Genomic DNA, 56,414 nt, shown 5'->3' on the forward strand with positions numbered 1-56,414 from the left:
AATATGCTGATTGTATCATCACAGGAAATGCAGAGATGGTATGGAGTGAAGTGATAAAAGATTGCTCCAATCACACTCTAAAGAAAAAATATGAAGGTGAAACAGCTTATCTTCATATCCAACCTGATAAAAGTATATTTAAAGGAAAAAAATATGTACCTGTATCTCTTGTGGAAACAGGTCGTGGGTGCTGCAATAGCTGTGAGTTCTGTGCTATAGCTGGCTATTATAAATTCCACTATTATCCCAGACCTCATGATGATATAATAAGAGATATAAAAAACTCTAAGCATAAGTATCATTTTTTAGTAGATGATAATCTGGTTGCAGATAGAAAAAATGCTATGGAGCTTTTCAAAAAACTAGAACCTTTGAAAATAAAATGGGCTGGACAAGGAACCTTAAATATGGCAAGAGACAAGGAACTTCTTGCTGCAATGAAGAAAAGCGGCTGTGAAATAATATTGATAGGTTTTGAAAGTTTAAATACAGATAACCTCAAGCAAATGAATAAAGCTGTGAACATTATGAAAACTGAACGAGATGAACTTGTCCAAAGGATACATAATGCAGGAATAGGAATTTATGCTACCTTTGTTTTTGGATATGATGGTGATACTCAAGATACTATCAAAAAAGCTGTTGAATTTTCTAAAAAACACAATTTTTATACAGCAGCATTCAATCATCTGCTTCCCTTTCCTGGAACAAAACTTTATGATAGATTGAAAAAAGATAATAGACTGCTTTATGACAAATGGTGGTTGGAGGAAAATTATAACTATGGTGAGTTAGCATTTAAACCTAAACAAATGAGTCCTGAAGAGCTAAGCAAAGCTTGTCGAGATGCAAGAAAGGAATTTGCTTCCTTCAAAACTGTAGTTAAAAGAGGATTACAATCTATGAAGCACAGCAGCCCTATGCTATGGAGCCTCTTTTGGATAATGAATTTACGTATAAACAGTGAAATTGATCAAAAAATGAATGTACCTATTGGGAGGAATTTAGATGAGTTTCCAAAATAAAAGATTTACTTTGACAAGAGCAGAGAAAAAAGATGCTGCTGATATAGAAAAAATTATGAAAAGCGGAAGTTTTCGAGGAGGAATAGAGGTACAATATCTAAGAGGAAAAGACCCCCTTGCTTCTTTTGAAAAAGAGGGAACTGAAGCTTTTATGTATATTCTTAGGGAAAAAGAACATGGCGAAGCTGTGGGAATGGGTGGATGTATAATAAGACCTGCCTTTGTAAATGGAGAAATTAGAAGAGCAGGGTATCTTACAGGATTGAAAGTCATCCCTGAATATCAAAGAAGAGTTCTATGTATTCCTGAAATATACAGATTTCTCTATGAAGAAACTAAAGCTCATGTTGATTTTTATTACAGTTCTATTCTTAAAGAAAATGTAGCAGCTCTTCTTTTACTGGAAAAAAGACATAAAAATATGCCTGAATATAGATTTCTTGATACTTACACTGTATATTTCTGTAAAACAGGAAATTTTAAAATAGCAAATTATCAAGTAGCTAAATGTGATTTTTCTCAAGCTGAGGAATTTTATATAAAAGAAGCTCAAAAATATAATTTGACATATCCTTCATTGAGCAGCAATGATTTAAAAAATGCAGATTTTTATGGTATCTATGAAAATTCTCAGTTACTAGGAATTGGATATCTCCTCAATCAGCAAGAATACAAGGAATATGTAATAAAAAATTATTCAGGAGTATATAAGTATATTTCAAAATTTCCTACAAGACTTTTAAAATATCCTTCATTTCCAAAAGAAAATCATTCTGCTGACTATACTTCTATGGGAATAATGGTAAAGGATAACAATATTGAACTGGCATATGAAATGATAGTACAACTGCTGAAAAATTCTCCTGAACGAGATTTTATAATGCTGGGACTTTTAGAAAAAGATCCTCTAAATAAAGTTTTTTCACGAATTAAAAATATTAAATATCAAAGCAGAATATACCATGTAACTTGGGACAAAGAAGATAAAACAACTGATGAACTTAAAGAAGCTCTTTTGAAATTGGAAGTGGCATTTTTGTAGCCATATCTAAAATCTGGCAGCAATTTAATCGTTAATATTCAAAATAAGAGGACAGCAGTTTAAATTGACAGCTGTCCTCATTAATTGCATTTATGTATTTTTTATACTTTCTTCAACTTTATAAAGAAAGTTTTAAAATTTGTTGATTATCTATTTGAAATTCATAACTTTATTTCCTTTTTCTCTTCAATAGCTTTTATTATTCCTTTTACTACTTTTATAGAAATAAGTCCATCTTCTGCTGTCACAGGAGACTCCTCATGCTTTATAATAGTATTTATAAAAGCATCTATTACACCAGTTTTTGTCTGGTTATCATTTGTTTGAATAGCCTCGACTTCAAGCTCTTCTATTTTTCCATTTTCATTTATTATTTTTATCTGGTATTTAGGGTCATCATATATTCTTATTATCCCTTTCTCCATATAAAGTATAGTTGAATTATCTTCCTGCCCATAATATGTCCAGCTGAAAGTTCCTGTTCCTATTGCTCCACATTTCATCTTTAATATGCAGATTGCATTATCATATACTTCTATGGATTCCCCATTTTCAAAAGTTTTATGAAGAGTTCCTCCCATTCCACAGACACTTTCAAATTCAGAATCTGTAAGATATCTGATAATATCTATTTTATGAACTCCTAAATCACCTATTACTCCAAACTCACATTTATCTTTTTGAAAAAACCATGTATTTTTAGATTTACTCTCTGTCCAAGATTCAGGTCCTCCATGTCCAAAAGTAGTTCTAAAAGTAATTACTTTTCCTAGTTTTCCACTTTTTATTATATCTCTGACTCTTTTATGAGCCTTTGTAAATCTCTGGTTATGATCTATCATAAATATTTTTCCAGTTTTTTTCTGCATCTCTACTATTTTTTCTGCCTCTTCTACGCTTTTAGTCATAGGTTTTTCACACAGCACATGTTTTCCTAGTTCCATAGCTTTTGTTGATATAATACAATGCATATTATTGGGAGTACAGTCACTTACAGCATCTATTTCTGAGTCATTTAATATATCCATATACTCATCTGTAGCTTTTCCACCAAATTTTTCTACCATCAATTCAGCTCTTTTTTTATTTAAATCATAAAATGCTGCTATTTCTACATTAGGATTATCTAAATATTCAGGAGCATGTCTTTTTTCAGTTATGGAACCACATCCAATTATTCCTACTTTTATCTTTTTCATTTCTGCCTCCTACATCCTTTCTTTTAAGTATTTGTACCCAAGCTCAAGTCCTTCTTTTACCTTTTCAACTGTATCCTGATATTCTAAATCCTCATGTTCTATTACTAATTCATCATCATATCCAATTTCTTTCAATGTATCAATAAATTTTTTCCAGTCTATATCTCCTTTTCCTGGCATTCTATGTCTCCAGAACCCTAAATCCCAATTATCTTTTCTCCCTAGTTGTTTCCCTAAAATACTATAATATTTTTTCTTATCTTCAAATACCTCTGTATCTTTAGCATGAACTTCAAATATTTTATCTTTATAGTCTTTCAATGCTTGGATATAATCTATTCCCAGCCATAGCAAATGTGATGGATCATAATTTAATCCAAAATTGTCATATGGAAGTCTTTTAAACATCTCATCCCATAATTCTGGTGAATATGAAATAGTTCCTGCCCAACCACTTTCATGCCATCCTGGCATAGAACAATTCTCTATTATTATTCTCACTTTTTTCTCTTGTGCATATTCTAATATAGGTCTAAAAATCTTTTCCATTTCATCAAAATTCTCTTCTATTGGAAGTGTCATATCTCTACCTATGAAAGTTCCTACATTTTTTACCCCTAGAAGTGAAGCAGCATCTATTACTTTTATCAAATGATTATTATAACCCTTTCTTTTCACAGGATCGTGATCCAGATTATTATCATAATAAGCAAGAGATACTATTGTCATATTTCTTTCTTTAAGAAAGTCATTTAATTTCTCTGCTTCTTCTTTAGTAAAATTTACTACATCTATATCACTTCCTGAATAATCTCTGGAATTAGTTTTAGGCCAGCATGAAACTTCTAATGTTTCAAACCCTACCCTATGAGCCCATTCTATTTTTTCATATATAGACATATCCCCCATAATACCAGTTAAAAATCCTAATTTCATATGAACCTCCATATTTTATTATATTTTAATCATTACCTTTTTTACTTTGGAAAATTACTGCTAAAATTATTATTATTCCCTTTACTAATCCTGATAAAAATGGCGGAATACGTGCTGCTATAAGGATTCCTTCTATCATTTGAAGCATTATAGCTCCTAAGAAAGTTCCCATTATTTTTCCTCTTCCACCACTCATTGATGTTCCTCCAATAGCAACAGCAGCTATTGCATCCAGCTCAAAAGACATTCCTACATTGGCTGCTGTGATAGATGTAAGTCTTGATGAAAGAAGAAATGAAGCTATTCCTGTTAAAAAACCTGTAAGTGTAAAACATAATGTTTTAACTTTTACAACATTTACCCCAGTAAGAAAAGTAGCATTTTCGTTAGAACCAACTGCATACACATATCTTCCAAATTTTGTATATTTAACCAAAATAACCATAAGTATAGTTATAATTATAAAAATTATTGCAAGATTAGGCATTCCCAATATTTTTCCAGCTGCTATTTTTCTAAAACTCATAAGTATTTTCATTTCAACATTAAAAGGTCCACCCTGTCCAAGTTGAACTATTATAGATCTGTAAGCACTCATTGTAGCAAGAGTAACTATAAAAGGTGCCATTTTCCCTTTATTTGTTATAAGTCCATTAACTGTTCCAAGCAAGGCTCCAAACGCCATACAAAATAGGAGCATAATAAATGGACTTTCTGTCCTATTGAGAACAACTACTCCTAATCCTGCTACAAGAGCACATTGTGATCCTACTGATAGATCTATTTGTCCTGATATGATAATGAGAGTCATCCCTAGAGCTATTATCCCTTTAATAGATGATTGGAGCATGAGTGTAGACAGATTTGTCCAAGACAGGAAAGAATGATTTATTGCAGTTGCTATCACAACAAGGACTAAAAAAGAAAATACAAATGTATAATTTGAATATATTTTTTTCATATCTAGATTTTTATTCAACTGACTCATATTTTTTCCTCCATATTTGCTCCTGTAGCATAGTGCATGATATTTATTTCACTGAACTCATCTCTCGTCAGTTCCTTATTTATTCTTCCTTTATACATTATAAAACACCTATCTGCTACTTTATTTATCTCTGGATATTCAGAACTGAATATTATTATTCCTTTACCAGTTTTAGCTAATTCATTAATTATTTTATAGATTTCAAACTTAGCACCTACATCTATTCCTTGTGTAGGATTATCTAAAATTATCACATCAGTATTCAGCTCAAGACATCTTCCAATTATTATTTTTTGTTGATTACCACCTGAAAGTGATGTTATATAATCATTATGGTGTCCAATTTTTGTGGACATCTCTTTTTTTCTTGCATTAAATCTTTTCATTTCCAGCTTATCATCAATAAACATCTTTTTATGTTTTGAAACAAATCTAGACACAGAAAAATTATTAAGTATACTCATATCTTTTATAATAGAACGTTCCTTTCTATTTCTTTGTACCATGCTTATTCCATTTTTTACTGTATCTTTTATACTTTTATACCCAAGTTTTCTCCCATTTACCCATACTTCTCCAGAATCCATTTTGCATACTCCATATAATGCTTCTGCTAATTGATCTCTTCCATCTCCATGTAATCCTGTAATTGCTATAACTTCCCCTTTTTTTAAATCAAAGGATATTTCTTTAAATTTTCCTTCTGAACCTATATTTTTTACTTCCATTAATACTTCATTTGATATTTTTTCTTTTTCTATCTTTTCATTTTCTATACATCTTCCTACTAAAAGTTCAGTAGCTTTTCTTTCATTTATATCTTTGAAATAACCACTTTCTATAAATTTCCCATCCCTAAGTACTGTATATCTATCACAAATACTAAAAAGTTCTGGCATTTTATGAGATATATAAATCATGGCTACCCCTTGTTCTTTCAATCTCCTCATAAGAACAAAAAGCATCTCTATTTCTTTATTAGTTAAAGCTGTTGTTGGTTCATCCATTATTATCAGCTTAGCATCAAAAAGAAGAGCTTTTGCTATTTCTACAAGTTGTTTTCTTGATGTTTCTAAATGTCTTACTTCTGTTTCTGGCTCAATATCCAAATTCATTTTTTCTAAAATTTCTCTAGACTTTTTTATCATCTGTTTTTTATCTAAAAATCCATATTTATTAAGAAGTTCTTCTCCAAGAAAAAGATTTTCATAGACAGTAAGGTCATTTACCAGATTTAATTCCTGGTGTATGAATCTTATTCCCATACCTTGTGTTCTCTTAGTATTAAGATCTTCTATTTTTTTTCCATTAAAAAAAATCTCTCCCTGTGTAGGCGGAAATGTTCCTGCCAGAATATTCATTAGAGTCGATTTTCCTGCTCCATTTTCTCCTAATAATCCATGTATTTCGCCTTTATCCACATTGAGAGAAACATCTTTTAAAGCCTGTACAGGACCAAAACATTTCACTATATTTTTCATCTCTAAAAGCATGACTTTTATCACCTACCCCTTTTTTTAAATAAGGGTGGGAACTCCCACCCTTAAATTGATTTAATCTTAGATTCCACTCTCGTATCTTATCTTCCAATGCTCGCTCTTCATGTAATCTTTATAGTTATTATTATCTATTGTTTCAGTAGGTATAAGATATAATCCAGAGAATGTTTTTCCATCTAATATGTCAGCACCCATCTTAACTGCATCTCTTACCATTGTAGGTGAAAATAGATAAGTTACTTGATCTATTCCAAGGTCTTTTTTAAATATATCAAAAGTTTCAATATTTTCTCTTCTTCCACCAACACCAGTTACAAGTTTAATATTAAGTTTAGCATTTCCACTATAGCTCATTATTGCATCTAATACTCCAAGAACAACTTCGTCATCATGAGTAAATACAGCTTTTATACTTTCTACTTCATCTTTTTTCAAGCTATTAAGAAGTGTTTCCATTTGTTCTTGAGCTTTTGCTCTTTGCCAGTCAGTACTGAATTGTTGAATAATATTAATATTTTTATCAGCAGTTTTTGCAAATCCATCTGAACGTTGTTGAGGAACTGTAGAGTTATCTCCTTTAAATTCAAGGATATTAACTTTTCCTTTTTTCAAATCTTCTGCAAAATATTTATTTAAATATTTTCCAGTTTCTTCTCCTATTGTAAAGTTATCTCCCATAACCTCAGCAGTAGGTGTAAATTCATCAATCAAACGGTCATAGATAATCAATGGAATTTTTGCTTCCATAACTTTCATAGCACCTGATCTTAACTCATTTCCATTATGTGGCCATAAAACAATACAATCAACTTTTTCATTAATTAAAGTGTCTAATTGATTATTTTGTTCAGACGCTTCAGCTGAAGTAAGAAATTTGTATTTGAATCCATTAGCCTTTGAATACTCTTCAGCTGCTGCTCTAGCATGTTTTATACTTTCTCCCAAAAATCCATGAGTTGCATTAGGCATAACTATTCCAAGAACTTTTCCTCCAGCACTTGCAAATGCAGCTACACTTAAAAGCATCAATGCTGCTAATAATGTAAAAAATCTCTTCATCAAATCAATCCTCCTTATATTTTATTAGAGATTTCTCTCTACTTTAAAACAAATTTATTAGTTGTTTCTCTTACTATAAGTTCATGGTCTAAAATAATTTTTTCAGGTTCATTATTCTCCCCAGTTATCTTTCTCACCAAACTTTTTACTGATTCTGCTCCTAATTCATATCCAGGCTGAGACACTGTTGTAAGTGATGGTTCTGTAACTGCTGAAAAATCTATATTGTCAAATCCTATAACTGCTACTTCTTGTGGTATTTTTATATTTTTAGTATTAAGAGCTTTTAATACTCCTATTGCTATCACATCTGATACTGCAAATATTCCTATATCTTTTATTTTTCTGTTATTTAAAATTATATTCATGTGTTTATGAGCTTCTTTTATAGATAATTCATCTAAAAGTATTTCATTTTCTTTTTTAAATTCCAATCCATTGTCACTCATAGCTTTTATCAATCCTTCTCTTCTCAAAGTAGAATATGTATAATCTTTTTTCATTGAAAAAAGATATATTTCTTTCTTTCCTATCGAAATAAGATGACTGACAGCTTCATATGCAGCTTTTTCATGATCTATAGTTATATAGGTAAGTCCATTTTCTTCTATATATTCACTACACTGAACCATCTTTCTGAAAACGTTTTCATCTTTTATTTTTTCCATTATTTTCTCTTTAGCTATTTTTTCCATAAGAATTATTCCATCTACCAATTTAGTATTTAATAGATTCAAATAATCTAACAACTGTGCTTCTGATGAATAACTGCTCCCTAATATAATATTATAACCCATACTTTTAGCAGTTACTTCTACTCCTTCTAGAATAGCTGAATAATAGGGATTTGATATTTCTGGAACTATTATAAGTATCATATTGCTCTTTGTTCTTTGCAGACTGCTTGCCATAAAATTAGGTGTGTAATTAAGTTTTTTTATAGCTTCTTCCACCTTTTCTTTTGTTTCTTTTTTTACTTTTCTCCCATTTATTACCCTTGAAACAGTAGCTAATGAAACTCCTGCATACTCTGCTACATCATTTATTTTCATTTTATTATGCACCTCTTTTTTAAAACGTTTTCATTTCTCCTGTTGATAAATTATATAACTCATTATCTATACTTTGTCAATAGTTTTTTAAACGTTTTTTTCTATTTCATTACATTTATTTCCAATTATTCTCATAAATCTTTCTAAAATTCCTCTACAGTATTTAATACTCTCAAAATATATTGTTGATTTTTTATAAAAAATAATATATTATTTACTAAGATAGTAAATAATATATTTAAGGATGATGATATGATATTTCAAAGAACTGAACTTTTGATAGGAAAAGAAAACCTTGAAAAACTTCAAAATTCACATGTTATTGTGTTTGGAGTAGGAGGAGTAGGTGGCTTTGCTATAGAGGCTTTAGCCAGAGCTGGAGTTGGCGAAATATCTATTGTAGATTTTGATACTGTAGATATTACCAATCTTAACAGACAGATTATAGCCTTACAAAATACTATAGGAAAATTAAAAACTTCTGTTATGAAAGAAAGACTTCTTTCTATAAATCCAAATATAAGGGTACATGAATATCCAGAAAAATTTTCAATAGAAAATTATGATAAATTTTTTAAAAATAAGAAATATGATTATATAGTTGATGCAATTGATTTAGTAACTTCAAAATTAGCTTTGGCTGAAATAGGACAAAATAGTGATACTCCACTTATTTCTTCTATGGGAACTGGTAATAAAATTGAACCTACAATGCTTGAAGTAACTGATATCTATAAAACTTCTGTATGTCCTTTAGCTCGTGTTATGAGAAAAGAATTAAAAAATAGAAGAATAAAAAAATTAAAAGTGGTTTATTCAAAGGAGCTTCCTAGAAAACCTGAAAATGAAACTGGAAGCAGAGAAAAAAAAGTAAATGTTGGAAGTATCTCTTTTGTTCCTTCCAGTGCGGGTCTTATAATAGCAAGTGAAGTTGTAAAAGATATCTGTAATTTATAGGAGGAAAAAATGAAAAAAATAGGAATTTTTTATGGAACAACATCTGGAAATACTACTGGTATAGTAGATGAGATAGAATTTTATCTTAGAAAGGATGATTATCAGACATATAATGTAGCTGATGGAATATCTGAAATGAAAGATTATGAAAATCTTATTCTTGTATCTCCAACTTATGGAGTTGGAGAACTTCAAGAAGATTGGAATAATGTCTTTGAAGAGTTTAAGAATATAGATTTTACTGGTAAAACTGTTGCAATAGCAGGACTTGGAAATCAATTTGCTTTTGGTGAATCATATGTTGGAGCTATGAAGATACTTTATGATACAGTTGTAAAAAATGGTGCTAAAGTTATTGGATTCACTTCTACTGAAGGATATCGTTATGAGGAAACTGAAGCAGTTGTAGACGGAAAATTTATAGGTCTTGCTCTTGATGAGGGAAATCAAGGAAATGATACTCCTGATAGAATCAAAGCTTGGGTAGAAAAAATCAAATCATATTTCAATTAAAATTAAAGAGGTTGACTAATAAGCTAAGATAAATTTTAGAAATTTGGAAATTAGAAAGGCTTGTGTAATTAATGAAGTAAGTAAAACATGAAAAACAATATATCTGAACATAGTGAGTTTACTGTTTTTAGTTTTAGGAACGAAATTAATAACAAACCTTTCTACTGGAAAAATTCTAAAATTATACTTTTCTTGATAAATCAACCTCTTTTTTATTTATATTACTTATTTACTTTTACTCCAAATACAACCTTTTCTCCATTTACATTAAATTCTCCTGTAAATCCATCTGCTTCTCCAAAGATTATTTCATCTGTAAGAGTATCATGCTTAATTTCTTCAGCATTTCTTTCAATTATTTCTTTAATTTTATCATTATCTTTTTCATAGAATGTAATATGATCTGTTACATCAAAATCTGCCTCTTTACGCATAGATTGAATTTTACTGATAATTTCTCTTACAAATCCTTCTTCTAGCAATTCAGGAGTAAGTTTAGTATCAAGTACAACAGTTATTCCTCTATCTTCAAGTGGCATATATCCTTCTGTTTGTGCTGTTTCTATCAAGAGGTCATCTACAGTAAGAGATGCTTCTTCTCCATCAGCTAATTTAAGAACTAAAACTCCATTAGCATCTAACTCTTTTTTACCTTTGCTTCCATCCATTTCTGCCAGAAGAGTACGAATTTCATTTACTTTTTTTCCATATTTTTGTCCCAATACTTTTAATTGAGGCTTAAAAGTATATGAAGTAAATTGTGATGTATCTTCTACAAAATGAATTTCTTTAATATTAAGCTCTTCTTTTATAATATTCTGATAAAGTTCTCCAACTTTATGTCCAGCTTTTACATATATATTAGCTATTGGCTGTCTATTTTTGATATTAGCTGCATTTCTTGCTGCTCTTCCTAAAGTAACTACTTGAAGAACTTCTTCCATATCATCTTCTAAAGCTTTATCTATAAATTCTTCATGTACTTCTGGAAAGTCAGTTAAGTGAATACTTTCAGGTGCATTTTTATCTATACTGCATACCAGATTACGATAGATTTCTTCTGTCATAAATGGAATCATTGGTGCAGCTGCTTTTGAAATAGTGACAAGTGCTGTATATAAAGTCATATATGCTGTAATTTTATCATCAGTCATATCTTGTACCCAGAAACGCTCCCTGCTTCTTCTTACATACCAGTTGCTTAATTCATCTACAAAGTCCTGAAGAAGTCTTGCAGCTTCAAGAAGCTTGTAATCAGCAAGATTTTCATCCACACCTTTTACTACTGTATTCAATTTTGAAAGAAGCCATTTATCCATAATAGTTAGTTTATCTTTATCTAAAGTATATTTAGTAGCATCAAATTGGTCTATCTCAGCATAAAGAACAAAAAAAGCATATGTATTCCACAATGTAGACATAAACTTACGTTGACCTTCCTGAACTGCTTTTCCATGAAATCTATTAGGAAGCCAAGGAGCTGAGTTTATATAAAAATACCAACGAATAGCATCTGCACCATAAGTAGCAAGTGCTTCAAATGGATCTACTGCATTTCCCTTAGATTTAGACATTTTTTGTCCATTCTCATCTTGTACATGTCCCAGCACAATTACATTTTTATATGGTGCTTTATTAAAAATTAATGTAGATATAGCAAGAAGTGAATAGAACCATCCTCTTGTTTGGTCAACAGCTTCTGAAATAAAATCTGCTGGAAATTGTTTCTCAAATAAATCTTTATTTTCAAATGGATAATGGTGTTGTGCAAAAGGCATCGATCCTGAATCAAACCAGCAGTCAATAACCTCTGGTACTCTTTTCATCTGTTTACCACAATGAGGACAAGTAATAGTTACTGCATCTATATATGGACGGTGAAGTTCTATTTCCTCTGGACAATTAGAAGACATAGATTTGAGTTCTTCTATACTTCCAATAGCATGGTTATGTCCACATTCACATTCCCATACATTTAAAGGTGTTCCCCAATAACGATTACGACTGATTCCCCAGTCCTGAACATTTTCAATCCAATCTCCAAAACGACCTTTTCCTATACTCTTTGGTATCCAATTAATACTGTCATTATTTCTTATCAAATCCTCTTTTACAGCTGTCATTTTGATGAACCAAGACTCTCTTGCATAATAAATAAGAGGTGTATCACATCTCCAACAATGAGGATAATTATGTTCAAATACAGGGGCATCAAATAAAAGACCTTTCTCCTCTAAAGTTTTTAGAATATCTTTATCTGCTTTTTTACAAAATACTCCTGGCCAAAGTGTTTCTTCTGTCATTTCTCCTTTTGAATCAACTAATTGTACAAATGGCAGATCATATTTTCTTCCTACATTAGCATCATCTTCTCCAAATGCAGGAGCTGTATGAACTACTCCAGTACCATCAGTTAGTGTAACATAAGTATCACAAGTTACATACCAGCATTTTTTATCTGGTTTTACAAAATCAAATAAAGGTACATATTCCTTGTATTCTAAATCTTTCCCTTTATATCTCTCTAAAATTGTAAAGTTTTCTTTTAAAACTGCTGGAACTAAAGCTTCTGCCATGTAGTATGTATATCCTTCATGCTGAACTTTTACATAAACTTCATTTGGATTTACACAAAGAGCTACATTGGAAGGAAGTGTCCATGGAGTTGTTGTCCATGCAAGGATATAAGCATCCTCATCTTTTACCTTAAATCTTACCACAGCTGATCTTTCTTTTACATCTTTATATCCCTGTGCTACTTCATGGCTTGATAGTGGTGTTCCACATCTTGGACAATATGGTACAATTTTAAATCCTTTATATAGTAATCCTTTCTCCCATATTTGTTTTAAAGCCCACCATTCAGATTCGATAAAATTATTATCATAAGTTACATAAGGTTTTTCCATGTCTGCCCAAAAACCTACTGTTTTAGAAAAGTCTTCCCACATTTCCTTATATTTCCATACACTTGTTTTACACTCTTCAATAAATGGTTGCAATCCATAGCTTTCTATTTGATCCTTACCATTTATTCCTAATAGCTTTTCTACTTCTAACTCCACAGGAAGTCCATGTGTATCCCATCCTGCTTTCCTTGGTACATCATATCCCTTCATAGTTCTGTATCTGGGAACCATATCTTTTATTACACGAGTTAAAACATGTCCTATATGTGGTTTTCCATTAGCTGTAGGAGGTCCATCATAAAAAGTATATGTATCATCTCCTTTTCTTAATTCAAGACTTTTTTCAAAAATTTTGTTCTCTTCCCAATATTTTTCAATTTCTTTTTCTCTCTCTACGAAGTTTAGGCTCGTAGACACTTTTTTATACATAAATACCCTCCTGATATAAAGTTTAGATTATAATAAAAAAGACAGCTATGCAGGCTGTCTTCAACTTTTAATTTATTTCCCTTAAGAAGAATAACTTAGACTACATAAAATAATATCTATAATATTTTATTGAAAGCATATTATTGATATTATTATAATTATAGCAGCTCTTAAAGTCATTTTCTTCTCCTTAGTATATTTTCTATGTACAATATATCACATATCATATACAAAAGTAAACCCCATTTTGAATTTCTTTGACTGTAAATTCTAAAATAATTTAAAATTTATATAAATTTTTTTCATTATTTTTTACTTTGAATCTATTTTTATTTCAAAGCTTTTTCTTCCTAAAAATCTATTTTGTTATCTTTCAAAAACTTTTTTATACAATACTTCCCTTACTATTTTCAAACCATATAATTTATTTAACTTTCTATACTATATTTTAGTTATTCTTACTTTTATTTTCTTATACGATATTATCAAAAGAGGAACACTTACTGTCATACATAAAAGTTCTCCCAATGGAAGAGCCAGCCATAAACCTTTTTCTCCCAAAAACACTGGCAGTATAAAAAGCAATCCTGCAACACATACAAGTGAACGACACATTGCTACAGCTGCTGATTCCATAGGTTTTTCTACAGCTGTTAAAAAAGAGCTGATTATAACATTTACAAATGAAAATAGATATTGAAATACTACAAAATTTAAAGCTCTTCCAGTCAATGCCATCAAGTCAGTATTATCTTTTGAAAATACTTTTATAATAGGAGCATTATTAAACTTCATTACAAAGAAAAAGAAAAACCCTATACTCCCTCCTGTAATAAATGCTGTTTTCATTACCTTATGTATCTGTTCCATTCTTCTTGCTCCAAGATTATAGGAAACTATTGGCTGAAGTGCCTGAGATAGTCCAAAAAGGCATATATTTACCACAGTATTTACATAAAAAACTATAGTTAATGCTGATACTCCTATTTCACCTATTCTTCTGATAAGTATATAATTAAAAATAAAAGTGGCAAGGGCACTTGATACCATTGTCAGCATTTCAGAACTTCCATTATATAATATTTTTCCCAAAAGAATCCTATTCCCATTAGGTTTTACTATTTTAAGTCTGCTTCTATCTTTAAAATAATTCCACATAAGAACAATACCAGCTGTTCCATTGGCTATTGTTGTAGCAAGAGCTGCTCCAAACACTCCCATATCCATTTTTACTATAAAAAAATAATCCATCAAAACATTTCCTGCAAGACATATAATACAACTTAAAAATACAAGATTTGGTTTTCCTGCTATTTTTATAAATCCCTCTGTAAATATTGGAATATTATATGGTATATTCAATACCAGCATAGTTAATAAGTAAGATTTTACCAATGGAACAAGTATTTCTGTAGCTCCTAAAACATTTATTATACCATTTATAAAAAGAAACCCCAAAATGGATATACTGCCTAAAAATACTACAAATATTTGAAGAGTAAATGACATTATTTCATTAGCTCTTTTAAACTTGCCTTTTCCTAAAGCAATTGAACAGTACACCCCTCCACCAGCTGCTATCATGAGAGCTATACTGTTTGTAAATAATATTATTGGCATAGAAAGATTAATAGCTGCTAAACCTGAAGCACCTTGTGTATTAGCTATAAATATTCCATCTACCATCATTTGTATGGATACTATTAACATTCCTATTATACTTGGAACAGCAAATCTAAAAAATAATCTGCTTACATTCTTGCTTTCTAATTCATTACTCATTTTCTCACCTTCTCTATAATAAAAGAAAAAGACAACTTAAAAGCTGGTATCCCTCTTAAGTTATCTTTCCCTTAAAACTTTGGAAACTCTTTTGATTCTTTTATAAATTCCACTAATGTTTTTAAATTTACCTTTGGATGGTTAGCGGAAACTCCCACTATTGTTCCTTCTACTATTGGTGCATCCACTATTTCTACTTTTATTTCATCTTTTAGTCTTTCTTTTGCTGTTTCTGCATTCATTACTGAACTTCCAAGATCACAAAGTATTACTACTCCATCACCTTGATTTGCTTTTTTTATTGCTCTGGCAATTACTTCAGGACAGGTCCCATATCTATTATCTTCTTCTGTTCCACCACCATTTTCCAACATAAAATTACTATTTTTAAGCTCCATACAAAAATTGATTATCTCTTGTGAAAGTTTAGGATTATGTGCTACTACTACTATTCCTACCATATTTCCCCCATAGAAACTTATATTTTTATACTAACCTATACAACTTTTTCTATTTAATTATCAATAGCTTAAATTCTTTTTTATCTTTTATATTATACCATAAATTTTATATATAATGATATTTTTTTTTTGAAAATAATAAAGGAAATTTTTAAAATCACAAAGATAATAAAAATTTCCTTCATCTCTAATATTATTTTCTTATTACAATCTAAATCAGCTGGCAAATCTTGCTGTTTTTTCCATATTTATATTATCAAAAATTTTTTCAAGATATTTAAATGTATAGTCAAGGTTATATGTTTTTATATTAATATCTTTTCCATTGTAGTTAAAGTTTATATTAAAAATTTTATTTTCAGAAGAAACATTACATATTAGTTTTACTGTCTTAAATGAAGTTTCCCATTTTTTATTTTTTATTAATATTTTCATATTCTTTACCCCCTTTACTATATCTAAAAATAGAACTATCTATATATATTTATATATTAATATATGATGTCGATTTTGTCAACTCTTTTTTATTTTTGTTGTAAAATTTTTATTTTTATATTATAATTATTTATATATAGATATAGGAGGTGCAGCATGAACTTTAAAACCTTTTTAAGAAACAGAAGAGAAGAAATGGGTTACAGTCAAAATAAGTTAGCTAAAACAATTGGAATTACCCAATCATATTATAATACAATTGAAAGAGGAGAGGTAAAAAATCCTCCTAGCGAAGAGATACTTGACAAAATGATAGCAATATTACAATTCAATGATAAGGAGGCTGCTGAATTCAAATATTTAGCAGCAATTGAAAGAACTCCTGCAATAATATTAGAGGAACTTAAAAAATTAGCAAAACAAAAAGATATAGCTCCAAAAGTTGATATATCTGAATTAAAAGATTTAGATAACTATATTCCTCTTTATTCAAGAATAAGTGCTGGAATAGGAGTATTTACAGAAGAGGAACCTGTAGATTTTATCTCTATACCTGGAGTAAGGAATATTGAAACTCTTTTTGCTGTCAATGTGAAAGGGGATTCTATGGAGCCTACTATTAAAAATTCCTCTATTATCCTTTGCAGAAAAGGTGTGGAGGTTAGAAATGGTGAAATAGGAGCTTTTATTGTAAATGAAGAATCATATGTCAAAAGGCTAAAAGTTACTGGAAATTATATTGCTCTTATAAGTGATAATCCTAATTATCAACCTATTTATATTGGTCCTGGAGAAGAATTTAGTGTTGTAGGAAAAGTATTAAAAGTTATAAATGATATTCAATAAAAGTAAAAAAGACTGGAATTTGATAATAATCCAGTCTTTTTATATTTTTCTATTTCATCTTACTGTTGATTTTATCCATTTATCTCCATGTAATCTTATCAGACAAGCTACCATTTTCAATGGCGTTTCAAGTCTAAGTATAATAAGGACCAGTGCTGGATTCAAATGCCACTTAAATGCAGCTGCAAATCCTATTGGAATCAAGCACCATAAAAATGATATATCTACTGTTGCTGCAAATTTTGTATCTCCACTTCCCCATAATATTCCACCTATAATAGGAGCTGCAACTGCTCTAAACATGGTAATGAAAGCATAAGCAAGCATAAAATGTTTAGCTAATTTCAATGTTGCTGGCTGTAAACTATAAAATGAGAAAAATGGTCCGCTTACAGTTAATAAAAATGCAGCAGTTATCACACCACATACAGCAAAAAATTTAACTAAAGCCTTAGAGGCTTTTTTTGCCATATCAAATTCTCCTGCTCCAATATATCTTCCCATAATTACAGCAGAAGCACTTCCTACTCCCTGTACAAAAGAGAGAGCAAACTGGTGAAGTACATTACATATACTATTAGCTGCTACTACTGCCTCTCCCATATGTCCTAAGATAGCTGAGTGGATTGAGAGTCCTGTTCCCCAGAACAGTTCTCCAATTATTACAGGAAGTCCATATTTTATCATATCTTTAAATAATATTCTGTCATACAATTTTAGCATTATAAGTTTAAATTTCAGCACTTTTTCATATTTTTTCAAATATATTATTACAAGAACCACTTCAACACCTCTTGCTATTACAGTTCCCAAAGCAGCTCCAATTATACCCATTCTTGGAAATCCAAAATGTCCAAAAATGAATATATAATTAAAAAATACATTTGTAAAAAAAGAAACTGTGTATATCCAGAGAGAAAGTTTTACATCTTGTAAACTTCTCAATACTATGAGAAATGTTGTAGTTATTCCAAAACATATATATGAAACAGCAACTACTCTAAGATATCTACTTCCTTCCTCTATTACTGCTGCTTCTGGAGTAAATATCTTCATTACTGCAGAAGGAAATATCAAAAGTATCAAAGTAAATATAATACTTAAACCTAATGATAATTTTAACACCATTGCTGCTATTTTTCTTAAACTTTTTAAATCTCTTTTTCCAAAATACTGGCTGCATAGAACTCCTGCTCCACATCCCAACCCAGACACAAGTAGAGAAAACAGAAAAAACACCTGCCCTGCAAGACTTGAAGCTGATAATATTGTTTCCCCAAGACTCCCCAGCATAAGTGTATCCATCATATTTACACTATATGAAATTATATTTTGAAATGCTATAGGCATGGTTATTGCCAAAAGATTTTTATAAAAAGTTCTATCCAAGATTACTCTCCCCCAATAAATGTTTCAATAATCATCTAAAATATATAAATCCCCCTGCTCTTCCTGAATTTTCTTTATCTCTTCTAAAAGATTGGAATCTTTTATCTCTGAATGTGCAATAGTTATTTAATATTATTTTAGATTTATCTATTCCATTTGATATTAAATTCAGATAATTAAATTTCTGATTATCAAAGTATAATTTTCCATTTTTTTCTACAAAGCTTTTAGCCACTATATCATTTGAAAATTTTTCCATAAAAAGTTCTTTAAATTCCTGCCCAACTTCATAATTATTCTGTCCAATACCTATTCCAAAGGCAAAATAAACATCCTTTCTGGATGTTCCATAATTTTCTTCCATTAGTCTTATGGTCTCTAAACCTATTTCTTGTAAAGTTCCTTTCCAACCAGAATGTACCAGTCCTATCACTTCTTTTACAGGATCATAAACATATACAGGAAGACAATCTGCATATTTAGTAAAAATCACTATATCTTTTCTAGCAGTTATAAAGCCATCTGTATTTTCAAAATATTCCTTATCTATTTCTTTTATTATCTGTATATTCTTACTATGAGTTTGATATCCAGATATAAGTTTTCTATCTCCAAGGTTAAAATCTTTTATAAGTTCCTCACGTGTTTTCTGTTTTGCATTTCCATAAGATATATCAGTAAATATAGTTCCTATTCCCATATCTTCAAATTCTCTTATTATTAAATGATTTCCTTTATCTTCAAACATGTTTTACCTCTTTTTATATAAGATTTTTCTTAACATTTAAAACTTTTTTTAAATTTTCGGTTAATTTTTTAAATCCATCAAAATTCAATGATTGAACTCCATCAGATACTGCATATTCTGGATTTTCGTGTACTTCCACCATTGCTCCATCTGCTCCAGCTATTACTCCTGCTAATGTTACAGGTTCTACCAGATTTCTTCTTCCAGTTCCATGACTTGCATCTATTATTATTGGCAGATGTGATTTTTCTTTTATCAGTGGAATAGCATTTATATCGACAGTGTTTCTAGTTATTGTTTCAAAAGTTCTTATTCCTCTTTCACACAATATTATTTCTTTATTTCCATATGCAACTATATATTCAGCTGCCATCAAAAGATCCCTCATAGTTGCACTGAGTCCTCTCTTTAAAAGTATGGGCTTTCCACATTTTCCCAACATTTTAAGCAAACTAAAATTCTGCATATTTCTTGCTCCAACCTGAAGTATATCAGCATATTTAGATATGAGAGAGATATCTTGAGTATCCATTACTTCTGTTACCACCAAAAGATCATATTTATCAGCTGCTTCTCTCATGTATTTGAGTCCTTCTTCTCCCAGGCCTTGAAAATCATATGGAGATGTTCTTGGCTTAAAAGCTCCCCCTCTCAACACTTGAGCTCCATATTTCTTTACTTTTTCAGCTATATCAAATATAGATTTTCTGCTTTCCACAGCACAAGGTCCTGCCATAAGCATGAAATTGCCCCCACCTATTTTTCTTCCTTTTATATCTATTACAGTATCTTCTTTTTGGAACTCTCTACTGACAAATTTATAACTTTTTCCAATAGGAACCATTTCATCTACTCCATCAAAAGATAGAAGTACATCTAAATCAACATTTTTCTTATTTCCCATTATACCTATTTTAAGTATTTCTTCATCTTCTGTTATAATTATTCCTAATCCATTATTTTTAAGAAATTCTATTATTCTCTCTTTTTCATGTTCACCAATATTTTTTTTAGTTTTTATGTACATAATTACCTTCCAGTTAAATATTTAAGATATCAATTGACTAAAATCCAAACTTTTTCTTTTTAGGTTGAGGAAAACTTTTCAGTGGCATAATATAAGTTATTCCAGGATTTAAATCTATTCTCATTTTTACACAGTCTTTATTTTTAGAAAAAAACTGTCTTATCTTAGTTTTTATCACAGCTTCCCCATCTAAAAACTTTGAACCATATCCATGTATCACTTTTATTTCTTTTCTCTCGCCTTTTTTATATAAAGCATTATATTTGGTTATGAAAACTCTCAGAGCATCATCAAAATTCATTTGATGAAGATCAATCTCATTATACATTTCAAAAGTATCTCCTAATTTTTTTTACAAAAAAGCCTGTCAAAAACTTTAGCCTTATTTAATAGAATATCATAATTTACAAAAAAATAAAAGAGATATATCCTCTTATGGAAATATCTCTTTTAACTTTATTTAAAATAATACTTTTTAATCATTTATTGAATTTTATAATAGAAAATCTGCTGAACTTAAAATCATATTAAATTATAAATCTCTCTCCAATTTAATTTCGTAAATTGGTTCATCACACCATCCAGTTTCCTTAAATCTTTCTGTTTCATAAAAGCCTTGCTGATTATAAAATGACAATGCTCTACCTAAATTACTTGCTGTCCAAAGAAAAATATGTTTATATTCCCATTTTATAGCAAATTCAAGAAATTTATCCATCAATGCTCTTCCTACACCATATTTTCTATATTCTTTATCTACAATAAACCAACGAAGCTGCCCTTCACAAGGTTTATTAGAATCAGGAGTAATCAAGGCTATTGCCCCAATAGGTTTTCCTTCTGCTTCAGCAATCCAGATATTTTCTCTTTTCCATTTTGTTTCTGCTAAAAAATCAATTACAGTTTTTTCTACGTAATTATAAAAACTTCTTTTTACATATCCATATTCATTTGAATAGATATCCCAATGTTTTTCAATAACAAATTCCATATCTTCTTTTTTAAAGTCTCTAATTTTAAATTCCATGACTCCCCCTTATGCAACTAAATGATGTTTTTAATATTTATTTTTGAAATTTAATTATAACTACTTACATTATACTAAATAATTTTAAAAATAAATCAATTATTTTATATTTGTTATAAAATTTTATTTTTATGGCTTTATTATGGTAACAATATCAATACATAATTTTTATATATACTTATATACAATTAATTTTTTATATCTTTTATCAATATTATGCATTTATTAATTATACTTTAAAAGTAGTTTTTTAGTTTTAATTTCCTTTAAAAATAATATTTTATATATATTCAGCATATACTCTGTTTTTAAAAATAAAATTATTTAGTTTTCAAAGTTTATGTTATATTATAATTAGTAAAACAAAATAAAGGAGGATATTTATGAAAAAAATCGTAACAATTTTGTTAACAACTTTTAGTACAATGCTTTTTGCTTTTACTAACTCTCAAGAAATCAATGGTGTCAAATATGACTTTAATTTTGATAAAGCTCCACAGAGAGCTGTAAGCATGTCTCAATTTACTACAGAAATAATGCTGAAATTAGGACTTAAGGATAATATGGCTGGAACAGCATTTTTAGAGGAAGAAATATATCCTGCTGTTGCCTCTGCTTATAAAGAAGTACCAGTATTAGCCGATAAATGGCCTTCTTTGGAAGAACTTTTGGCTGCTGATCCTGATTTTGTTACTGGATGGGAGGTAGCTTTTAAAAAAGGTGTAGATTCAAAAATGATTGCTAAAAACAAAATTAATATGTTTGTGCCTCAATCTTCAATAGATTTTAATGCTGATTTAGATACTTTATTCAATGATTTTTTAATGTTTGGAAAAATCTTTAATAAAGAAAAAGAAGTTCAAGATTATGTAAATGCTGAGAAAGTGAGAGTTGAAAAAATAAAGGAAGGTACTGCTGGTAAAAAAGAATTTACTTATTTTATTTATGATTCTGGAACTGATAAAGCATTTACTGTCTTTGAAGGATTCACACCAAATCTTTTAAAATTGATAAATGGTAAAAATATTTTATCTGGTAAAGGTGTAGAAAAAACTTGGGGTGAAACAAGCTGGGAAGATGTAATAGCTGCTGATCCTGATTATTTTATAATAGTAGATTACAGTACTGGAATAAGAGAAGAAACTGATTCAGAAAGCAAAATAAAAGCTATTAAAGCTAATCCTAAACTAAATGAACTTAAAGCTGTAAAAAATGATAAATTTATAAGAGTAAAACTAGCTGAAATAGTTCCTGGAATAAGAAATGTAGACTTTTTTGAAAAAGTAGCAAAGGAAGTATATCAAGTAAATGAATAAAAAAAATAAAATATTGGTTTTAATCCTTCTATCAATAATAACCTGCATTTTATGTGTAGGATTTGGTTCAGTTAAAATACCAAGCAACTATGTTTTTAAAATAATTATAAACAAAATAATGAGAACTGATTATTTTTCTGCTGAATGGAAAAAAACTATTGAAAATATAATATGGAATATAAGGGTACCTAGAGTAATACTGGCTTTCATTACAGGAGCTTCTCTTTCTTTAGTTGGAATAATAATGCAGACTATAACAAAAAATAATCTTGCTGAGCCTTATATATTAGGAATATCCAGTGGAGCTTCAACTGGTGCAGTTTCTGTTATAATTCTTAGTAATTCCTATGCGTTTCTGAAATTGATAACAATAGAACAGGGAGCATTCATTGGTGCTCTCCTTTCTATTGCTGCTGTTTTTCTTATAAGTTCAAAGGAAATTTTCAATGGAAGCAGTCTAATATTAACTGGTGTAGGAGTATCTGCATTTTTTTCAGCCTGTACAACTGTTATTATATACAGCAGTAAGAATAATTCTCAATTAGTAACTGCAATGTTCTGGATGACAGGAAGTTTAAGTTCAGCTTCATGGGATGAACTTTTTTATCCTTCTCTATTTTTATTAATTATTTTTGTTATAATGATTATTTATTCATATGAACTGGACATTCTTCTCATGGGAGACAGTAGTGCTAAGGCATTAGGTATTAATACAATATGGATAAAGTTGTTCTTGATAATCATATCTACTCTCCTTGTATCAGTAGTGGTTTCTCTTACAGGTATAATTGGCTTTATAGGGCTGGTAATCCCACATATTTCAAGAAAAATAATAGGATACAAGCATAAATCTTTAACTCTTTTTTCAGTTTTTGCTGGAGGTCTTTTTTTAGTGCTTTCTGATACATTTGCCAGAACATATTTTTCTCCAGAAGAAATGCCTATTGGGGTAATAACAGCATTTTGTGGAACTCCTCTATTTCTTTGGATAATAAGAAAGAATTATTCATATGGAGGGAAAGAATGATACAGATAAAAAATTTGTCCTATATGCAAAATGGAAAATATATTTTAAAAAATATAAATATTACTATAAAGCAAAATTGTGTTACAGGAATACTTGGACCTAATGGTTCAGGAAAAACTACTCTTTTAAAACATATAATTAAAGAACTTACAAGTAAAAATAATATTTTTATTGATGGAGAAAATATTGAAAAAATTCCAAGAAAAAACTTTGCGAGAAAAATCTCTTTTGTGGAACAAAGTTTTACTGGAATAGAAGAAATAACAATAGAGGATATTGTGAAAATGGGAAGATACCCATATAAAAAAGCTTTTTTTGACTATAGCAGCAATGATAAACTTATAATAGATGAAACACTTTATCAATTTCAATTGGAAGACTTAAAAGATAAAAGAGCTGGAAAAGTATCTGGCGGAGAATTAAAAAGAGCTTTTATTGCAAAAGCATTTGCTCAGCAAAGTGAAATTATGCTTTTAGATGAACCTATAAATCATTTGGATATAAAACATCAATTAGATTTAATGAAGCTTTTAAAAAGTATGAAAAATAAGACAATTATTTTTTCTATACACAATATTGACCTAGCCCTCAAATTCTGTGATGATATAATTCTCATGAAAGATGGTGAAATTACAGCTTATGGAAAAACTCAAAAAGTATTAACTCCTGAAACAATTAAAGAAATCTTTGAAGTAGAAACTACTATAAAAAATATAGAAAATGAAGATATTATCATTTATAATAAGTAAGAAATGTACATTACCAATAAACAAAATGAATATTTTAAATTTTTTAATTTTGAATAAATTATTAAAGATATTATTTTTTATAGACCTATATTTTAATTTAAAATTAAAATATCCCTGCTATAAAGTATTTTTACAAATCAAAATATTAAATCAAATAAATTTAATAATCATTTGATTAAAGGTGGTATAATAAAATATTTTAACTTAGAAAATGCAATCTCTATCAAAATTTACTATTTTTATATATTTGTTAAACTAAAATAGCCCAATTAAGGGCTATTTTAAGTTTAAACTACACAGAATTAAATATTATATATTTAGTCATATATAATCAATAAAATCTTATATCAACTACAAAAATACTAAGACTCCCACCAATAATTTTCTAGTTGGCGAATAAAAATTATTAGTGGGAAAATTAAATTGACATATATCACATTACTGGGGGGTAATGTAATTAAGAATATCTTCTTAACATAATTATATAATATAAATATTTTTTTATGCAATAATATATTAAATAAATAATTATATAAGTTTTAGACTTTAAAAATTAACTTAATAAATGTGATTTTATAAAAATAAACAAAAAAATAAGATTTAAAATAAAATAATTAAATATATTATATTTATAAAAGTTACTATATCAGTGTAAAAAATAGAAAAATTAATTAAAAAAAGAAATTTTTAAATTATAAAAAATATATACAAATAAATATAATATATTATTGCATTTATTTAGTTTATAATATATAATTAAAATAATAGAAAAAAAGATTCCAGTGATAAATACAGATTTTTAATACAAAGAAGATTATTAATCTTTCCTTATAAAGATTGTAAAGTAATATATATCTGTCTTAAAATATTATGTTTATATAAGTAATAAACACCAACAATGGAGTTGATTTTTATTATAAAGACAAAAAAGAACAGCAATGAAGCTGTTCTTTTTTGCATATTATTATTTATAAGTAAAAAGTTTTATATTACCAGATATTTTATTATTATCTTTGATTTTATTTTTTTCAACTTCTTCTTTAATCAAATGACAAGCTATTTTATGTCCAATGCCAATTTCTTCCAGTACTGGTTTTTCTATTCTGCATATTTCTATTGCTGATTTACATCTATTCACAAAGGGACATCCCTTTGGAATATTTAGTGGACTTGGAACTTCTCCCTCCAATAATTCTAAATTATCTTTAGAATTCATATCCAAAGTAAACACTGCATTTACTAAAGCCTTTGTATATGGATGAAGTGCTTCTTTTTTCACTCTCTGTCCTGGCAGAATTTCCATTATATTTCCTAAATACATAACAACAACTTCATGAGAAAAAGATTGAACCAAAGCCAAATCATGACATACAAAGACTATGCTTAAACCTTTTTCTTTTTGTAATTTTTTTAGTAATTCTATAATACTGCTCTGTATGGAAACATCTAAGGCTGATGTTGCTTCATCACATATCAATATTTGGGGATTCAATGAAAGAGCCCTTGCTATTCCTATTCTTTGAAGCTGCCCTCCACTTACATTATGAGGATATGAATACAGATATTCTTTAGAGAGCTCCACCATTTCCAATAACTCCTCAGCTTTTTGTTTTTTATCTTTATTTGATAATAATCCATAATTCATCAAAGGTTCAGTAATGATATCTATAATTTTCATCTTAGGATTAAATGATGCCATTGAATCTTGAAAGATCATCTGCATATTTTTTCTATGTTCCCATATTTCCTTTTTTGAAAAATGTGCTATATCTCTATTTTCATAGATTATACTGCCTGAACTTACTTCTTCAAGCTGCATCAGCATTCTTACAAAAGTAGATTTTCCGCAGCCACTTTCTCCTACTATTCCTAAAGTTTTCCCTTTATAAATGTTTAAATTTATATCATTACATGCTATTAAAGATTGGTTCTTTGCTGTAGTAAATATTTTAGAAACCCCTTTTGTTTTCAGTATCAAATCTGACTCCTTACACAGCATATCCTTCCTCCAATTTTGGGACAGAGTCTAATAATAATTTTGTATAATCACTGTTTGGAAAATTCAATATCTGTTCAGGCTTACCTTTTTCTACAATATCCCCATCTTTCATTACTATTATATTATCTGACATATATGATGCTACTCCCAAATTATGAGTTACAATTATTATACTTGTTTTATATATATCTCTTAAGTTTATTAATTCCTGCACAATCTGTGCCTGTGTTGTAACATCTAAAGCACTAGTAGGCTCATCAGCTAGTAATATTTTAGGATTGAATGTCATTGCCATAGCAATTCCTATTCTTTGGCACATTCCTCCACTTAGTTGATAAGGATAGCTCCTCATTATATTTTCGGGATCAGGAAGTTTCATTTTTTTCAGCATTAATTCAGCTTTTTTTCTTGCTTCCTCTTTTGAGCAATTCGAATGATATTGAATATACTCGATGTATTGGCTGCCTATTTTTCTAATTGGATTTAATGTATTGCGGCAATCCTGAAAAACCATAGTTATATTTTTTCCTCTGTTTTTTTTTAATGTTTCTCTATTACCATCAAGTAATTCTTCATTATCCAAAATGATACTTCCAGACAATATTTTACTATTATATGATAAAGCACCTACTATACTTTTTATTATTGTAGTTTTCCCACTTCCACTTTCACCTACTATACCTACAATTTCACCTTTTTTTACTGACAAGTTAAAATTTTTTACTGTCGGCTTTTTATCTCCATATTGTATAGTCAAATCTTTTATCTTTAACATAGTTTTCTCCTACTTCAAAGCTGTTTTATTTGTTATCCAATAGTAATCTGTTGGATATAGAACAGTATTTATCACATTTTTTGCAGTAATTAAATATGTTGTTTCATATCCAAAGAAAATTGTTGGAATATCATTCATTATCAACTGTTGAATCTCAATAGTAAGTTTTTTTCTTTTTTCAGAATCAAATTCTGCTGATAATTTATCTAATAATTCATCTACTTTAATGTTATTATATCCTGTCTGATTAGATGGAGATTTACTATACCAGTTTTCACGAAGGTATTTTTCAGGATCACCAGTATTAGCTACTAACATATTCCAAATAAGCATATCAAATTTTCCTGCATCTCTTAAATCTAATAAAGTTTCATAACTTACTGTGTTTATTTTAACATTAATTCCAATTTCTTTAAGATTTATTTGAGCTGCTTGAGCATATATTTTTAATTCTTCTCTGCTTGTATAGATAACAAAATCAAGCTGAATTTTTTTCCCATCTGGAGTTTCTACAAACCCATCTCCATCAATATCTTTATATCCTGCATCTTTTAATAACTGCTTTGCACTTTCTGGATTATAGCTGTTTTCATCTATTAACTCATCAAAACCGTAATCTAATGTTGGAGGAATTGGGGCTTTTCCTGGAGTCGCTCCTCCTTCTAACAAAACTTTACAATATATATCTCTATTTAAGGCTCTTGACACTGCCTGACGTAAAATTTTATCCCTAAGAACACCTTTTTCATTCATAAAAGCAAAAGTTGTTCTTAAAGACTTTAAACTTTGAACATGATATTTGCTTTCATCACTAAAGTCCTGTAAATTTTCTGTTTTAAGATTATATGCAATTTGAATTTCCCCTGATTGCAAAGCCATAGAACGTGTAGCTTGATCATTTATACACTTAAAAATTACTTTATCTAAGGGAACTTCTCCATTCCAGTAATGTTTATTTTTAACAACAACACATACTTCAGTTGGATTAAAAGATTCTACTACATATGGTCCTGTACAAACTGGTCCTTTCATTGCAAAAGCTGAAGTATCTGCATCTGTATTAACTATTATAAACAAAGGATCTGCCAAACATTCAGGAAGAACAGTCACTGGAGCTTCTGTACTTATTACTATATATTGTCCATCTTCTTTTATTGAAACAGGATTAAAAAATGTTGAAGCCCTGTTACTTAATTTAAATGTACGTTCAAGAGATTTTTTTACTCTTTCAGGTGTCATTTCTGTTCCATCAGAAAACTTAACTCCCTCTCTTATTTTAAATTTCCATACTTTTCCACCTTCACTACTTTCCCAGCTTTCTGCTAATAAAGGTGCTTTTTCCCCATGTTCATCAAATTTTACCAAAGTTTCTCCAACTCCATATCTTGAAACTACCCAGCTGAAATATTGTTCTGTTGTTTCAAGAGTATCTGCAAAGCTTGTTACTCCTACTGTTATTTCTTTTGGAGCTGCAATTATAGATGTCGAAATACCAGTAAATATTCCTAAAACCATCATCCCCATTAAAATAATTCTGCTGATAAATTTTTTACTTTTCATTTTCATTCCCTCTTCTCCTCCTTATATTTTTAGTTTTCCTTAGGATCTAAAATATCACGAATGCTGTCACCCAGCATATTGAATATTATTACTACTGCTATTATAGCTATTCCTGGATACATTATCAGCCAAGAGGCTTTTGTTATATATGTTCTTCCCTCATTCAACATCAATCCCCATTCTGGAGTTGGTGCCTGTGCTCCAAATCCTAAAAAAGATAATGACGCAAGTTCTAACATCATTGTTCCTATATCTGTAGTAGCTGTTACAATCATTGTTGGTATCATATTAGGGATTAAATATCTTTCTATTATTTTACCTGTTCTTGCTCCTCCCACAATAGCTGCCTCTATATACATATTGTTTTTAATTTTCAAAACTAGGCTTCTTGCCAGTCTTGCATATTTTGGCCAGCTTACCAATGCTATAGCAAGCACTGCATTAGTCATGCTTGGTCCTAATAGTCCAGCTACTGCTATTGCTAAAACTAATCCAGGAAATGAAATCATCATATCTGCAAATCTCATAATAATTGTATCTATGATACCTCCAAAATATCCTGCCAGTATTCCAAAACCTGTTCCTAGTAAAAATACAACTGATACCAAAGTAAATGTCATTATTAATGATGGTCTTGTTCCATAAACTATTCTTGAAAATATATCTCTTCCTAATCTGTCTGTTCCCCACATATATTTTTCACCAGGTGGAATCAGAGAATCAGTCATTATTGCATCATAAGGATTTTTAACTGCAATCCATGGAGCAAAAACAGCTATTAATACAACCATTAATGCCAATATAGAAAAAAATACAAACTGCTTATTTTTCATTAATCTTTTTAGTAAATCCATTTTAATGTTTCTCCCCCAATCTAGGATCTAAATATTTGTATGAACCATCAACTATTAGATTTATCAGCATATAAAACAATGCTATAAATAAAACATATCCCTGCACTAATGGATAGTCATGAGTAGAAATTGCTCTTACAGCCATACTCCCCATTCCAGGCCAGTTATATACTATTTCTACAACTGCTGTTCCACTCAATAAACTTCCTAGAGACAATCCTAAAAGTGTTACTAAAGGAAGCAATACATTTGGGAGAACATGTTTAATCATTATTACTCTTTCACTCATTCCTCTTATCCTTGCACCAGTCACATATTCCTGCCTTAATTCATCTAATACTGTTGTTCTAACCTGTCTTGTATATTTTGCAGACATTGCTAGAGCCAATGTTACTGCTGGAAGTATTAAAGCTTTTAAATTTGCTGTTCCACCAGCTATTGGCACAAGTTTTAATTTTACTCCAAATATACTTAGAAATATTAATCCCAGCCAAAAACTTGGAACTGATATTCCTATAAAAGTAAATCCTCTTACAAAATAATCTATTTTTTTATTTCTATTTACTGCTGCTAGTATACCTAATGGTATTGATATTACAACCATTAAAATCAATGATGATGCTGCCAATTTAAAAGTTATAAAGAAATTAGAAATAAGTTTTCCCCACACTGGAACCTTTAAAGAATAAGAATATCCCATATCTCCTCTGCATATTTTCAAAAGCCATTCTCCATATTGAGTTAAAAATGGCTTATCTAACCCCAATTCTATTCTCGTTTGTGTCAAAAGTTCTGGTGTTGGAATATTCCCACAAGCAGTCAGCATAATTTCTGCTGGATCTCCAGGAGATAAATATATCAATGCAAATGTTAAAAAACTTATACCAAACAGAACAATTCCTATTTGAAGTATTTTTTTTAAAAAACTTTTTCCATTCATCAGATTTTCCTCTCCTCAATTCTAACTTTAATATATTTATTTTTCCAAAAATTAAAATAAAAAAATCAACTCCTTATACCTAAAATTTTAAAATAGAGATTCTCTTTATTTTTAAAATTTTAGTCTTAAAGAATTGATTATTTTCAATAATTATAAATATTATTTTTTAATAAATATATCTTATTATATAATAATTCATCACTATTATCTCCCCGATAAAAGTTAAAACTAAAATTAGATAAGTCTCCTGGCTTGATTTCACTTTACTCCTATCCCTTCCCAGAATTTTCCAGTGGTTTTAATAGTTTCATCAATCTTACAGTAGCGGGGGCTGCGTAGGAGTTTAACCTACTTCCTCTTTTAAGCTATAAGCACCTAATTTATACATCTATTCTAATAAGAATTAAATCATGTATATTATTTTTTGTCAACTTTTTTATACTAAAAAAGTATATATCTTCCCTTTTAAGCATGAGACAGCAATGAAAACATAAGTTTATTGTCTATAAAAAGATTTTCTTTACTGTTTAAAACAAATAATGTATCATCATTTTCTATTTTTGTACCACAATAGTTCTTACATTCCTTTGGAGTAAATCCCAGAACTACCTGTTTAATACCTTCGAATCCAATACTAAAAATTATTTCTTCCATAGAATAATTATCACTGCCAAAAATATCAAAACATGTTAAAATATCTTCATTCTTTATTGCTATACATACTGTATCATACTTTTTCGAATAATATATATGCTCTTTCATAAAAAAACTGCAATAAAACATAAGCAACCCATAATTATTATTCATTGAAAATGCTGAAAAAGGATTAGACTTTTCATAATATTTTTTCAATATAAAATTATCCTCTGAATTACTCATTTCAAGTTTTCTAAATTCTCTTTTCATTGCTGAAAAAGGCAAACTATATTGATACTCTGCTGCCTTTACAAATCCAAATTTTGGATAAAAGTTAAGAACATTGGAATTTGCAAACAAATAAACAGCATCACATTTTTCTCTCCATTCTGAAATAATTTCTCTAATCAACTGAGATGAAAATCCCCTATTTCTATATTCTGGATCAGTCATTACAGTTCCTAATTGTATATAACGTTTTGATTTATTTTCCCACACTGTATCTATAATATTTACAGATACATTTGCAACTACTTTCTTTCCATTTTCTGCTAATACATATGGAATATATTTATCTGTCCAAAATCCATTTTGATGCCAATTTTCAAAAGAAAGATCAAATACTTTTTCTGCAAGTTTTATAAAACTTCTACGAAGAATTTCATTATCTCTTATCTGTTTAACCAATTTATATTCCACAATATCACTTCCTTTAAGTAAAGCAGATAATTTTTTATTAAGTTATTTCTTCCATTTTAGTTATATAAATATTTAAGAATAATACATAAAAAATTTTCATAAACTTACTATTACTGTTTTAGTCTCTCTATAAGATTTTTTATAATTTCTTTTACTGTTTCTGAATCTATATCTTGTTTTTTTATTGCTGTTCCATCTAGTATTTCTGCATCAGAACATATTTTTTTCAAGTCTTTTATCGTGTTAGTAAATCCACCACCACCATGCATACAAATAGGAAGAATTATTTTCCCTTTAAAATCATACTTTTCTATAAAAGTAAACACAGGCATTGGGAGTGTTCCCCACCAGTTTGGAAATACTAATACTATTTTCTTATATTCTGAAATATCTTCTAATTCTCTTTTTAATTGAGGTCTTTCTTTTTTTAATTTCTCCATACCTGCTTGAGCCACACATGTGATATATTTATTTGGATATTCCTTAACAGTTTCTATTTGAAATATATCTCCACTTAATTCATCTTTTATTCTTTCAGCTATTATCTTTGAAGTTCCACTCCAAGTAAAGTAAACAACTATTACTCTATTTTCCACGATTATACCTCCATTACAAAATACAAAAAATCAGTTAATAATTTATTCAAAAATATATATTCTGCTTAAGGTATAGTATAATATATATAAAATATTGTCAAATTTTATAAAATAAAACAGAACCTAAAATAATTATGAGAGTTTTTTTCTCTATTATATTTAAGTTCTGCTTATTTTTCATTGTATGATTTCACTATTTTTATACTATAGCCATATATAAAATTACTATTTTGGATCAAATAACATAGTTTAAAGACTTCTATGTTGTATAACATCTCTTTATTCTTTTGTCTTTATATTTAATATATACTTTCCTTAACTATTAAATATAAAGATTATAAGATCACAACTGATTATTTTGTAAGATATCTATTGTAATCCTATAATTCAATATTAGTGAAAGAAAAAAATATTATTCTCTAAAATCTAAAAAGCTATACGCAAACCTATTTCTCCAACTAGTTCATATTCTTCACCAAATTTTTTCGTGCTGCTGGCCAAGCTAACTTCTCCATAAACTGAATACTTATCTTCATTCCAATTATGCGAACCACCAATACCCAGACTCACCCAAGTACTGTTCAGATTACTTTCATAGTCTACACCTGAAATACTAATAGTTGAGTCACCTTTAAATTCATGACGAACATTTCCTAATAAATATACTTTATTACGAACAACTTTGCCAGAAGAATTCAGATGACTCTTTTCATAATTAAGAGCCATACCAAGTCTTCCTTCGAGTCCTTTATAATCTTTTTCATTCACTATTACACTATTTTGAATATCCGTAAATCTGTCAAAGTTCACTCGTGAGTAAATAATTTGAGCCTGAGGTGTCAGAGACCAATATTGATTAAAGTCAAAAATGCGTCCTACCTCAAGACTTAATGCATAACCTTTAGCATGATTTTCCTTTATCTGATGAGAACTTGAAGTAATTGTGTCAGAATCGATATCACTTTTAAACCAGTTATACCAAGCTTGAGCATCAGTATAAAAACCATTGTGATTGTACCAAGTCAAAGTAGCTCCAAATCCATGTCCAGTAGTGGTGATATCACCATTACCATGTGGAGAGTCTATGTCAGACCAAGCTTTGCTCATATTACCATTGATTCCGGCAAATAGACGAGAACCTTCATCATTCTCGTATATAGGTATGTCCATACCAACATTAATTCTGCTGAAACGCAACCTATAAGAACTTTCATTATCTTTATCTGAATCTAGATCTGGTTTATAATAACCTTTCATACCTTCCACACGCATCCAGACTTCTCTTGGATAAATACCAGCATTACCTCGATCATAACCTGCTTCTTGTTCTTTGTTCTCTTTTAACCAAGGACGATGACCAACCCGCTGTTCTAGTGTAGGCAGCTTGTTAAGACCACCCAAAATCAGCAAATATGACTCATAAAGGGGTGTTGCTGGATGAAGCACCAAAGAACCATCACTATTGCTGGCATTACGTAAAAAGAGTCCTGCTTGGTTATTAATATCTCCATACCAGTCTTTATCACTCTCCATAATATAGCTGTAAGCACCAGCTACAACAGCGTTTTGTCCTCTACTTGTCTTAAAGTCAGAAGCAAGATGGAAATTTTCACCAAGTTGATTGATCAACTCACCCTGACTAATACCAGAACCATTTCCACGCAGACGAATTATTTCAATACCATGATCTGTTGTTGCACCATTACCTCCCTGATGAATTACAGATACACTAGTTCCATTTTTATTTGAAGCGGAATCAATCACACCATCAATAGTCAGTGACCCATGGTGGGACATGTCATCCAAAAGTTCAGTGTGAATCTCTACTCTGGCATTATTTCCAGCTCTATAGTTCCCCGCAAGAGTCAGTGGTACAAACTGAGAGTTTGTATCATCAAAGGTATTGCTGAAACGCTCAAGACCTGGTGCAATAGTACCATTATTAATAATAGTGGTAAAGTCTGTAGGGCTGACAGTTGGAGCATTTGTATTACCAAGTTGTGCATTTATAGAATTTCCCACGATCCCTTGCCCTTCCAATCGTGATCCAGCTGCAACTGTTACTTCTGGAGTATTCAATAAGCCCTTTGAATTGTTCAAAGGTGTGTTAGGATCAACAGCATCTAGACGCAATATTCCTTGATCAATAAAAGTACGACCAGAATAATATTGATTATTAAGTAGTGTCAAGACCCCTGCTCCAGTTTTGTGCAGATCTCTGCCAATATTAGGTGCAGCACCTCCAATGCCGTCTCTGATAGTATTTTCTCCTAATGTGACAATATATCCATTGGTGTTGATTGCTCCACCACCTTTATTTAAAAAGATAGACTGTATTGAATTTGTGAAATCAATGTCTGCATCAGCTTGTAATATACCTTGTGTATTCCCACTTCCATTTAAAGAAGTATTTTCATGATCACCTAGATATACATCACCCATTCCTAAACCAAGAGATGATGTAATTGCTATTGTACCATTCTTTACCCATGTATCTCCACTGTATGTATTATTACCATATAACCCTAATGTCCCTGTACCAATCTTGACTAACCTAGTAGCTCCATCTGTACTCTGTACAATATTTTGTGAGATAAGCCCTGTATACCCTTGTGTATCAATAGTCACCGATTGTGGTACTGTACTGCCACCACCACCAATAATTACAGGCCTTGAATTCATAGAAACATTGCCATCTAGTCTTAAAGTAGTTTTATCCCACAGCTCAAGTGAGCTAACTTCTCCACCAAGAGAAGCATCAGAATTAATTGCCAGTGTTCCAGCTTCAATTCTGGTACCACCTTGGTACAGATTATTTCCATAGAGAGTTAATATACCACTGCCAATTTTTACTAAACCTCCATACCCATCTATCCTACCAGCAAAAATACCACTATTCCCCTGTGTATTGATTGTCATTGTGCTTGATGGTCCTCCAGCTAGAGTGACTGCCCGACTTGAATCGACATTTCCGTCAAGTTGAAGTGTTGTAGTATCATACATTACTAAGCGGCTGTTACTGCTTCCCAGAGCTGAATCTGAGTTAATCCCTAACACTCCTTCCTCAAGGATAGTACTACCTTGATACAGATTATTTCCATAGAGAGTTAACATACCACTGCCAACCTTCACCAAATCTCCACGTCCATCTATATTTCCAGTAAAAACACCGTTATTTCCCTGTGTATTAATTGTCATTGTGCTCGATGGTCCTCCAGCTAGAGTAACTGGTCGACTTGAATTGACATTTCCATCAAGTTGAAGTGTTGTAGTATCATACATTACTAAGCGGCTGTTACTGCTTCCTAGAGCTGAATCTGAGTTAATCCCTAACACTCCCTCTTCAAGGATAGTTCCACCAGAATAGGTATTTGCACCATTCAAAATTAAACTGCCTGAACCTGTCTTTGTCAGACTCCCAGAACCTGCAATAATCTGACTAATATTTGTTGTATATCCTTGAGTATCAATGGTTCCTCCACCTTCCATTAGGGTAATTGACCTAGTAGCTGCCAGATCAAAATTACTACCAAAACGTAATGTTCCATTAGTTCCTCCTATTGCATTATTCACACCAAGTGTTATACTACCAGATGCAGCTCCAAGATCACTGTCTTTATCTACAACAAGAGCCCCTTCATTGATCAGTGTTCCTCCACTGTAAGTGTTATCACTGCTAGAATCCATAGTCAGAGAACCAGAACCAATTTTTACAACCTGACCATTTCCAGTTATAGCACTACCAGTATAGCTGTCATCAAATGGCTGTTCAAAAATCAAATTACCATCATTTACTACATTGGTAGCACCATTTATTCCCTGAGCCTGAACATTTAATCTACCAGGGCCTTCAATTTTAACAGTTCCCTTAAACTCAGGGTTAGCTCCTACTAGTGCCAATCCACCATTTTTAATAACTAAAGAATTTACACCTTTCAATGAACCATTGATAGGTGATGAGGGATGAAGATCACCAGGAACTGCTGGAGTACCACCAAGAATAGCCCATGCTCCTTCACCAATCTTAGTGATAGATGAAAAGTTCAATACTGAACCAGCCAGAGTAGCTGATTCTCCAGAATCGGCATCTAAAGTCAGATCATTTGTTCCCCCACCGCCATCAACGTTACCAGTAATCTGTGAGCCTGGTCCAAAAAGTAAACTATCATCACCATTCCCAAATTTTAATGAACCTTTAACAGTTCCATAATTCTCAAACACTAAACCAGGTCCACTACTACCACGGCTACTACCAAAAACATTATAACCATCACCTTTGCTTGTGGAAATAGTTCCATTATTTATAACCTTATTTCTACCAGCAGGAGATGAAGAGGTAGAAGTATCTTGAAACCATAAGGCTGCCCCATTGTTACTGTGAATTGTTCCATTATTAATAATAGTATTACCAAAACCATGGGCATTAATAGCTTCCCCATTAGTAGTAGAACCTAGTTGCTGCACAGTACCTCCAGCCTCAATAGTCAATGTGGAGTTACTATTAAACTCAATGACATTAGGCCCACTATTAAAATGGCCACCACCACTAGAATTACTGTTTCCTTCTACAGTAGCATTGGCTTTAACTGTGATATTCCCACTATCGTTCAAACTAATTACTGTACCTCCATCCTGTGTCACTTTAGTTGGTGTAGTGTCATCACCAATAGTCACTGTCCAATTATCATTTGCAATTATTGGACCTGTACCAATAGAAGATGGCTCATTGACTACCCCTACAATATTTTTGACCTCACTTGCCCAAGCATTCTCTCCAGATATACAAACAGACATAATCCCTACTGTGAGCAGTGGATATAGTACTTTCTTTTTTAACTCTTTCTTTCTTACAGAATTTCCTGACATTATCATAATCACCTCATATTTTATATGTATTAAAGCTGACATAAAAAAATTAAAAGTCAGATTTTTTAATAATTGAATCATTTTATAACTTCCTCTTTAATAACAAATATATACAAAAAAAGATTTAGGAATCCTTTAAAATACATATTTTTTCATTTAATACATTTTTAAAACATTTGAGTACAAAATTAAAATTTAAAGGAAATTTTAGAGCGAAAAAAAATTATACTTTTATACAAAAAAATATATGCTTAATAAGCATATATTTATATTTAATATAGGTATTTGATATTAAATTACTTCTGCTATATAATAAAAATACAATAAGCATAATAAAATCTAATGAATATTAAATAAAGATTTTTATCTTTTTAGATTATACTATTATTTTAATACTCTCATCCTTAATTAATATATAGATTTTCTAGTAAATTCTTTAGAATTGTATTGAGCTTTTAAAAAATCTTATTATCAAGGAGATTATAAATGACTATTGAAAAATTTTTAGAGCATGTAAATAGTGGAAAAAATATCCCAACAAATACAGATATTCATATATTTATGACAAAACTAAGCAATGAAGCTATGAAAATAACAACTAAATTAAATAATTCCTATCATACTCCTGAAGAAATCAGAGAAATATTTGTACAATTAACAGGAAAAGATATTGATAGTTCTTTTCGTATCTTTCCACCATTTTATACTGATTGCGGAAAAAATATTCATATTGGAAAAAATGTTTTTATAAACACATGCTGCCATTTTCAAGATCAAGGAGGAATCTTTATTGGAGATGGGGTACTTATTGGGCACAATGTAACTTTAGCAACTCTTGACCATGGTTTTAATCCTGAAGATAGAGGAACTACATATCCAGCTCCAATTATCATAGAAAAAAATGTCTGGATAGGTGCTAATGTGACAATTGTATCTGGTGTCAGAATAGGAGAAAATGCAATAATTGCAGCAGGAGCAGTGGTTACAAAAGATATTCCTGCAAATGTAGTTGCTGGAGGAGTTCCAGCAAAAATAATAAAAAGAATATAGTTATGAGAGAAATTTAAAATGTAAAAGGAGAAGAGATATGAAAAAAAATGTTTTGATTATTTCTACAAGTCCACGTAAAAAAGGAAATTCAGATATATTAGCATCTGAATTTGAAAAAGGTGCTCTTGAATCTGGACATCAGATTAAAAAAATAAATCTTTATGACAAAACTATTAATTTCTGTAAAGGATGTTTGGTTTGCCAGTCTACTAAAAAATGTATTATAAAAGATGATGCCAGTGACATTGTGGAAGAGATGCTTCATAATGATGTTATTGTATTTGCTACACCAATATATTTCTATGAAATGTGTGGCCAGATGAAAACTTTATTAGACAGAACAAACCCTCTATTTCCATCAGATTATTCATTTACTGATATCTACCTTCTGGCAACAGCAGCAGATAACAGTAAAAATTCAATGGATGGAGCTATTAAAGGACTTCAAGGTTGGGTGGATTGTTTTGAAAAAACAAATTTAAAAGGTGTAGTAAAAGGACTTGGTGCTGATATAGCTGGAACTATTAGAAATTTTCCTGATACTTTAAAGGAATCTTTTAATTTAGGTAAAAATCTTTAAAACTCAGGAGGTATTTATATGAAAAAATATTACTATTTACATTGATGCTTTTTGGGTCTTTAACCTTTGCATCAGAAATAAAAAAAGTAGCTACAGACAATGCTGATATACAAATAGAAAATCCTAAAATAGCTACTCGTATTTTAATTCAATAGCAAATATACTCATAAAATAAATAAAAATATCAAAGCTCTGGAATATCCCAGAGCTTTTTTTATATATTATTCATTAAACATATGAGCAGCTGCTTTATATACCTTATTCCATAGTTCCTTTGACTGCTGTGCTTCAGGATTAGCCAAATCAAATACATGATAAAGACTTGGAACTAAATGAAACTCAGTTGTTATTCCTGCTTGAATAAGTCTATTTGCATAATCTAAATCTTCATTTACAAATAAATCCAACTCTCCTACATAAATAAAAGCTGGAGGAAGATTTTTAAGATTTTGAGCCTGACTAGGAGAAAAATAAGGAAGCATTTCAGTTGAAATTTTTTTATTGTCTCTTAATTTTTCCCATGCAAATTTATTAGTTTGAGCATTCCATGCAATTTCACCAGTAAATGGAGCATTATATAAAGAATCTTCACTTCCAGTACGACTGTCAAGCATTGGATAAATAAGGATTTGCCCTAAAATTTTTATATTTGCATTATCTCTATTATAGAGAGCAAGACTTGCTGATAATCCTCCTCCAGCACTGTCTCCCATCAAAATAATTTTATCAGAATCAAGATTTAATTTCTTTCCTTCTTCTTTTAAATAGATAAGACCATTATAAACATCTTCAAGAGCTGCTGGAAATGGAGCTTCAGTTGATAATCTATATTTTGGAACAACAACAGCTGCATTAAGATTATCTGCTAAACTTTGATAAGATTGATAATTATTCAAAGCTAATCTAAGTAAAAAACCTCCTCCATGAGAATAATAAAGAACAGGTAATTTTTTATTTTCTGAATTTTTAGGACGATAAATATATAGTGGAATATCAATTTTTTCTTCTGTTCCTTTAACTAAAACTGTTTCAGGCTTTGATTCAGCTGGAATTTCTGGAATTCCCAGTTTTGCTATTTTTTCAAGATCAGCATCTGAAGTATAATTATGTATCATAAAACCATAGGCCGCCTCTTGATAATCTTTAGCTACTTTATCAATAGTTTTAATCTCTGCTGCTTGAAGCTTAAATACAATACAAAGCAGCAAAATACACTTAATAAATAACTTTTTCATATCCTTCTCCTCCCTTAATATTATTTTATTGCTACTTCCTATAATAACCTTTAATACAGCTTATGTCAAATACCTATATTGAATATTGACTTATGTCTTAAAAACATTGGAATATTTTTATTAAAATTTCAAAATAGCAGACATATAATATTAATTCTAGATCTTTAAACCCAAATAATAACATGCTTAAAAAGCATATTATTATATTCAATATAAGTATTTGTTATTTGAAAATTTTTATTATATACTTCAGTTAAGATTAAAAGTCTTAAAATCTAAGGAGGTTAAAAATGAAAAATTTATCATTATTATCAACTTGCAAAAGGATTATGCTTGGAATGGCTTTAATGACTACTGGAGCAGGTAATATTTTTGCTGCTGATATGTCGAATGGAGCTGACAATTTCTATAAAAGTGATAAAGTAACTTTACAAAAAGTCACATTTCAAAATCAATATAAAATGGGGGTTACAGGTAATTTATTTGTTCCAAAAAATATTAATCAAAATGCTAAAAATTCAGCAATAATTATTGGTCATCCTATGGGAGCAGTAAAAGAGCAATCTTCTAATCTATATGCTCAAAAACTTGCTGAACAGGGATTTGTAACACTTGCAATAGATCTATCATTCTGGGGAGAAAGTGAAGGACAGCCTCGTAATGCTGTATCACCAGATATCTATGCTGAAGATTTCAGTGCAGCAATTGATTATTTAGGAACTCGCCCATTTATTGATCAAAATAAAATTGGTGCTCTTGGTATCTGTGGAAGTGGAAGTTTCGCTATTAGTGCAGCAAAAATTGATCCTCGTATGAAAGCCATAGCTACAGTAAGTATGTATGATATGGGATCAGCTAGTCGTAATGCACTCAACCATTCATTAACATTGGAGCAGCGTAAAGAATTCATTGCTGAAGCTGCTGAACAGCGTTATGTAGAATTTAATGGTGGAGAAACTAAATATACTAGTGGAACAGTACATAGAATTGATGAAAATTCATCTCCAATAGAAAGAGAATTTTATGATTTCTATCGTACTTCACGTGGGGAATTCACACCTAAAGGAGCTACTTCTGAAACAACAACACACCCTACACTTACAAGTAGCATAAAATTTATGAATTTCTACCCATTTAATGACATTGAAACTATCTCTCCTCGTCCAATGTTATTTATTACTGGAGACCAGGCTCATTCAAAAGAGTTTAGCGAAGATGCATACAGACGTGCAGCTGAACCAAAAGAATTACTTGTTGTTCCTGGTGCTGGACATGTGGATTTATATGACCGTGTTGACATGATACCATTTAATAAATTAACTGATTTCTTTAAAACAAATCTGAAATAAAAAAAATTTCCCCTTCTAGTTTTATCTTGAAGGGGATTTTTATCACAATAAAAAAATAAAAATTAATTCTTGACCTAGAGTCCACTCCAGATGTTAGACTTAATACATCAAGAAATAAATCAAAAAATATTATTATATAAGGAGAAAAAATATGTATTTAGAAAAAATAGATAACCCAAAAGATTTAAATAAAATGAATATGGAAGAGTTAAAAAAACTGGCAGATGAAATGAGAAAAGCTCTTCTTAACAGGCTGAGTAAAACTGGAGGACATATAGGTCCTAATTTAGGAATGGTTGAAGCTATCATTGCTATGCATTATGTTTTTAATTCTCCTATAGATAAATTTGTATTTGATGTATCTCATCAAAGTTATCCATACAAAATGCTGACAGGAAGAAAAGATGCTTATCTATATGAAGAGCATTTCCATGATGTTTCAGGTTATACAAATCCTGATGAAAGCGAACATGATATGTTTAATATAGGTCATACTTCAACATCTATAAGTTTAGCTTCTGGTCTAGCAAAAGCAAGAGATTTAAAAAATGATAATGAAAATATTATTGCTGTGATTGGTGATGGTTCTCTGAGTGGTGGAGAAGCATTAGAAGGATTGGACTTTGCAGGAGAATTAAACAGTAATTTTATCATTGTTGTTAATGACAATGATATGTCTATTGCAGAAAATCATGGCGGATTATATAAAAATTTAAAAAAATTAAGAGAAAGTAATGGAACTCATGAGTGTAATCTCTTTAAAGCAATGAGCTTAGACTATATTTATGAGAATGAAGGAAATAATATTGAAAAATTAATTGAAACATTTACAAAAGTAAGAGATATCAATCATCCAATAGTTGTTCATATCAATACTCAAAAGGGTAAGGGATATAAATTTGCTGAAGAGAACAAAGAAAACTGGCATTGGAATTTCCCATTTGATATAGAAACTGGAAATATATCATTATCTTTTGATGAAGACTATAGTTCAATAACTGCAGATTATTTATTGAATAAAATGAAAAAAGACCATAGAGTAACTGCTGTTGTTGCTGGAGTTCCAACCAATATTGGATTTACAGCAGAAAAAAGAAAAAAAGCAGGAAAACAATTTGTGGATGTAGGAATTGCTGAAGAACATGCTGTTGCTATGGTTTCAGGGATTGCTAAAAATGGATGTAAACCAGTATTTGCAACATATTCCAGCTTTATTCAAAGAACATATGACCAGATATCACAAGATTTATGTATTAATAATAATCCTGCAACTATATTAGTAAATGGTGCATCTATATACAGTATGAACGATGTTACACATTTAGGTATTTTTGACATTCCACTAATTTCAAATATTCCAAATATTGTTTATCTGGCGCCTACTTCTAAAGAAGAATATCTTGCTATGCTGGACTGGAGTATAGAACAATCTCAATATCCTGTGGCAATTCGTATTCCAAGTAATGGAGTTATATCAGATAACAGAGATGTTGGCACTGATTACAATGATATTAATAAATATAAAATAGAAATAAATGGAAATAAAGTAGCAATTTTAGCCTTAGGAGACTTTTATCAATTAGGAGAGGAAATATCAAAAGAAATAGAAAAAAAATTAAAATTTATCCCAACACTGATTAATCCAAGATATATTACAGGATTAGATGAAGCAATGCTTAAAGATCTATTAAATAATCATGATATGATTATTACTCTGGAAGATGGTATTCTAAATGGGGGGTTTGGAGAAAAGGTGTCATCTTTCTATGGTACCTCAGATGTTAAAGTTAAAAATTATGGTTTCAAAAAAGAGTTTATTGACAGATATGATGTAGATGAAGTTCTAAAGGAAAATGGAATTAGTAAAGAAAAAGTTATTAAAGATATTCTTAACTGTAATATATTATAAATTATTATTAACTATTACTAAACATATAAATTTTTAAATACTCCAGATAACTTTATGATTTAAAATTGAAAAAATGTCTTAAGTGCAATACATCCAATATCTTAATTGTCTAAGATATTGGATGTATTTTTTATATAATTTTATATTTTTTATTGGCTTTTTAACTCATGAATAGTTATTTTTTTATAAAAAAAGAGCCATTAAAAATGACTCTTCCTAACTTAATTACTCAGCTGATATAGCTGAAACAGGACATACACCTGTACAAGCTCCACAATCAACACAACTATCTGATATTCCATATTTTCCATCATCAGTTGCAGATATCGCTCCTACTGGGCAAGTTCCTTCACAAGCTCCACATCCTATACAAGTATCTTTATCTATTACGTGCATTAAAATACCTCCTAATATTCATTTAATTTTTTAACTAATTAAATTTTATATCATTTTATAAATCTTGTCAAGTGTAATTTAAAAAAAATGTTGTATTTTCAAACACTTATATTTTGATTTTCAAATAATTTAATACACTTTCATCACATTTAGATTAGGCATCATGCTCCAATAGATCATTAGCTTTTATTATAGTTGTCAATTTTCTTCCATATTCTTCTCTTATTTCAGAATAATTATTTAAGTGTTTTACCAATTTTAATGAATTTTCTCCATTAACTATTGCTGTTCTAAGTTGTTTATAAGCCCCATGTCTTGCTAATGTCATTATATAATCTTTTACTGACTCATCAATAGTATCATATTTTTTATAATAAGTCCCTTTTCCTACTTTAACACTTTTATTCTGATCCTTCGAAAAAGATTTCATTCCAAAAAGATTATTTCCTTTTTTAGCAACATTTGAAGTCCCCCATCCGCTTTCTAATGAAGCTTGAGCTATTATTAATGAGGTAGGAGGTATTATCATTTTATTCAAAAGCTCCTCTATATTCATATTTTTTACTTTATATTTTGTAAAAGCATTATTTAAAATATTTTTTTCTTCCTGTGTACTTACACCTTTTTCAATTATTTTCTTTATCTGTTCTTTTTCAATTTTTATTTCTACTTCAATATTTTCAATTATCGGTACAAGTGTTTGTATGAATAATTTCTTTCTTTCATTTCCTTGTATTGCACTAAAATCAATTCTTTTATTTAGATAAAACTGTTTGTTTTTTAGTTCACTTTCATTTACTATGACTTCTGAAAAAGCAGTAAATGAAAGAAGAAAAATTAATAACATGAATATTTTTTTTCTCATTATTTCCTCCGAATTAATAAAGTTAGCAGAAAATCCAATTGATTTTCTAAATATTGTTATATTGACCACCATCTCTGGTGATCATATCTTTCTGCTTATCCCCATATCAGCGTCAGAATACACCTCTCTAAACATTAATTTATAAATTCTCAAAAGAGGTATATTTTTTTAATTAAATAACAAGATATTATATCATATTAATTAAAAAAAAGATAACTTTTTTTGACAATTTTTAGTAAAAAAAAGTAAAAAGCTCTCTAAAAAGAGAGCTTTAATGCTATGCTTAAATTTAATTGTCTCTCTTTATCCAATTCTCTTCTCCATTTATTAACAGTGGCAGATAAATAGTTGCATCTTCCATTGGTGAAAGCTTAAATTCATTCTCCAATGTAACATCTTTACCTGTATTATCTTTAAATTCAATAATTAATTTGTGTTTTGACCCTTTTACGTATACCATTGCTTTTTTATTTACTTTGATTTTTTTAGCTTTCTCTCCACTTATAGAATATGAAACATCTATGGCTGTATATTCTCCAACTTTTTTATTATCAATAAATACTCTATGTTGTTTTCCACTGATAAACAAAGCTACTGCAATTCCTACAAGAACTGCTATTAAAATTATCCAGTTTCTCACTATTTTCATTAGTTTCCACCTGCCTGACTAGAGTTTGCATCAAGTATTCTTTTTCTCTCTGCTTCTTTTTCTTTCTCTCTTCTCCATTGGTGAAGTATAAGAACAAAAGCAATTATTCCATATGATACAAATACTCTAAAATACTCTCCAATCTGTGCTGAACCAATAAGTTCTTTACCTGCTCTAGGAGCTAACACAAACATAGTATGAAAAAGAATTACTCCACTAAGTGCATTTGGAATACTTGCTTTTGATACAGTTGCTCCTCCTATCAAAAGAGCTGCAATAGCAAACATTCCTATCTGTTCATGACTGTTATATGTATTCATAGTTCCTATATTTTGAAGAAATATCAGTTGCCCTATTCCAGCAAGAATAGTAGAGATAACTATTGCTAGTATTCTTGTTCTATCAACTGCTATACCTGATGATTTAGATACTTCTATATCTTGCCCTATTGCCCTCATATCCTGACCTAGTTTAGTTTTTCTAAACCAAACTATAAAAAAACATAGAAGTACTATAGCAAGAATTGTTAATACTGGAATAGAATACTGTCCTATATTAAAAACTATTCCATCATCCAAAGCTCTTCTTATATTTTTGAGATCTATCGCATTTCTTATTCCATGCCCTCTTGAAAGAAGAATTGCTTCATTTTTTATAGGTATTACTTTTCCCATTCCGTATAGAACTAAAAGCTGATATACTCCATTGATAAAAAATCCAAGTATCATAGATGTGATCATCTCTCTGCCCTTTGCTCTATTCAAAACAATTCCACCTATATAGCCCATAAGAGCTGCTATTGGAAGAGTTATTATAACAGCAAGAAAAAATCCTTGAAGTCCAACTATATTCCAGTCAGTTATAAATATTAAAGCTATCTGTCCAGCCATTGCTCCCAACACTATACCAAAATTCAGTCCCATTCCTGCTATTATGGGTATTAAAAGAGATAATACTAAGAATAAATTACGAGACAGTCTTAAAATTATTTCCTGTATAAGATATTCTATACTCAATCCAGATATTGGTATGGATAAAAGTATTATTATTACCATAAATATAGGAACTATATTATTTACTAAGAATTTTTTAATTTTATTTTCCACTTCCAGCACCTTCCTTTCTTGTCAAAGCATATAATATCATTCCATTAGATACTATAATTCTTATTGTTTCTGACATATCTGTCTGGATTATATTATTAACAACTGTAGGTGTCATTGTCAGTATTCCCTGAAACAAAAATGTTCCTACTATAACATTGACAATAGTAACTTTGTTTACAGATGCTCCCCCTATAAGAATTGCTGCTATAGCAGGGAATGCCATATAAAATGGTGCAAGATATAATTGTACAAATCCAAAACTTTGCTGATATACTACTATTCCAACTGCTGCAAGTACTGTAGACATAACAACAGATTTTACTCTTATTTTATCTATATTGATTCCAGTTGCCTTTGCAAATTTATCATTAGTTCCAACAGCTTTCATTGCATAACCAGTTCTTGATCTGAAAAATACCCACATTCCAAAAGCCAATATAGCAAAAAATACTATTTCTCCCACTGGAAGCATGTCACTTGGCATATGAAGTACCTTGTCAAGAATTCTATGCCAGTGGCTCTCAACACTGATGGTTGTACGAAGTCCTTCTCCTCCATAAGCCCAAATCATATCCTGACTTTTAAATGGAAGAACAAGCCACATTATGCACATTACAGCAACAGATGAGAAACCAATATATGTAGCAATCATCATCTCTCCACCTTTTACTTTATTAAGAATATGTCCATATAGCCATCCAAATAAAACAGCAAAGGGTATTGATATTATTATTGCTCCAATAAAACCTGCAAATCCGCTAAGCCCAATCTCTATACTTATTACTGCTCCCAAAAGTCCTGCTTCTACTCCAAGAGGCATTCCAAAATTCAATCCTGTTCCAGACTGTATCATTGGTACAAGAGATAAAACCAATATAGCGTTCATTCCAAATCGTACTAATGTATCTCCTAAAGCTGATTTTAAATTTATTCCTATAAAGGGAGAAACTATATACATAGACAAGAGAAACAGAGTTATTATTATCCTAGGCCACCCTGCATTCTTCAGCAGAGTCTTTATCTTATTCATTGTTTCCCTCCTTTGATACTCCTACCATCATCTTACCAAATTCTAATATATCTGCTGTAGGTGGTAGTATCCCTGCAACTTTTCCTTCATTTATTATTGCAATTCTATCACATATACTTCTCAATTCTTCTATTTCAGAAGATGTTATTACTACAGTTGTTCCCCTTGTAGAATTATATTCTTTCAAAGTATCTAAAACTAATTTTTTAGCTCCTACATCTATTCCTCTTGTAGGCTCAGAAACAAACAGAACTTCTGGATTCATAGTAAAAGCTTTAGCCAAACATACTTTCTGTTGATTTCCTCCACTTAATTCCTGAACTTTCTGTTTTTCACTCATACATCTTATTTCCAATTTTTTTATATAGTCCTGAGCATTTTCCTTCATTGCTTCTTCATTAACAAGACTGACTAAACCTCCAAATCTTTTTTTGAAAAACTTTCTTTGTATCTGCATAGCTGGATAGGCTATATTTTCTTCAATAGAGCTTTCAAGAAGTAATCCTACTCCCTTTCTATCTTCTGAAACAAAAAATATTCCCTTTTCTAATGTATTATTAGGATCATTTAATTTTATATCTTGTTCTTTAAAAATTACTTTTCCACTTGCATCATATAATCCCATTATTCCATTTGCAATTCCTATTTTACCCTGACCAGCCATACCTCCCAGTCCTAAAATTTCCCCTTTTTTTATGTCCAAATTTAATCCTTTTACCATTTCTCCTGGCATATCTACCCAGAAATTCTTCATAGAGATAATAACTTCTTTATTTTCATCCAGAGTCTCTGTTTTTTCTTCAGACTCTCCCATTTTTCTTCCTATCATCCATTCTGTTATCTGATTCATATCAGTATCTTTTGTATTTACAGTATTAATTAAAAGTCCATCTCTCAAAACCACTACCGTATCACATACATCCATTATTTCATCCAACCTATGAGTAATAAATATTATAGATATCCCTTTTTCAGATAGTCTTCTCATCGTTTCAAGCAATACTTTTGCCTCTTCTTCAGTTAAAACAGCAGTAGGTTCATCCAAAACTAAAAGCTTTGTTTTCTCTCTCTCAATCTCACGAGCTATTTCTGTAAATTGTTTATGAGCTACTGGCATCTCATTAATAATGATATTAGGATCTATCTCTATACCCAGTTGAGAAATAGCGTTATCAGCTCTCTCTTCTATATTTTTTGAATCTATTCTCCTTATTCTTTTACCAAAAAGATTTTCTAAAAAACTATTAGCAGTAGATTCTCTATTTAAAACGATATTTTCATTAGCCTTAAAACCAGGTATTAAAGAAAATTCCTGATGAACCATTCCTATTCCAACAGCAAGAGCATCAAATGGAGATTTGAAATTTGTTTCTTCTCCATTAAAAATTATTTTTCCTCCATACCCTCCTGTTTCAGAAATAACTGGCATACCAAAAATAGCCTTCATCAAAGTTGATTTTCCAGCTCCATTCTCTCCTACCAGCCCTACTATTTCACCAGGTTTAACCTCCAAATTTATATCTTTTAATACTATATTTTCTCCAAAAGACTTTGAAAGTCCCTCTATTTTCAATAATACATTATCCACATTTTCACCCCTTGAAAATTAAAGGAGGGGGATTACCCCTCCCTTATTATTTTATTTTAAAATATTTTTCAGGAACAGTCTCATTGGTCATGTTCATGTAACCTTTCCCTAAAACATAAGTGTCTTGATATAATAAGTAGAAATTATCTTTTTCCACTCCATTGACATCTGTATAGTTACTTCCATTCCATCCAGCACCAGGAGTAAATCTCTTCAATGAATCCATAATAGAGTCAAAGTCATTAGCATCTACATCTTTTTCTACAACAGCTCTTGCATGCTCTCCTAAAGCGATAACAGAAATAAAGTTATATGAGAAAGCCCATGTTCCCATTCTTCCAGCTCCACCTTTTTCCACTACAGTATCTTCAACTTTCTTTAATATTTTTGGCCAGTTTCCTTTTTCATCTTCAGAGAATTTTATCCCTAAAGCTCCAGGATATCCCATTGTAGGAGATGGTAAATCTGCTTCTACAAAATATCCTCCAACTTCAGCTACTCTTTTTAACAATGGTTCAGTATGAGCATCATTTGTTGCAAAGAATGCTGTCTCTTTACCATATTTTTCCAACCAGTTAGGTACTTGTTCTAATATATATTGTTGAGCTCCTGCTACTCCAACATCACTTACTGGGTCTGGAGCAGACATATCAATAAATTCCATCCCAAGATCTTTTGCTGTTTCTGCCATTATATTTCTTCTTCTTGATAATAATTCATAACTTAAATGTCTTGGAAAAGATATATGCATAAATTTAGTGGCTCCCATTTCTTTAGCAGCCTTTACAATCAAATATCCTCTTGCTACATTGTCTGGATTAGTTACTAAATCAGCTGCATCACTGATTATTTCTGGATCTTCATGTGGGGCATTTGCTATCAATAATATATCAGGTCTTTTTTCTCTTATTCTTCTAAAAGCTTCAACTGTACCTGGAATAGCTTCTGCTACTAATACAACTTTCATCTTAGGATCATCTGCTAATCCTACCATTTGAGAAATAGTAGTTTCCATCTCCTGCATAAAGTTATCTGGATAAGTAACATGAGTAACCATTCCACCTTTGTCACTTGCTCCATACATTTTCACTAGTTCTTCTGCACCACGAAGGCTATCTTCTGACTGAGATACTGTTCCACTTACCACTCCAATATGATAATCTGCTTCTGCAGCAAAACTGAACAATGAAAATAAAAACATAAAAAATCCAACAACATATTTTTTCATAAGTTCCCCCTTATAATTTTATTATATTCTTTATAATTTCTGTACTCAATTATGTACACACAACAAAAAGTACCATTATTTAAGTACAGAGGTTACAAAACTTTCTGATATTGTTAGGATTATACTCCTTTAAATAATGTATGTCAACCATTATTTTCTCTAATCAGAAATTTCTTTTCATTTTTTTGTTTTTTAAAAAATTATCATTCAAGATTTTAAGGTATTTTCTTTATATATTTATACTCGAATTAATATTTCATATTTTTTTATTTGTACGATTTATAAATTTTCTTTTTTATTAATTTAATAAAAAAAAATCTGGTATTATTTTAAATACCAGATCTAAATTATAAAATTATTTGCTTATTCCTAACCTTTTATTAAAAAATGAATCTTTTATTTCAGTATATTTATCTTTCTTTACTGCTTCAATCTTTTCTTCAATTTTCTTATATATATAGCATATAATATCTGAATTAGTTATTTCATGATAATTATTTTTGTCCTTTTCATTTTTTATATAAGGTTTCTCATACATTTCAAATATAATATCTAAATTAGTCATTTCTTTCATACTTATCCTCCTATATTAATTAAAAACACTCTTAAAATTGGGCCAAAAATCTAAAAATATAGTTTTAAAACTTTTTCTTTCTATGTTTATATAATATTAAAAATTAATAAAAGTGTAAAACCATATTTTAGACATATCTTAACAAGTATAAACTTGTATCCCTTTCTTTTTTTATAATTTTTATAAAAAAAGGGCTCAATTTTATTGAACTCCCTTTTATCTAAAAATTATTTTCTTATATTTCATCCCAACCATCAACAGATGAACTCATGTTATAACTTGTTACTGTTCCTTCAAAGAAATTTGCTTTTACATTACCTTCTCCTTCTGTATCTGCAAATTTTGTAAGATGTTTATATGGATTTTTATTAAATCCATCATATATTGGTTTTAAACCAATACTTCTCAATCTCTCATTAGCCAGCCATTTTGTATATTGTTCTGTTGTTTCTTCTGTTATCCCAAGAATTTGATTCCCTATTATATGGTTAGTCCAATTTATTTCCTGTTCTACTGCTTTTCTAAACATATCATAAATTTCTTCATCATTGAAAAAACCTGGATTTTCACTTTTTATTTCTTTCAATAAATGTTGAAAGATAACAACATGTGATAATTCATCTCTATTTATAAGCCTTATTATATCAGATGTTCCCATCATTCTATTTCTGCTTGCCAAGAGATAGAAAAAATTAAACCCATTATAAAAATATATTGCTTCTAAAAGATAGTCAGCTATAATAACTTTAGAAAAATTTTCATCATTTGGATTTTCTAAAAATCTTTGATACATTTCAGCAATATATTTATTTCTTTCAAACAGTATTTTATCCTCTCTCCATTTATCATATATAGAATTTCTTATTTCTTTTGGAAGAATAGATTCTATTATATACTGATAAGACTGTGAGTGTATTGCCTCTTGAAATGTCTGAATGGAAAGTATCAGATTTATTTCTGGAGCAGTTATATAATCACATACATTTGGAATATTATTAGTCTGAATACTATCAAGAAATATTAAAAATGATAAAATTCCATCATAGGCTTCTTTCTCCTGATCTGTCAAATTTTTATAATCATTCTTATCTTGTGTCAAATCTATTTTTTCTGGTATCCAAAAGTTTCCCATCATTGTTCTGTAAAGTTGATTAGCCCACTGATACTTAACATTATTTAAATTAAATATATTTGTACTGTCACCTTTTATTACTTTTCTCTTAGATAAAGAATCATCTCCCAGAGGATTAAAAAGTTTTTTTCTATCCACTGCAGCTTTCACACTCCTCTTTTTCATTTATTATATTAGTATTTTTTTGAATTGTTCTTATATAATATACTGATTTACAACCATTTTTCCATGCTGTCATAAAAGTATTATAAATATCTTTTGCTCTTATATTTTTATTTAAATCAAAAATCAGTTCCATTGAAACTCCCTGAGTAGTCCATTTTCCTATCTTACTCATTATTTCTACATATACCTGTGGGTTTACATTTTTAAATTCTGGATAGAACCATGCCCTGTCTTTCAAATATTTTACTACTCTTGGCACTGCTCCTTTCTGATTTTTCTCTATATAAAATCTTGAAAATGTAGGATTGACAGATGCTGTTGTTCCCATAAGAAGTGATGTAGAAGTATTAGGAGCTATTGCAGTAAGTTCTCCATTACGTATTCCATATTTTCTTACTAACTCAAATACTTCATTCCATTTATCTGTATATTTGGAATTTGCCATATACCAGTCTTTATTTTTTTGAAAAAATAAACCTTTATCCCACAATGACCCTTTAAACATTGGATATTGTCCTCTATTTTTAGCCAATAATGCTGAGGATTTTATACTGTATAAAGCAATCTCTTCAAATAATTCATCTATATCATTCATTGATTCATCATAAATCATAAATTCTCTTGCTAAATAATCTGCCAGTCCCATACTTCCTACTCCTATAGTTCTGTATGCAATATTATGTCTGTCTGATTCTTTTATTGGTGTTTTTGTTAAGTCTATTGTATTATCAAGTATTCTTACAGCTATATCAACTATGTCCTCAAGTTCCTCTCTCATTATTTCTGCTAGATTTAATGAAACTAAATTACATGTATGAACCTCTCCAAGTTTTACATTTCTTACTCCATTTTCTTCAACAACCTTTTCCGTAAAATCTCTGCTTGGAGAAAAATTAGAGAAACTTTCCATACATAGGTTCCCATTTCCTATCATTCCCTTATGACTATTATGATTCATTAGGTTTGCTCTATCTTTAAAAAATATATATGGCATTCCTGTTTCTAATTGTACTTTCATTATTTCTTTAAATAATTCTCTGGCTTTTATTACTTTTTTCAATTCTAAAGAGTCATCTTTTTCTAAAGATATATAAATTTCTTCAAATTTTCTTCCATAGAGTTCACAGAGTTCAACTCCATATTTTCTACGCACCTCATATGGATCTACCAATGTCCATTCTAAATCATTTTCTACTCTTTCCATAAATAAATCAGACAGAACAACCTGAGGATATATATCATAAGCTTTCCCTCTCTGATCTCCATTTTCTGTCTGAAGTTCTAAAAATAACTCAATATCTAAATGCCATGAATCTAATGCTACTGTTACTGCTCCTGCTCTTCTTCCCTGCTGATTTACAGCTACAGCTGTATCATTCACTATTTTTATCCATGGAACTATTCCACCACTTGCATTATAATATCCATTTACCATAGAATCTTTTGCTCTTATTCTTGAAACATTTAACCCTACTCCTCCTCCACTTTTGCTTATTTTGGCAATAGTATCTATATTATAGAAAATAGATTCTATATTATCATCCATTGCAGTAATAAAACATGATGATAAATTTCCTTTTGGTATTCTTAAATTTGCCAAAATAGGAGTAGCTAAAGATATTTTTTTCAATGATAAAGCATTATAAAATCTTTTGGCTACTGACACTTTATTCTCTTCATTTATAGCTAGCAGCATAGCTATACACATAAATACTTCCTGTGGCAGTTCATAAATATTTCCCTTATATTTCAAAAGATATCTATTTACAAACATATTAGCTCCAGCATAGTCATACATCATATCTCTTGATGTATCAATAACTTTTTCCAGTTCTTTAATTTCATCCTCTGTATATTCCTGAAGCCTGTTATCATATATTCTATTTTCTGTAAGAGTTTTTACTGTTTTATAAAACTCTCCATATGAAAATCCTCTTTTATGAAAAACTTCTCTTTCTGTTTCCATCATAAGAAGCCTTCCTGCAACATATGTCCAATCACTTTCTTCAAAACTCGTCATGGCAACTGCTTGATTTATAAGAGACTCCTGTATTTTTTTTGTTGTTATATTTTCTTGGTATATTGAATCTATATAGCTTTCCAATTCAATCATATTGACTTCAAGTCCTTCACAAGCTCTTATAAGCTTCTCTCTAATTTTTATTATATCTAAGTTTTCTTTTATTCCTGCTCTATTTATAACTTCTCTCATTATATAACCTCTAAAAATTTTTCCATTGGATAATATTTTCCATCTTTTTCAATAACTGGAGCACTCATAATTCTATTTTTACTAGCTATAGTCATTAAAGTTTTTAAATCCTGAATATATTTATACTCAATCCCTTTATTATCTAATGTCTTTTTTAATGATTCGCATTTACTGCATCCTTCTTTTCCAAATACTGTTATCATTATTTTCCTCCTAAGTTCAATATATCATTTTACTATATATTGTGAATATATAAAACAAAACACAACATATGGTAATATTATTACATATATTCTTTATTTTTTCAATTACTTTATTTATTTTCTATGTTAAATTATTCAACAGCAACAATAAAATTCCTGTCAACTAAGGTAAATTTAATTAAAAAATTTAACTTTTAATATCAATTAAAATCCTTTTATATAGTAACAATAATATGAATAATTTAAACTAATACAAATTTTTTCAATCTCATTATTTATAATCTTGAAAATTAATTTTTAAGACAAAAAGGTATTTTTTATCCTGCACTTTAAATTCTTCCTAAAAGAATCTACATATAAAAAGCACTAAAGAATAAAACTTCCTTAGTGCTTTTTACTTTGTTTATTTATTTGGTGGAAAGATTTTTATTAAGATATTTTTTTAAATAACTCTACAAGCTTTTCTTTAGTGAAATATACTGGATTTGCTCCAGCACAAGCGTCTTTCATAGCATTCTCAGCCAATAATTCAAAATCTGGATTATTTACACCTACATCTTTTAATGATTTTGGTATTCCTACTTCTTCAGATAACGCTTTTATTCTTCCAATTACATAATCCACACACTCTTTATCAGTCTTATCAGTTACATTATAACCTATAGTTTTAGCTATTATTCTGAATTTTTCAGGAGCATGTTTTGCATTTTCTTCTTCTACTATTGGAAGAAGCATAGCATTGCAAACTCCATGAGGAAGGTCATATAGTCCTCCAAGTTGATGTGCCATTGCATGTACATTTCCAAGTCCAGCATTGCTGAAAGCTATACCATTCAAGAAGCATGAATAACACATTTGTTCTCTAGCTTCTACATCATCTCCATTTTTTACTGCTCTTGGAAGATAATCAAAAATTTCTTTTATAGCATATAGTGCTGTACAATCAGTGACATCCATAGCACCTTTAGCCACTACTGCTTCAATAGCATGTGTTAAAGCATCCATCCCTGTTGCTGCTGTAAGAGGAGTAGGCTTGCTCATCATAAGTTCAGGATCATTTACTGTTATTGCAGCTAAAGAATTTGTATCTACCATAATCATTTTTACATGTCTTTCTTCATCAGTTATTACATAATTAATAGTTACTTCAGCAGATGTTCCAGCTGTAGTAGTTATAGCAACTATAGGAAGTGATTTATTTTTAGTTTTATTCACTCCTTCATAATCTTTTATATTTCCTCCATTAGTTGCAAGTACAGCAATAGCTTTTCCACAATCTTGAGGTGATCCTCCTCCAATACTTACAACAAGGTCACATTTCTCATCAGTTAATATCTTGTATCCATCTTCAACATTTTTTACTGTAGGATTTGGCTTTGGTTCATCATAGACAACAAAGTCTACACCAGCCTCTTTTAATATATCGGTAACTTTTTTTATTGTTCCATTCCCCATAAGAAATTTATCACTTACAACTAAAGCTTTTTTACATCCCATTGTTGATAATGGTTGCTTAAGTTCAGCAAGACATCCTCTTCCTAATAAGTTAACTGGTGGTATGTAGTAAATCATTTTATCCCCCTTTATATATTTTTATTCGTATATTCGTACATAATTCTTATATACGTATTCATGTTTCAATATTAACATAAAAAAATATAAATTGTCAAATATTTTCTAAAGTATAGAAAAAAATCTTTATAGAATAAAAAAAGCTGAGTAACATTTAAAAAAAATGTTTTACTCAGCTCTCTTTTTTGTATAATATAGTTACCACCCTAATTATACAAAGGAGACATACAT

At 29.9% G+C, this 56,414-nt stretch carries 48 protein-coding genes and 1 riboswitch (1 of these 49 cut by a window edge); of the genes, 12 read left to right on the forward strand and 36 right to left on the reverse strand.

Annotated elements, in window-relative coordinates; translation table 11 throughout:
* Window positions 1-1,025: the 3' portion of a radical SAM protein gene (locus E6771_RS02770; RefSeq protein WP_316089534.1), read on the forward strand. It extends 307 nt beyond the left edge of the window; the window shows 1,025 of its 1,332 coding nt (coding positions 308-1,332); its start codon lies off the left edge, out of view; the stop codon is at window positions 1,023-1,025.
* Complete coding sequence (locus E6771_RS02775) at window positions 1,009-2,067, forward strand: hypothetical protein (RefSeq protein ID WP_316089535.1); 1,059 nt, start codon at window positions 1,009-1,011, stop codon at window positions 2,065-2,067. Before E6771_RS02770 ends, E6771_RS02775 begins: the two co-directional genes overlap by 17 nt.
* 161 nt (window positions 2,068-2,228) lie before the next feature.
* Here E6771_RS02775 and E6771_RS02780 read toward each other — a convergent pair whose 3' ends face one another.
* The 6 genes from E6771_RS02780 to E6771_RS02805 all read right to left on the reverse strand — a co-directional run bounded on the left by E6771_RS02780 (window position 2,229) and on the right by E6771_RS02805 (window position 8,800).
* Complete coding sequence (locus E6771_RS02780; RefSeq protein WP_316089536.1) at window positions 2,229-3,266, reverse strand: Gfo/Idh/MocA family oxidoreductase; 1,038 nt, start codon at window positions 3,264-3,266, stop codon at window positions 2,229-2,231.
* 9 nt (window positions 3,267-3,275) lie between these two features.
* The gene (locus tag E6771_RS02785; RefSeq protein WP_316089537.1) at window positions 3,276-4,202 is read right to left on the reverse strand and encodes a sugar phosphate isomerase/epimerase family protein; all 927 of its coding nucleotides are present in this window, start codon (window positions 4,200-4,202) and stop codon (window positions 3,276-3,278) included.
* 25 nt (window positions 4,203-4,227) lie between these two features.
* On the reverse strand, window positions 4,228-5,190 hold the full coding sequence (locus E6771_RS02790; RefSeq protein WP_316089538.1) for an ABC transporter permease: 963 nt from the start codon (window positions 5,188-5,190) through the stop codon (window positions 4,228-4,230).
* Window positions 5,187-6,671 (reverse strand): sugar ABC transporter ATP-binding protein, encoded by a 1,485-nt coding sequence (locus tag E6771_RS02795; RefSeq protein ID WP_316089539.1) that lies wholly within the window; start codon window positions 6,669-6,671, stop codon window positions 5,187-5,189. The genes E6771_RS02790 and E6771_RS02795 overlap by 4 nt, the downstream gene beginning before the upstream one ends.
* A 78-nt stretch (window positions 6,672-6,749) precedes the next feature.
* Window positions 6,750-7,748, reverse strand: coding sequence for a substrate-binding domain-containing protein (locus tag E6771_RS02800; protein WP_316089540.1), 999 nt, complete (start codon window positions 7,746-7,748; stop codon window positions 6,750-6,752).
* A gap of 38 nt (window positions 7,749-7,786) precedes the next feature.
* Window positions 7,787-8,800: a LacI family DNA-binding transcriptional regulator gene (locus E6771_RS02805; protein WP_316089541.1), complete on the reverse strand. Its 1,014-nt coding sequence runs from the start codon at window positions 8,798-8,800 to the stop codon at window positions 7,787-7,789.
* Window positions 8,801-9,052: 252 nt separating this feature from the next.
* Here E6771_RS02805 and E6771_RS02810 point away from each other — a divergent pair, with 252 nt between their 5' ends.
* Both E6771_RS02810 and E6771_RS02815 read left to right on the forward strand, forming a co-directional pair.
* On the forward strand, window positions 9,053-9,757 hold the full coding sequence (locus E6771_RS02810; RefSeq protein ID WP_316089542.1) for a tRNA threonylcarbamoyladenosine dehydratase: 705 nt from the start codon (window positions 9,053-9,055) through the stop codon (window positions 9,755-9,757).
* A 9-nt stretch (window positions 9,758-9,766) separates the two neighbouring features.
* The gene (locus tag E6771_RS02815) at window positions 9,767-10,270 is read left to right on the forward strand and encodes a flavodoxin (RefSeq protein WP_316089543.1); all 504 of its coding nucleotides are present in this window, start codon (window positions 9,767-9,769) and stop codon (window positions 10,268-10,270) included.
* A 221-nt stretch (window positions 10,271-10,491) separates the two neighbouring features.
* On the opposite strand, the gene ileS is transcribed toward E6771_RS02815, so the two are convergent.
* The 4 genes from ileS to E6771_RS02835 form a co-directional block, all read right to left on the reverse strand.
* Window positions 10,492-13,608: an isoleucine--tRNA ligase gene (gene ileS / locus E6771_RS02820; RefSeq protein WP_316089544.1), complete on the reverse strand. Its 3,117-nt coding sequence runs from the start codon at window positions 13,606-13,608 to the stop codon at window positions 10,492-10,494.
* A 441-nt stretch (window positions 13,609-14,049) separates the two neighbouring features.
* Entirely contained in the window at window positions 14,050-15,390 is a 1,341-nt protein-coding gene (locus tag E6771_RS02825; protein WP_316089545.1) for an MATE family efflux transporter, read from the reverse strand.
* 71 nt (window positions 15,391-15,461) lie between these two features.
* Window positions 15,462-15,851: a dihydroxyacetone kinase phosphoryl donor subunit DhaM gene (dhaM, locus tag E6771_RS02830; RefSeq protein WP_316089546.1), complete on the reverse strand. Its 390-nt coding sequence runs from the start codon at window positions 15,849-15,851 to the stop codon at window positions 15,462-15,464.
* A gap of 216 nt (window positions 15,852-16,067) precedes the next feature.
* Window positions 16,068-16,286, reverse strand: a complete 219-nt coding sequence (locus tag E6771_RS02835) for a hypothetical protein (RefSeq protein ID WP_316089547.1) — start codon at window positions 16,284-16,286, stop codon at window positions 16,068-16,070.
* Window positions 16,287-16,442: 156 nt separating this feature from the next.
* Here E6771_RS02835 and E6771_RS02840 point away from each other — a divergent pair, with 156 nt between their 5' ends.
* On the forward strand, window positions 16,443-17,132 hold the full coding sequence (locus E6771_RS02840; RefSeq protein ID WP_316089548.1) for a LexA family transcriptional regulator: 690 nt from the start codon (window positions 16,443-16,445) through the stop codon (window positions 17,130-17,132).
* Window positions 17,133-17,186: 54 nt separating this feature from the next.
* Here E6771_RS02840 and E6771_RS02845 read toward each other — a convergent pair whose 3' ends face one another.
* The 5 genes from E6771_RS02845 to E6771_RS02865 all read right to left on the reverse strand — a co-directional run bounded on the left by E6771_RS02845 (window position 17,187) and on the right by E6771_RS02865 (window position 21,323).
* Entirely contained in the window at window positions 17,187-18,521 is a 1,335-nt protein-coding gene (locus tag E6771_RS02845; RefSeq protein WP_316089549.1) for an MATE family efflux transporter, read from the reverse strand.
* A 31-nt stretch (window positions 18,522-18,552) separates the two neighbouring features.
* The gene (pgeF, locus tag E6771_RS02850) at window positions 18,553-19,269 is read right to left on the reverse strand and encodes a peptidoglycan editing factor PgeF (RefSeq protein ID WP_316089550.1); all 717 of its coding nucleotides are present in this window, start codon (window positions 19,267-19,269) and stop codon (window positions 18,553-18,555) included.
* Between the two features lie 13 nt (window positions 19,270-19,282).
* Window positions 19,283-20,296, reverse strand: a complete 1,014-nt coding sequence (aroF, locus tag E6771_RS02855) for a 3-deoxy-7-phosphoheptulonate synthase (RefSeq protein WP_316089551.1) — start codon at window positions 20,294-20,296, stop codon at window positions 19,283-19,285.
* A 37-nt stretch (window positions 20,297-20,333) separates the two neighbouring features.
* Window positions 20,334-20,624, reverse strand: a complete 291-nt coding sequence (locus tag E6771_RS02860) for a Smr/MutS family protein (RefSeq protein WP_316089552.1) — start codon at window positions 20,622-20,624, stop codon at window positions 20,334-20,336.
* Window positions 20,625-20,828: 204 nt separating this feature from the next.
* A complete protein-coding gene (locus E6771_RS02865) occupies window positions 20,829-21,323 on the reverse strand; it encodes a GNAT family N-acetyltransferase (protein WP_316089553.1) in 495 nt (164 codons plus the stop codon).
* A 383-nt stretch (window positions 21,324-21,706) separates the two neighbouring features.
* On the opposite strand from E6771_RS02865, the gene E6771_RS02870 reads away from it, so the two are divergent.
* The 3 genes from E6771_RS02870 to E6771_RS02880 are packed head-to-tail and all read left to right on the forward strand — an operon-like array spanning window position 21,707 to window position 24,415.
* Entirely contained in the window at window positions 21,707-22,639 is a 933-nt protein-coding gene (locus tag E6771_RS02870; protein ID WP_316089554.1) for an ABC transporter substrate-binding protein, read from the forward strand.
* Window positions 22,632-23,666 (forward strand): iron ABC transporter permease, encoded by a 1,035-nt coding sequence (locus E6771_RS02875; protein ID WP_316089555.1) that lies wholly within the window; start codon window positions 22,632-22,634, stop codon window positions 23,664-23,666. Before E6771_RS02870 ends, E6771_RS02875 begins: the two co-directional genes overlap by 8 nt.
* A complete protein-coding gene (locus E6771_RS02880) occupies window positions 23,663-24,415 on the forward strand; it encodes an ABC transporter ATP-binding protein (protein WP_316089556.1) in 753 nt (250 codons plus the stop codon). Before E6771_RS02875 ends, E6771_RS02880 begins: the two co-directional genes overlap by 4 nt.
* Window positions 24,416-25,379: 964 nt before the next feature.
* Here E6771_RS02880 and E6771_RS02885 read toward each other — a convergent pair.
* The 8 genes from E6771_RS02885 to E6771_RS02920 form a co-directional block, all read right to left on the reverse strand.
* Window positions 25,380-26,414, reverse strand: a complete 1,035-nt coding sequence (locus tag E6771_RS02885) for an ABC transporter ATP-binding protein (RefSeq protein ID WP_316089557.1) — start codon at window positions 26,412-26,414, stop codon at window positions 25,380-25,382.
* Window positions 26,404-27,189 (reverse strand): ABC transporter ATP-binding protein, encoded by a 786-nt coding sequence (locus tag E6771_RS02890; RefSeq protein WP_316089558.1) that lies wholly within the window; start codon window positions 27,187-27,189, stop codon window positions 26,404-26,406. The genes E6771_RS02885 and E6771_RS02890 overlap by 11 nt, the downstream gene beginning before the upstream one ends.
* Before the next feature lie 9 nt (window positions 27,190-27,198).
* On the reverse strand, window positions 27,199-28,755 hold the full coding sequence (locus E6771_RS02895; protein ID WP_316089559.1) for an ABC transporter substrate-binding protein: 1,557 nt from the start codon (window positions 28,753-28,755) through the stop codon (window positions 27,199-27,201).
* 23 nt (window positions 28,756-28,778) lie between these two features.
* Window positions 28,779-29,603: a nickel transporter permease gene (gene nikC, locus E6771_RS02900; protein WP_316089560.1), complete on the reverse strand. Its 825-nt coding sequence runs from the start codon at window positions 29,601-29,603 to the stop codon at window positions 28,779-28,781.
* Between the two features lies 1 nt (window position 29,604).
* Window positions 29,605-30,543: a nickel ABC transporter permease gene (gene nikB / locus E6771_RS02905; RefSeq protein ID WP_316089561.1), complete on the reverse strand. Its 939-nt coding sequence runs from the start codon at window positions 30,541-30,543 to the stop codon at window positions 29,605-29,607.
* 219 nt (window positions 30,544-30,762) lie between these two features.
* Window positions 30,763-30,937, reverse strand: a riboswitch (cobalamin riboswitch).
* Between the two features lie 71 nt (window positions 30,938-31,008).
* On the reverse strand, window positions 31,009-31,878 hold the full coding sequence (locus E6771_RS02910; protein ID WP_316089562.1) for a GNAT family N-acetyltransferase: 870 nt from the start codon (window positions 31,876-31,878) through the stop codon (window positions 31,009-31,011).
* Window positions 31,879-31,988: 110 nt separating this feature from the next.
* On the reverse strand, window positions 31,989-32,474 hold the full coding sequence (locus E6771_RS02915) for a flavodoxin (RefSeq protein ID WP_316089563.1): 486 nt from the start codon (window positions 32,472-32,474) through the stop codon (window positions 31,989-31,991).
* Window positions 32,475-32,900: 426 nt separating this feature from the next.
* Window positions 32,901-37,421 (reverse strand): autotransporter outer membrane beta-barrel domain-containing protein, encoded by a 4,521-nt coding sequence (locus E6771_RS02920; protein ID WP_316089564.1) that lies wholly within the window; start codon window positions 37,419-37,421, stop codon window positions 32,901-32,903.
* 405 nt (window positions 37,422-37,826) lie between these two features.
* Between E6771_RS02920 and E6771_RS02925 the strand changes: the two genes are divergently transcribed.
* A complete protein-coding gene (locus E6771_RS02925; RefSeq protein ID WP_316089565.1) occupies window positions 37,827-38,390 on the forward strand; it encodes a DapH/DapD/GlmU-related protein in 564 nt (187 codons plus the stop codon).
* A gap of 37 nt (window positions 38,391-38,427) precedes the next feature.
* Window positions 38,428-38,970: a flavodoxin family protein gene (locus tag E6771_RS02930; protein ID WP_316089566.1), complete on the forward strand. Its 543-nt coding sequence runs from the start codon at window positions 38,428-38,430 to the stop codon at window positions 38,968-38,970.
* Window positions 38,971-39,191: 221 nt separating this feature from the next.
* Here the strand turns inward: E6771_RS02930 and E6771_RS02935 are convergent, their stop codons facing one another.
* Window positions 39,192-40,205 carry an alpha/beta hydrolase gene (locus tag E6771_RS02935; RefSeq protein ID WP_316089567.1) on the reverse strand — a complete coding sequence of 338 codons (1,014 nt, stop codon included), beginning with the start codon at window positions 40,203-40,205 and terminating at the stop codon, window positions 39,192-39,194.
* A gap of 290 nt (window positions 40,206-40,495) precedes the next feature.
* Here E6771_RS02935 and E6771_RS02940 point away from each other — a divergent pair, with 290 nt between their 5' ends.
* Together E6771_RS02940 and E6771_RS02945 are read left to right on the forward strand one after the other, a co-directional pair.
* Complete coding sequence (locus tag E6771_RS02940; protein WP_316089568.1) at window positions 40,496-41,554, forward strand: alpha/beta hydrolase; 1,059 nt, start codon at window positions 40,496-40,498, stop codon at window positions 41,552-41,554.
* A gap of 151 nt (window positions 41,555-41,705) precedes the next feature.
* Window positions 41,706-43,463 carry a 1-deoxy-D-xylulose-5-phosphate synthase gene (locus E6771_RS02945; protein ID WP_316089569.1) on the forward strand — a complete coding sequence of 586 codons (1,758 nt, stop codon included), beginning with the start codon at window positions 41,706-41,708 and terminating at the stop codon, window positions 43,461-43,463.
* Between the two features lie 225 nt (window positions 43,464-43,688).
* Here E6771_RS02945 and E6771_RS02950 read toward each other — a convergent pair whose 3' ends face one another.
* From E6771_RS02950 to E6771_RS03005, 12 genes are all read right to left on the reverse strand, one after another.
* Window positions 43,689-43,859 carry a 4Fe-4S binding protein gene (locus E6771_RS02950; RefSeq protein WP_316089570.1) on the reverse strand — a complete coding sequence of 57 codons (171 nt, stop codon included), beginning with the start codon at window positions 43,857-43,859 and terminating at the stop codon, window positions 43,689-43,691.
* Between the two features lie 154 nt (window positions 43,860-44,013).
* Complete coding sequence (locus E6771_RS02955; protein WP_316089571.1) at window positions 44,014-44,724, reverse strand: glucosaminidase domain-containing protein; 711 nt, start codon at window positions 44,722-44,724, stop codon at window positions 44,014-44,016.
* A 289-nt stretch (window positions 44,725-45,013) separates the two neighbouring features.
* Window positions 45,014-45,373 carry a DUF6672 family protein gene (locus E6771_RS02960; protein ID WP_316089572.1) on the reverse strand — a complete coding sequence of 120 codons (360 nt, stop codon included), beginning with the start codon at window positions 45,371-45,373 and terminating at the stop codon, window positions 45,014-45,016.
* A complete protein-coding gene (locus E6771_RS02965) occupies window positions 45,373-46,479 on the reverse strand; it encodes an ABC transporter permease (protein WP_316089573.1) in 1,107 nt (368 codons plus the stop codon). The genes E6771_RS02960 and E6771_RS02965 overlap by 1 nt, the downstream gene beginning before the upstream one ends.
* Entirely contained in the window at window positions 46,469-47,509 is a 1,041-nt protein-coding gene (locus E6771_RS02970) for an ABC transporter permease subunit (protein ID WP_316089574.1), read from the reverse strand. Before E6771_RS02970 ends, E6771_RS02965 begins: the two co-directional genes overlap by 11 nt.
* Entirely contained in the window at window positions 47,502-49,097 is a 1,596-nt protein-coding gene (locus E6771_RS02975; RefSeq protein WP_316089575.1) for a sugar ABC transporter ATP-binding protein, read from the reverse strand. Before E6771_RS02975 ends, E6771_RS02970 begins: the two co-directional genes overlap by 8 nt.
* Window positions 49,098-49,143: 46 nt before the next feature.
* Window positions 49,144-50,325, reverse strand: coding sequence for a DUF3798 domain-containing protein (locus tag E6771_RS02980; protein ID WP_316089576.1), 1,182 nt, complete (start codon window positions 50,323-50,325; stop codon window positions 49,144-49,146).
* Window positions 50,326-50,680: 355 nt separating this feature from the next.
* Window positions 50,681-50,899 carry a hypothetical protein gene (locus E6771_RS02985; RefSeq protein ID WP_316089577.1) on the reverse strand — a complete coding sequence of 73 codons (219 nt, stop codon included), beginning with the start codon at window positions 50,897-50,899 and terminating at the stop codon, window positions 50,681-50,683.
* A gap of 235 nt (window positions 50,900-51,134) precedes the next feature.
* Window positions 51,135-52,169 carry a ribonucleotide-diphosphate reductase subunit beta gene (locus E6771_RS02990; RefSeq protein WP_316089578.1) on the reverse strand — a complete coding sequence of 345 codons (1,035 nt, stop codon included), beginning with the start codon at window positions 52,167-52,169 and terminating at the stop codon, window positions 51,135-51,137.
* Entirely contained in the window at window positions 52,162-54,408 is a 2,247-nt protein-coding gene (locus E6771_RS02995) for a ribonucleoside-diphosphate reductase subunit alpha (RefSeq protein ID WP_316089579.1), read from the reverse strand. The genes E6771_RS02990 and E6771_RS02995 overlap by 8 nt, the downstream gene beginning before the upstream one ends.
* The gene (locus tag E6771_RS03000) at window positions 54,408-54,611 is read right to left on the reverse strand and encodes a glutaredoxin family protein (protein WP_316089580.1); all 204 of its coding nucleotides are present in this window, start codon (window positions 54,609-54,611) and stop codon (window positions 54,408-54,410) included. The genes E6771_RS02995 and E6771_RS03000 overlap by 1 nt, the downstream gene beginning before the upstream one ends.
* Window positions 54,612-55,040: 429 nt before the next feature.
* Window positions 55,041-56,183 (reverse strand): iron-containing alcohol dehydrogenase, encoded by a 1,143-nt coding sequence (locus tag E6771_RS03005; protein ID WP_316089581.1) that lies wholly within the window; start codon window positions 56,181-56,183, stop codon window positions 55,041-55,043.
* Between the last annotated feature and the right edge of the window lie 231 nt (window positions 56,184-56,414).

Source organism: Fusobacterium sp., assembly GCF_032477075.1.
In the GTDB taxonomy this organism is placed as follows: Bacteria; Fusobacteriota; Fusobacteriia; order Fusobacteriales; family Fusobacteriaceae; genus Fusobacterium_A.

Excerpts from the sequence above, each read along its gene's own strand:
- E6771_RS02775 (WP_316089535.1), top strand. The coding sequence starts at position 1,009 with ATGAGTTTCCAAAATAAAAGATTTACTTTGACAAGAGCAGAGAAAAAA.
- E6771_RS02780 (WP_316089536.1), bottom strand. The coding sequence starts at position 3,266 with ATGAAAAAGATAAAAGTAGGAATAATTGGATGTGGTTCCATAACTGAA.
- E6771_RS02785 (WP_316089537.1), bottom strand. The coding sequence starts at position 4,202 with ATGAAATTAGGATTTTTAACTGGTATTATGGGGGATATGTCTATATAT.
- E6771_RS02790 (WP_316089538.1), bottom strand. The coding sequence starts at position 5,190 with ATGAGTCAGTTGAATAAAAATCTAGATATGAAAAAAATATATTCAAAT.
- E6771_RS02795 (WP_316089539.1), bottom strand. The coding sequence starts at position 6,671 with ATGAAAAATATAGTGAAATGTTTTGGTCCTGTACAGGCTTTAAAAGAT.
- E6771_RS02800 (WP_316089540.1), bottom strand. The coding sequence starts at position 7,748 with ATGAAGAGATTTTTTACATTATTAGCAGCATTGATGCTTTTAAGTGTA.
- E6771_RS02805 (WP_316089541.1), bottom strand. The coding sequence starts at position 8,800 with ATGAAAATAAATGATGTAGCAGAGTATGCAGGAGTTTCATTAGCTACT.
- E6771_RS02810 (WP_316089542.1), top strand. The coding sequence starts at position 9,053 with ATGATATTTCAAAGAACTGAACTTTTGATAGGAAAAGAAAACCTTGAA.
- E6771_RS02815 (WP_316089543.1), top strand. The coding sequence starts at position 9,767 with ATGAAAAAAATAGGAATTTTTTATGGAACAACATCTGGAAATACTACT.
- ileS (WP_316089544.1), bottom strand. The coding sequence starts at position 13,608 with ATGTATAAAAAAGTGTCTACGAGCCTAAACTTCGTAGAGAGAGAAAAA.
- E6771_RS02825 (WP_316089545.1), bottom strand. The coding sequence starts at position 15,390 with ATGAGTAATGAATTAGAAAGCAAGAATGTAAGCAGATTATTTTTTAGA.
- dhaM (WP_316089546.1), bottom strand. The coding sequence starts at position 15,851 with ATGGTAGGAATAGTAGTAGTAGCACATAATCCTAAACTTTCACAAGAG.
- E6771_RS02835 (WP_316089547.1), bottom strand. The coding sequence starts at position 16,286 with ATGAAAATATTAATAAAAAATAAAAAATGGGAAACTTCATTTAAGACA.
- E6771_RS02840 (WP_316089548.1), top strand. The coding sequence starts at position 16,443 with ATGAACTTTAAAACCTTTTTAAGAAACAGAAGAGAAGAAATGGGTTAC.
- pgeF (WP_316089550.1), bottom strand. The coding sequence starts at position 19,269 with ATGTTTGAAGATAAAGGAAATCATTTAATAATAAGAGAATTTGAAGAT.
- aroF (WP_316089551.1), bottom strand. The coding sequence starts at position 20,296 with ATGTACATAAAAACTAAAAAAAATATTGGTGAACATGAAAAAGAGAGA.
- E6771_RS02860 (WP_316089552.1), bottom strand. The coding sequence starts at position 20,624 with ATGTATAATGAGATTGATCTTCATCAAATGAATTTTGATGATGCTCTG.
- E6771_RS02865 (WP_316089553.1), bottom strand. The coding sequence starts at position 21,323 with ATGGAATTTAAAATTAGAGACTTTAAAAAAGAAGATATGGAATTTGTT.
- E6771_RS02870 (WP_316089554.1), top strand. The coding sequence starts at position 21,707 with ATGAAAAAAATCGTAACAATTTTGTTAACAACTTTTAGTACAATGCTT.
- E6771_RS02875 (WP_316089555.1), top strand. The coding sequence starts at position 22,632 with ATGAATAAAAAAAATAAAATATTGGTTTTAATCCTTCTATCAATAATA.
- E6771_RS02880 (WP_316089556.1), top strand. The coding sequence starts at position 23,663 with ATGATACAGATAAAAAATTTGTCCTATATGCAAAATGGAAAATATATT.
- E6771_RS02885 (WP_316089557.1), bottom strand. The coding sequence starts at position 26,414 with ATGCTGTGTAAGGAGTCAGATTTGATACTGAAAACAAAAGGGGTTTCT.
- E6771_RS02890 (WP_316089558.1), bottom strand. The coding sequence starts at position 27,189 with ATGTTAAAGATAAAAGATTTGACTATACAATATGGAGATAAAAAGCCG.
- E6771_RS02895 (WP_316089559.1), bottom strand. The coding sequence starts at position 28,755 with ATGAAAATGAAAAGTAAAAAATTTATCAGCAGAATTATTTTAATGGGG.
- nikC (WP_316089560.1), bottom strand. The coding sequence starts at position 29,603 with ATGGATTTACTAAAAAGATTAATGAAAAATAAGCAGTTTGTATTTTTT.
- nikB (WP_316089561.1), bottom strand. The coding sequence starts at position 30,543 with ATGAATGGAAAAAGTTTTTTAAAAAAAATACTTCAAATAGGAATTGTT.
- E6771_RS02920 (WP_316089564.1), bottom strand. The coding sequence starts at position 37,421 with ATGATTCAATTATTAAAAAATCTGACTTTTAATTTTTTTATGTCAGCT.
- E6771_RS02925 (WP_316089565.1), top strand. The coding sequence starts at position 37,827 with ATGACTATTGAAAAATTTTTAGAGCATGTAAATAGTGGAAAAAATATC.
- E6771_RS02930 (WP_316089566.1), top strand. The coding sequence starts at position 38,428 with ATGAAAAAAAATGTTTTGATTATTTCTACAAGTCCACGTAAAAAAGGA.
- E6771_RS02935 (WP_316089567.1), bottom strand. The coding sequence starts at position 40,205 with ATGAAAAAGTTATTTATTAAGTGTATTTTGCTGCTTTGTATTGTATTT.
- E6771_RS02940 (WP_316089568.1), top strand. The coding sequence starts at position 40,496 with ATGAAAAATTTATCATTATTATCAACTTGCAAAAGGATTATGCTTGGA.
- E6771_RS02945 (WP_316089569.1), top strand. The coding sequence starts at position 41,706 with ATGTATTTAGAAAAAATAGATAACCCAAAAGATTTAAATAAAATGAAT.
- E6771_RS02950 (WP_316089570.1), bottom strand. The coding sequence starts at position 43,859 with ATGCACGTAATAGATAAAGATACTTGTATAGGATGTGGAGCTTGTGAA.
- E6771_RS02955 (WP_316089571.1), bottom strand. The coding sequence starts at position 44,724 with ATGAGAAAAAAAATATTCATGTTATTAATTTTTCTTCTTTCATTTACT.
- E6771_RS02960 (WP_316089572.1), bottom strand. The coding sequence starts at position 45,373 with ATGAAAATAGTGAGAAACTGGATAATTTTAATAGCAGTTCTTGTAGGA.
- E6771_RS02970 (WP_316089574.1), bottom strand. The coding sequence starts at position 47,509 with ATGAATAAGATAAAGACTCTGCTGAAGAATGCAGGGTGGCCTAGGATA.
- E6771_RS02980 (WP_316089576.1), bottom strand. The coding sequence starts at position 50,325 with ATGAAAAAATATGTTGTTGGATTTTTTATGTTTTTATTTTCATTGTTC.
- E6771_RS02985 (WP_316089577.1), bottom strand. The coding sequence starts at position 50,899 with ATGAAAGAAATGACTAATTTAGATATTATATTTGAAATGTATGAGAAA.
- E6771_RS02995 (WP_316089579.1), bottom strand. The coding sequence starts at position 54,408 with ATGAGAGAAGTTATAAATAGAGCAGGAATAAAAGAAAACTTAGATATA.
- E6771_RS03000 (WP_316089580.1), bottom strand. The coding sequence starts at position 54,611 with ATGATAACAGTATTTGGAAAAGAAGGATGCAGTAAATGCGAATCATTA.
- E6771_RS03005 (WP_316089581.1), bottom strand. The coding sequence starts at position 56,183 with ATGATTTACTACATACCACCAGTTAACTTATTAGGAAGAGGATGTCTT.